Source organism: Pseudomonas sp. MWU16-30323 (assembly GCF_020515595.1).
Taxonomy (GTDB): domain Bacteria; phylum Pseudomonadota; class Gammaproteobacteria; order Pseudomonadales; family Pseudomonadaceae; genus Aquipseudomonas; species Aquipseudomonas yamanorum.
The window spans coordinates 57,672-113,670 of record NZ_JAIWYM010000007.1 but is presented as its reverse complement, the minus strand read 5'-3'; the positions used below and the strand labels follow the sequence as shown (position 1 = coordinate 113,670).

Sequence of the window (55,999 nt, the reverse complement as noted above, 5' to 3'; positions counted from 1 at the left end):
CGCCCGTGAGTGCAGGCACCGACAACGAGGTGCCGCTGAGGAACAGCATCCACACGATGCCCGCCAGGGCCGCCGGCAGCGCGGTGATGATCACGAACGGGTCGGTCCAGGACTGGAAGTTGACCACGATCAGCAGGTAGATCAGCACCACCGCGCCGAGCAGGCCGAAGCTCAAGCCGTTGAACGCTTCATGCAGCGCATCGATCTGCCCGTGCAGGCTGATGGTCGCGCCTTTGGGGCGCATCGGGGCCATGTCGTTCAGCACCTTTTGCACATCGCTGGCGACGCCGCCGAGGTCGCGGCCTTGCACGTTGGCGTACAGGTCCAGGGTCGGTTCGATGTTGTAGTGGGTCACCACCGCCGGGCTTTGCACGCGAGAGATGGTCGCTACGCCGCCGAGGATCTGCGACTGGCCATCGGCACCGGTTACCGGCAACGCTTCCAGGGAGGGCAGGCTGTCGAGGCGGTACTGCGGGGTTGCCGCCACGATCGAATACGACACGCCGTTGGCCGGGTTCAGCCAGAACGTCGGTGCGGTTTGCGAACTGCCGGCCAGGGACGCAACCATGCTGTTGGTCACGTCACGCTCGGTGATGCCCAGGCCGTTGGCGCGCATCCGATCCACGTTGACTTGCAGTGACGGGTAGCCGGTGGACTGCTGGATACGCAGGTCGGCAATGCCTGGAACGTGTTTCAGGCGACGTTCCAGTTCCACGGCGTAGGCGCGGTTTTCTTCATCGCTGCGCCCGGAGATTTTCACGTCCAGCGGGGCCGGTGAACCGAAGTTGAGAATCTGGCTGCTGATGTCCGCCGGCAGGAAGGCGAACTGGCTGCCGGGGAAGCTTTCGGGCAGGGCCTCTCGCAGTTTTTTCACGTAGTCAGCGGTCGGCGCGTGGTCTTTTTTCAGAGTGACCTGGATGTCACCGTCCTGTGGGCCGATGGTGCCGCTGCTGCTGTAGGCCATGTCGATGCCGCTCAGCGGGATGCCAATGTTGTCGACGATGGTGTCGAGTTCATCGGCCGGAACGATCTCGCGAATCCGCGCTTCGATCCGGTCGAATGCAGCGGCGCTTTCTTCGATCCGTGTACCCAACGGCAAGCGCACGTGCAGGGCCATGGCCCCGGCGTCGGTGGCCGGGAAGAAGTCCTGGCCCAGGCTTGGCAGCAGCAGGAACGAGGCGAGGATGCACGCCAGAAAACCCACGATGAATCGCTTGCGTGCACCCAGGGCAAGGGTCAGCAGGCTGTGGTAAACGTCGCGCACGTTGGAGAAGTGACGCTCGAAACCCTGCTGGAAATTCAGCACCGATTGCAGCACGGCGTTGCGCTGGGGTTTGTGCTGGTCGCCCTCGTGATGGTTGATGAATTCGTCTTCCGGGTGATGGCCCTGGCCTTGCTCCGGCACGTGAGGCTTGAGCAGGAACATCGCCAGGGTCGGTACCAACGTTCGCGACAGAATGAACGAGCTGGCCATGGCGAAAATCACCGCCAACGCCATCGGACGGAACAGATAACCGGCGATGCCTTGCAGCATGAACATCGGCACGAACACGATGCAGATACACAGCAGGGACACGAACGCCGGGCCGACGATTTGCTTGGCGCCGTCGAGGATCGCGTCCTTCACCGCCTTGCCTTGTTCCAGGTGCCAGTTGATGTTCTCGATGGTCACCGTGGCGTCATCCACCAGGATCCCCACCGCCAACGCCAGCCCGCCGAGGGTCATGACGTTGAGGGTTTGCCCGGTGGCCGCCAACAGTGCGATGGCCGAGAGCACCGCCAGGGGAATCGAGGCGGCGATGATGAGGGTCGAGCGCCAGCTGCCGAGGAACAGCAGGATCATCGCACTGGTCAGCAACGCCGCGATGATGCCTTCCTGGGCCACGCTGCCTACTGACTGTTTGACGAACACCGAGGCGTCGCCCAGCAGTGAGGTCTTCAGTGAAGGTGGCAACGTTTCATTGATGCGCGGCAGCATCTGGCGGATGCCGTCGATGATCGACAGGGTGGAGATGCTGCCGTTTTTCAGGGCCGGCATCAGCACCGCACGGTGGCCGTCGACGCGCACGATGTTGGTCTGCGGCGGCGAGCCGTCACGCACGTGGGCCACCTGGCCGATGGTGATGATCGCGCCGTCGACGGTCTTGATCGGCAGGTCGTTGAGCTCATCAATCGCCTTGGGGCTGTTGTTGAGCAAGATCGTGTATTCGTTGGGACCGAGTTTGGCGGTACCCACCGGGATAATCTGGTTTTGCAGGGCCAGGGCGTTGCCCACGTCCTGTGCCGAGAGGCCTTTGGCGGCCAGCGCCTGTGGGTCGAGGTCGAGGGTGATCTGGCGTTGCTTGCCGCCCATCGGCGTGGGCATGGCCAGGCCGGGCAGGGCGCTCAGGGGCAGGCGGATATTGTTCTGCACCAGGTCGCGGATCTTCGCTTCCGACAGGCTGGGGCTGGAGAACGCCATCTGCAGGATCGGCACCGTGGAGGCGCTGTAGTTGAGGATCAGCGGTGGGGTTATGCCCGGTGGCATCTGCTTGAGCACGGTTTGTGACACCGCGGTTACCTGGGCGTTGGCGGTGCGGATATCCACGCCGGGCTGGAAGAAAATCTTCACGATGCCCATGCCGGGTAACGACTGCGATTCAATGTGTTCGATGTCGTTGACGGTGGTACTCAGGGAGCGTTCGTAGGTGTAGATCACGCGACCGGCCATGGCGTCCGGAGACAGGCCGTTGTACTGCCACACCACCGCGACGACGGGGATGCCAATATCGGGAAATACGTCAGTGGGGGTACGCAAGGCCGCCATGGGCCCAATGATGCAGATGAATATTGCCAGCACGATAAACGTGTAGGGCTTGAGCAGTGCGGTCTTTACCAGCCCGAGCATGCCGTAACCTCCAAAGGAGTGGGATTGCAAACCCCGGCAGTCTTGCCCGACCCACCTAACACGCACCTTTCAGCCAGGTGAAGGAAGATTTAGTTAACGGCTGAAGATCCTTTCATATGTATTCATTTGTTCAACAATGGTGACAGTACCAAGCTGGATACCGATCGAACGGGAGCTGTTTCGCCTGTTCACTCTTTATCCATTTGGAGTTCTGCCATGTCTCTTAAACCCTTGTTGTTGATCCCGGCCTTGAGTGCGGTCCTGCTGTTGTCGGCGTGTGCCGGCCCGATGCCTAAGGCGGACCCGAGCGAAGCCTGGATCGGCCTGCAAGAGGAGGCGCCCAATGACCTGATGGCCGAGCGGGTAGACGGTAAAAACATTAATGATGGCCGCTACTTCGAAGTGAAACCCGGCGCGCATCGCCTGGATGTCACCTTGTTTGAAGAAGAGGCGGGGGATGATAACCAGCAGGATTGTCGCGGGCATGTGACCTACGGCAACTTCAAGGCCGGCGAGCATTACACCCTGGTGGAATCCAGCCTGGGTACGACGGTGCGTGCCGAGTTGAAGGATAGCCACGGCAAGGAATTGGCGCAGACCGATGACTTCAGTTGCATGCCTGGCTAAGGCGTCAGGCGTGGTGCCCGGCGGGTTTGTGCAGCTTGCCGGGTGCTGCGGGTTTTACCTGTGGGTGATGGTGCCGGCGGGTCACGCGCATCACGCCCCAGAGCATGGCGGCGGCGACGGCCAACCAGCCACAGATCAAAAGCAGAATCGTTGTTGTCAGGCTCATAAGTGCCTCCTTTCGCCCGGTACCGGGCACACACTGTCTTCTCAATGGACAGTCTAGCTATCCGCAGGTTGCCTGCTATTGACCAATGGTCGTGTGCGTCCAACTTGTTTGCTCTATGGCGGGCCTTTTACTGCGGCACAAGGCTATACCCGCGCCCCGGAGCGTCCTATGATCAGGGCCCACGTCGGCAGTTGATCAAGTGAGTGAAGAAGTTGCGGTTTCCCTCGAACATTAAAACCTCCTGGTGGGTCGCCGCCTGTTTCATGGGGCTGGCGGCCTGCACCTCGCATCCAAAACCCACCAGCATCCCGGGCCTGCCGGAGAGTGTCGAGCTCAAGGGCGTGCCGGCGTTTCGCGGCGAGACTTACCTCGGTGGCCCTGCCGCTCTGGCCAGCATGCTGTCCCAACAAGGCATTGTGATTACACCGGGGCTATTGGATAAACCACTGCATTTGCCGGGTGCTGAAGCGGACCTTGAGCGCAACATGCAGGTGCTGGCCCGTGAATACGGGATGTTGGTGTACCCGCTGGAAGACCAGCTGCCGGCGCTGCTGGCACAGGTCGCGGCCGGGTACCCGGTGATGGCGCGCATCACCCAGGGCTCGACCTTCTGGGCCGGGCCACGGTATGTCGTGGTGGTGGGGTACAACAAGCAGAAGAGCATGGTGCTGCTGCGTTCGGGGTTGGCGCGGCGCATGCCGATGGATTTCAGTACGTTTGAGTCAGCGTGGAAAGACGCCGGCCAGTGGGCGGTGCTGGTTCAGCGGCCCACCCAGTTGCCGGTCAAGGTCGACGCCCAGCGCTGGCAGCAGGCTGCCAGCGCCACGGCCCAGGCGGGCCAGGAACAGGCGGCGGCCCAGGCAGTCAAGACATTGGCCAGTCAGGCCAAATAAAAAAACGGCGCTCAAGGGCGCCGTTTTTTATGTGTCTGTTTACGAATCAGCGGGATTCGGTGACCTGAACATTCGCCCGTGGGCGGTTCTTCAGGTTTTTGTCAGCCTTGTAGCGCAAGGCGACGTCTGGCACCGAGCCGCTCTTGCCGGTTTCGACCCAGCTGCGGATGCGCCCGGCATCGGCAAAGTGGGTGAATTTGCCGAAGGCATCGAGGATCACCAGCGACACCGGGCGATTGCCCATGCTGGTCACCAGCACCAGGCAGTGGCCGGCCTGGTTGGTGAAGCCGGTCTTGGTCAGCTTGATGTCCCAGTTGGCGCGGTTGATCAGGTGGTCAGTGTTGGAGAAACCCAGGGTGTAGTTGGGTTTGCGGAACGAGACGGTCTTTTCCTTGGTGGTACTCAACTGGCTGAGCATCGGGTACTTGCGTGCAGCGGCCAGCAGTTTGCTCAAGTCACGGGCGGTGGACACGTTGTGGATCGACAAGCCGGTGGGCTCTACATAGTGGGTGCTGGTCATGCCCAGCGCCTTGGCCTTGGCGTTCATCGCCGCGATAAAGGCCGGGTAGCCGCCCGGGTAGTGGTGGGCCAGGCTGGCGGCGGCGCGGTTTTCCGAGGACATCAGGGCAATCAGCAACATCTCTTTGCGCGGCATCTCGCTGCCGATCTTGACCCGGGAGAACACGCCTTTCATCTCTGGCGTGTCCTTGATGTTGATGTCGATGTACTCGTCCATGTTTTGCTTGGCTTCCAGCACGATCAGACCGGTCATCAGTTTGCTCACTGAGGCGATCGGCACGATGACATCCGGGTTGCTGGCATAGATGACTTTGTTGGTCTGCAGGTCTACCACCATCGCACTGCCGGAAGCGATGTGCAGGGTGGACATGTCGCGGGGGGCCATGGTGGTTTCGCTGGCGTTCGCGAAGGTGCCTGTAAATGCAAAAAATAGGCTGATGATGGAAAGATGAATTTTCACGCGGATGAACTCGCTAAAAAAGTAGGGATATACCGTTCTGCACGGACTTTCTGATAAATGCCGTTACATTTTAGGAGTATGGATCAGAAACTGTCGAATGTTCTTCTGAAAACAGATGAAAGCCCTTAAAAACAAAGAAAAAAGTACTTTTTATCCGGCCAATAAAAAGCCCTGCGATAAGGCAGGGCTTTTTCAGAGCGGCTGGTTATTAGTCGTGCAGGGTTTCGGCGGCGTACAGGGTATTTTCCAGCAGGCAGGCACGGGTCATCGGGCCAACGCCACCCGGGACCGGGGTGATCCAGCCAGCGCGGGGCAGGGCGGTTTCGTACACCACGTCGCCCACCAGCTTGCCGTCGTCCTGGCGGTTGATGCCGACGTCGATGACGATGGCGCCTTCCTTGATCCACTCGCCCTTGACCAGGCCCGGCTTGCCGGCGGCGACCACCACCAGGTCGGCACGGCCAACGTGGCCCGCCAGGTCCTTGGTGAAGCGGTGGGTGACGGTCACGGTGCAGCCGGCCAGCAGCAGTTCCATGGCCATCGGGCGGCCGACGATGTTCGAGGCGCCAACGACGACAGCATCCAGGCCATACAGGTCGACGCCGGTGCTTTCCAGCAGGGTCATGATGCCCTTCGGGGTGCATGGGCGCAGCAGCGGGATCCGCTGGGCCAGGCGGCCGACGTTATAAGGGTGGAAGCCGTCGACGTCTTTGTCCGGGCGGATGCGTTCGAGCAGTTTCGACGCGTCCAGGTGCTCGGGCAATGGCAGTTGCAGCAGGATGCCGTCGATGGCCGGATCGTCGTTGAGGCTGTCGATCAGGTCGGTGAGGGCCTGCTGGGTGGTGTCGGAATCCAAGTCGTAGGCTTTTGAAATAAAGCCGACCTCTTCACAGTCTTTACGCTTGTGCGAGACATAAACCTGAGAGGCAGGATCGCTGCCGACCAGGATCACCGCGAGGCCCGGCGTGCGCAGGCCTTGTTGGCTGCGCTCGGCGACTCGTTTGGCGATCTGCTGGCGCAGGCTGGCGGCGATTGATTTGCCGTCGATAAGTTGTGCAGTCATTACGCGTGATTAACCATCGAGAGGGGGAAGAAAAGTGCGCGCATTCTCGCATGCCATGGCGCGAGGGCAAAGGCGCTTGGTCTGCAAATTCCCCTAACCCCTTAAATAAAATGAATTTTTTATAAAAAGGATTTGACGGGTTTCGGGTGCATCTATACTATTCGTCGCACTTGTCGGGCACAGCCTAGCACTGGTTAGTTTGTAATCCTCCAAGAGTACAGATTAATAAGGCGCCCGTAGCTCAGCTGGATAGAGCATCCGCCTTCTAAGCGGATGGTCGCAGGTTCGAGTCCTGCCGGGTGCGCCATTAGGCAGCTTTGGCACAAGTAGCGCAATATGGTGGGCGTAGCTCAGTTGGTAGAGCACGGGATTGTGACTCCCGTTGTCGAGGGTTCGATCCCCTTCGTCCACCCCATATTTAAAGGGCGCCAGATTAACAGTCTGGCGCCTTTGCTTTAAGAGCTTCATGCGGATGTGGTGGAATTGGTAGACACACTGGATTTAGGTTCCAGCGCCGCGAGGCGTAAGAGTTCGAGTCTCTTCATCCGCACCAAATAAAGCTTCGTGAAGGCCGGATGGTCGTCGCGATGTTCAACAAATAGCCATTTTGACGGGCTTTTTGGTCACGCAATATGGTGGGCGTAGCTCAGTTGGTAGAGCACGGGATTGTGACTCCCGTTGTCGAGGGTTCGATCCCCTTCGTCCACCCCATATTTCGAAAGGCGCCAGATTAATAGTCTGGCGCCTTTTTTGTTTCAGCGGTTTGAGTTTCAACGCAGTCGCAGGTGCTGGGCTGCAGGGGCAGGGCGTTTCGTCGTATTTATGTTTCGCGATGATGCCGCACTGCTCGCTGGCCTTGTCCGCAGGGCCGGTTGTCAGGGAGATGATTGGCAGCTGCTTCTATATATAGAAGGGTTGGCGCAGAGCCCTGGCGTGATGGGATGTATTTGCTACCGGGGCGAGCTGCACTCGTGCATTCGTACCTATAAATTGCCTGCTGTTTTTTTACCCGTTTTCAGTAGGGTGACTTCTTGAGTTTGACCCACTAGAATGCATGCCCTTGATTCTGGGGTCGGAAACGGCCAGCTAACGTCTGTGCAACGAGGAATATCCATGCAAGTTTCTGTTGAAAATACTTCTGCTCTTGAGCGCCGCATGAGCATCACCGTGCCGGCCGAGCGCATCGAGACCCAGGTCAACAAGCGTCTGCAGCAGACTGCCCAAAAGGCCAAGATCGCTGGTTTCCGTCCAGGCAAAGTGCCAATGAGCGAAATCAAGCGCCGCTTCGGTGCTGATGCCCGTCAGGAAGCTGTAGGTGACGTGATCCAGGCTTCCTTCTACGAAGCCGTTGTCGAGCAAAAGCTGAACCCGGCTGGCTCGCCTTCCATCGAGCCTAAGTCCCTGGAAGCCGGCAAGGATCTGGAATACGTTGCAATCTTCGAAGTGTTCCCTGAGTTCGAAGTTGCCGGTTTCGATTCGATCGCCATCGAGCGCCTGAGCGCTGATGTTGCTGACTCCGATCTGGACAACATGCTGGAAATCCTGCGCAAGCAGAACACTCGTTTTGAAGTGGCCGATCGTGCTGCCCAGAACGAAGACCAGCTGAACATCGATTTCGTTGGCAAGGTTGACGGCGAAGCATTCGCTGGCGGCTCCGCCAAGGGCACCCAGTTGGTGCTGGGTTCCAACCGCATGATCCCTGGTTTCGAAGACGGCCTGGTTGGCGCCAAAGCCGGCGAAGAGCGCGTTCTGAACCTGACTTTCCCGGCTGACTATCAGAACCTGGACCTGGCTGGCAAAGCCGCCGAGTTCACCGTGACCGTCAACACCGTTTCCGAGCCTAAGCTGCCAGAACTGAACGAAGAGTTCTTCAACCAGTTCGGTATCAAGGAAACCGGCATCGAAGGTTTCCGCACCGAAGTTCGCAAGAACATGGAGCGTGAGCTGCGTCAGGCCATCAAATCCAAGGTCAAGAACCAGGTGATGGACGGTCTGCTGGCCGCCAACCCGATCGAAGTGCCGAAGGCCCTGCTGTCCAACGAAGTTGATCGTCTGCGTGTGCAGGCTGTTCAGCAGTTCGGTGGCAACATCAAGCCTGACCAACTGCCTGCCGAGCTGTTCGAAGAACAAGCCAAGCGCCGCGTTGTACTGGGTCTGATCGTGGCTGAAGTGGTCAAGCAATTCGACCTCAAGCCAGACGAAACCCGCGTTCGCGAAATGATCCAGGAAATGGCTTCGGCCTACCAGGAGCCTGAGGCTGTTGTGTCCTGGTACTACAAGAACGACCAGCAGCTGAACGAAGTGCGTTCGGTTGTGCTGGAAGAGCAAGTTGTGGATACTGTTCTGCAGAAGGCTAAGGTGACCGATAAAGCGGTCTCTTACGAAGAAGCAGTCAAGCCGGCTGAAGCAGCACAAGCCGACTGATCGCTCAACTCGTTTGAAAATACACCCATAAGCCAGCCTCGCGCTGGCTTATGCGTATTCAAGACATGACTATTTGGGAGTAACTGCAGAGCATGTTCCGTAATTCGTATATTCAGCAGAACTCTGATATCCAGGCCGCTGGCGGCCTGGTCCCGATGGTTGTCGAGCAATCTGCTCGTGGCGAACGCGCCTATGACATTTACTCGCGCCTGCTCAAGGAGCGAGTGATCTTTCTGGTTGGTCCGGTAGAGGACTACATGGCCAACCTGATTTGTGCGCAGCTGCTGTTCCTTGAAGCGGAAAATCCGGACAAGGACATCCATCTCTACATCAACTCCCCGGGCGGTTCGGTGACAGCGGGCATGTCGATCTACGACACCATGCAGTTCATCAAGCCGAACGTATCGACCACCTGTATCGGTCAGGCGTGCAGCATGGGTGCTTTCCTGTTGACCGCTGGTGCTGAGGGCAAGCGTTACTGCCTGCCGAACTCACGCGTGATGATTCACCAGCCACTGGGCGGTTTCCAGGGCCAGGCATCGGACATCGAAATCCATGCCAAGGAAATCCTCTTTATTCGTGAGCGTCTCAACACGCTGATGGCCAAACATAGCGGGCATACCCTGGAAGAAATCGAGCGCGACACCAACCGTGACAATTTCATGAGCGCCGAAGCCGCGCGTGAATACGGGTTGATCGACGCAGTGATCGAAAAGCGCCCCGCTTAATATAAGCAGCTCAAAATAGGGCTGGTCGGCAGGTCCGACCACCAGTGGGCTTGAAAAAGCCCTCAATAGCCTTCATCTTGTGTTGCAAGCCTATCGGATTTGGATCGAACGAATGACTGACACCCGCAACGGCGAGGACAACGGCAAGCTGCTCTATTGCTCCTTCTGTGGCAAAAGCCAGCATGAAGTACGCAAGTTGATTGCCGGCCCCTCGGTCTTTATCTGCGACGAGTGCGTCGACCTGTGCAATGACATCATCCGTGAGGAGGTGCAGGAAGCCCAGGCCGAAAGCAGCGCGCATAAATTGCCTTCGCCTAAAGAAATCAGCGGCATCCTTGATCAGTATGTGATTGGTCAAGAGCGTGCAAAGAAGGTTCTGGCCGTAGCGGTGTACAACCACTACAAGCGCCTGAACCAGCGTGACAAGAAAAGTGACGATGTCGAACTCGGCAAAAGCAACATCTTGCTGATCGGTCCTACAGGCTCGGGTAAAACCCTGCTTGCAGAAACCCTGGCTCGCCTGCTGAACGTTCCCTTCACCATCGCCGACGCAACCACTCTTACCGAGGCCGGTTACGTAGGTGAAGACGTCGAGAACATCATTCAGAAGCTTCTGCAGAAATGCGACTACGACGTGGAAAAGGCCCAGATGGGCATTGTCTACATCGATGAAATCGACAAGATTTCGCGCAAGTCCGACAACCCGTCGATCACTCGGGACGTTTCCGGTGAAGGCGTGCAGCAAGCGCTGTTGAAGCTGATCGAAGGTACTGTTGCTTCCGTACCGCCACAAGGCGGCCGCAAGCATCCACAGCAGGAATTCCTTCAGGTTGATACGCGCAACATCCTGTTCATCTGTGGCGGTGCGTTCTCCGGTCTGGAAAAGGTTATTCAAAACCGTTCCACCCGCGGTGGCATTGGCTTCAGTGCAGAAGTACGCAGCAAGGAAGAAGGCAAGAAAGTCGGTGAATCCCTGCGTGAAGTCGAGCCTGACGATTTGGTCAAGTTCGGTCTGATCCCGGAATTCGTTGGCCGTCTGCCAGTGCTGGCGACGTTGGACGAGTTGGATGAAGCTGCGTTGATGCAGATCCTCACCGAACCGAAAAACGCCCTGACCAAGCAATATGCCAAGCTGTTCGAGATGGAAGGTGTGGACCTCGAGTTCCGTGCTGACGCGCTCAAATCGGTGGCCAAGCGGGCACTGGAGCGCAAGACCGGCGCCCGTGGTTTGCGCTCGATCCTCGAAGGCGTACTGCTCGACACCATGTACGAAATCCCCTCGCAGTCCGAGGTGAGTAAAGTGGTGATCGACGAAAGCGTTATAGAAGGCAAGTCCAAGCCACTGTATATCTACGAAAACAGTGAGCCGGCTGCCAAGGCTGCGCCAGACGCGTAAGCGTTGCGCCGCCGAGCTGTACCAAATAAAGGGGCCTTGACGGGCCCCTTTGTTTTTACTGCGTTTAACTGATGCCATTACGCTTGTTTTTTTTGCAGGCAGCCCCCATCTTGGTTTCAAGCTTACTTTCATCTGTCATAGAGGCGAAATCATGAAGACAACCATCGAATTGCCTCTCCTGCCGTTGCGTGATGTCGTCGTCTATCCGCACATGGTTATCCCGCTGTTCGTGGGGCGCGAGAAGTCTATCGAAGCCCTCGAGGCCGCGATGACGGGCGACAAGCAGATCCTGCTGCTGGCCCAGAGAAATCCTGCTGACGATGATCCGGGCGAAGACGCCCTGTATCGCGTCGGTACTGTTGCAACTGTCCTGCAACTGCTCAAGCTGCCTGATGGCACCGTCAAGGTGCTGGTGGAAGGTGAGCAGCGCGGTGCGGTCGAGCGCTTCATGGAAGTGGACGGCCACCTGCGCGCCGAAGTGGCGCTGATCGACGAAGTCGACGCCCCTGAGCGCGAATCCGAAGTGTTCGTGCGCAGCCTGCTGTCCCAGTTCGAGCAATACGTGCAGCTGGGCAAGAAAGTCCCCGCAGAAGTCCTCTCTTCCCTCAACAGCATTGATGAGCCAAGCCGCCTGGTCGACACCATGGCCGCGCACATGGCGCTGAAAATCGAGCAGAAGCAGGACATTCTCGAAATCATCGATTTGTCGGCCCGGGTCGAACACGTCCTGGCGTTGCTGGATGCCGAAATTGACCTGCTGCAGGTTGAGAAGCGCATTCGCGGGCGTGTCAAAAAGCAAATGGAGCGCAGCCAGCGCGAGTACTACCTGAATGAGCAGATGAAGGCCATTCAGAAAGAACTCGGCGACAGCGAGGAAGGCCATAACGAAATCGAAGAGCTGAAAAAGCGCATCGATGCCGCTGGCCTGCCAAAAGACGCCTTGACCAAGGCCACCGCCGAGCTGAACAAGCTCAAGCAGATGTCGCCGATGTCGGCCGAAGCCACCGTGGTTCGCTCGTATATCGACTGGCTGGTGCAGGTGCCGTGGAAGGCCCAGACCAAGGTGCGCCTGGACCTGGCCCGCGCCGAAGATATTCTGGACGCCGATCACTACGGTCTCGAAGAAGTCAAAGAACGCATCCTCGAATACCTCGCCGTGCAAAAGCGCGTGAAGAAGATTCGCGGCCCGGTGTTGTGCCTGGTCGGTCCTCCTGGCGTGGGTAAAACCTCGCTGGCCGAGTCGATTGCTCACGCAACAAACCGTAAATTCGTCCGCATGGCCTTGGGTGGCGTGCGTGATGAAGCGGAAATCCGTGGTCATCGCCGGACTTATATCGGTTCGATGCCAGGAAGATTGATTCAAAAGATGACAAAGGTGGGGGTGCGCAACCCGCTGTTCCTGCTCGATGAAATCGACAAAATGGGCAGCGACATGCGTGGCGATCCGGCATCGGCTTTGCTGGAAGTGCTCGACCCTGAGCAGAACCACAATTTCAACGACCATTACCTGGAAGTCGACTACGACCTGTCCGACGTAATGTTCCTGTGCACCTCCAACTCGATGAATATTCCGCCAGCCTTGCTGGACCGGATGGAGGTGATTCGTCTGCCGGGTTACACCGAAGACGAGAAGATCAACATTGCTGTCAAATACCTCTCGCCCAAGCAGATTGCGGCCAACGGCCTGAAAAAAGGCGAGATCGAATTTGATGCCGACGCGATCCGCGACATCATTCGTTTCTACACCCGCGAGGCTGGTGTACGGGGCCTTGAGCGTCAACTGGCGAAGATCTGCCGCAAGGCCGTGAAGGAACATGCGCTGGAAAAACGCTTCTCGGTGAAGGTCACCGCTGAGCTGCTGGAACACTTCCTGGGCGTGCGTAAATTCCGCTACGGCCTGGCTGAGCAGCAGGACCAGGTGGGTCAGGTCACTGGCCTGGCGTGGACTCAAGTGGGCGGCGAATTGCTGACCATCGAGGCCGCCGTTATCCCGGGCAAAGGGCAACTGATCAAGACCGGTTCCCTGGGTGACGTGATGGTCGAATCCATCACTGCCGCGCAGACCGTGGTGCGCAGCCGCGCCAAAAGCCTGGGGATTCCCCTGGACTTCCACGAGAAGCACGACACCCACATCCACATGCCGGAAGGGGCGACCCCGAAAGACGGCCCTAGCGCAGGCGTAGGCATGTGCACGGCACTGGTATCAGCCCTGACCGGCATTCCGGTGCGCGCCGATGTCGCCATGACCGGGGAAATCACCCTGCGTGGTCAGGTACTGGCCATTGGTGGCCTCAAAGAGAAATTGCTGGCTGCACACCGTGGTGGTATCAAGACCGTGATCATTCCTGAAGAGAATGTTCGCGACTTGAAGGAGATTCCTGACAATATCAAGCAGGATCTGCAGATTAAACCGGTTAAATGGATTGACGAGGTCCTGCAAATTGCGCTGCAATACGCGCCGGAGCCCTTGCCGGATGTGGCTCCGGAGATAGTTGCAAAGGATGAAAAACGCGAGTCTGACTCTAAGGAAAGAATTAGCACGCATTAATACGTTTAAGCCTGGGGGCTTCCTTGACAGCTTTTTAGAGCCCTTGTTATAAAGCGGCTCTTAAGTGTCTGTAGGCCATTCAGCACTGGTTTTTGCTTTCACCAAAAAACTTAGAATCATACTCAATAGATAAAAGGGGACTTAGAGTGAACAAGTCGGAACTGATTGATGCTATCGCTGCATCTGCTGATATCCCGAAAGCTGCTGCTGGCCGTGCGCTGGACGCAGTAATCGAATCCGTCACTGGCGCTCTCAAGGCCGGCGACTCTGTGGTACTGGTTGGTTTCGGTACTTTCTCTGTGACCGATCGTCCAGCTCGCACTGGCCGTAACCCACAGACTGGCAAGGCTCTGCAAATCGCCGCTGCCAAAAAACCAGGTTTCAAAGCCGGTAAAGCCCTGAAAGAAGCCGTTAACTAAGCTTCGCTCAAGCCTTACCCATCCGGGTCTGACGAAGGTCTGACCTGGCAGCGGAGCGGCAGCTGACCCACGTATCCATCGGGTCGCCACGCCGGGGGTGTGGGTTCAAACCCCCGTCCGCTCCGCCAGTTACGAGAAGGCGCATCCTCGGATGCGCCTTTCTTCTATCCGGACTCTACCCACGCTCCACGGTTGCCTAATTTTGAAGTTCAACCGTTTCTGGGGGACGCATGCTGCAGAATATCAGGGACAATTCACAAGGCTGGATTGCCAAAACTATTATCGGGATCATCGTCGCATTGATGGCGTTCACCGGTATCGAGGCCATTTTTCAGGCTTCGACCAACAACAAGCAGGACGTGGCCAAGGTCAACGGTGAAGAAATCACCCAAAGCGAACTGGGCCGGGCCGTCGACATGCAACGTCGTCAGCTGATGCAACAGCTGGGCAAGGACTTCGATGCTTCTTTGCTGGACGAAAAGCTGCTGCGCGACGCCGCTCTTAAAAGCCTGATCGATCGCAAGCTGCTGCTGCAAGGCGCTGCCGATTCGAAATTCGCCTTCTCCGAAGCTGCGCTGGATCAAGTGATCCTGCAGACGCCGGAATTCCAGGTGGATGGCCAGTTCAACGCTGAGCGTTTCGACCAGGTGATCCGTCAGCTGGGCTACAGCCGTATGCAATTCCGTCAGATGCTGAGCCAGGAAATGCTGATCGGCCAGGTGCGTGCTGGTATTGCCGGCAGCGGTTTTGTGACGGATGCCGAAGTGCTCGCTTTCGCCCGTCTGGAAAAACAGACCCGCGATTTCGCCACCGTCAGCGTCAAGGCTGATCCGGCGGCGGTGAAGATCACCGACGACGAGGTCAAGGCTTACTACGACCAGCACGCCAAAGAGTTCATGACCCCGGACCAGGTGGTCATCGACTATCTGGAGCTGAAGAAGGCTTCCTTCTTCGACCAGGTCGCGGTCAAGGACGATGAGCTGCAAGCCCTCTATCAGAAAGAAACCGCCAACCTCGCTGAACAGCGTCGCGCGGCGCACATCCTGATTGAAGTCAACGACAAGACCACTGACGAGCAGGCCAAGGCCAAGATCGAAGAGATCCAGGCACGCCTGGCCAAAGGCGAGAAATTCGAAGCCCTGGCCAAGGAGTTCTCCCAGGATCCAGGTTCTGCGAGCAATGGCGGTGACCTCGGTTTCGCCGGCCCAGGCGTCTACGACCCTGCCTTTGAGACAGCGCTGTACGCGTTGAACAAGGACCAGGTTTCGGCACCGGTGCGTTCGAGCTTCGGCTGGCACCTGATCAAGCTGTTGGGCGTTGAAGCACCAGAAGTGCCATCGTTCGCCAGCCTGAAAGACAAGCTGACCCGCGAGCTCAAGACCCAGCAGGTTGAACAGCGTTTCGTCGACGCGACCAAGCAACTGGAAGACGCTGCATTCGAAGCTTCCGACCTGGCCCAGCCGGCGTCGGACCTGAAGCTGACCGTGCACACCTCCGCGCCGTTTGGCCGTGAGGGTGGCGAAGGCATTGCTGCCAACCGCGCCGTGGTGACCGCTGCATTCAGCCCTGAAGTACTGGATGAAGGTGCCAACAGCACCGCCATCGAGCTGGATCCGGAAACCATCGTGGTGCTGCGTGCCAAAGAGCACTTGAAGCCTACCCAGCTGCCGCTGGAAAGCGTTGCCACTGCCATCCGTGCCCAGTTGACCAAGGAGCGCGCAAGCGCTGCGGCGAAGACTCACGCGGACGAGCTGATTGCCAACCTGCGTGATGGCAAGACACCGCTGAGCCAGCCGGTGGATGGCCAGGCCTGGAAAGTCACCGAAGGGGCCACCCGTGGCCAGGAAGGCGTCGAGCCTGCCGTGCTGCAAGCCCTGTTCCGCATGCCAAAGCCTGCGGCCAAGGACAAGCCGACCTTTACCAGTGTGACCCTGCCAGACGGTAGCCTGGTGATCGTGCGCTTGAACGCGGTCAACGAAGCCGCTGCCCCGACCGATGACGAGAAAGCTCAGTACCGCCGCTTCCTCGCTTCGCGTATCGGTCAGCAAGACTTCGCTGCCTATCGCAAGCAGCTGGAAACCAAGGCTGAGATCAAGAAGTTCTGATCGCGTTACTGCCTGAATAAAAAGACCCCGGCCTGAAGAGGCCGGGGTCTTTTTTTATCCACTAATCAGCGGACTCAACCAGTCTTGATTCAACGCGCAAACTTGAGCTTGCCCCAACTCAGGCCAATCACAGCCGCCAGGGTCGAAGCGCTCAGCACACTCAGCTTGGCAGCCGACAGCAGCGTCGGATCGGAGAAGGCCAGCGACGAGATGAAAATCGACATGGTGAAACCAATCCCCGCCAGCAGGCCCACCAGGGCGACGCCGTTCCAGGTCACGCCCTCCGGCAGCGTGCAGATGTTCAGTTTGACCAGCACGACACTCGCCAGCATCACCCCCAGCGGCTTGCCGAGTACCAACGCCAGGATGACCCCCATGAACACACCGTGGGGCAGTGGGTCGTCCAGGTTGAACCCTTGCAGGCTCACCCCCGCGTTGGCCAGGGCAAACAGAGGCATGACGCCGAAGGCCACCCAAGGGTGTAGACCGTCCTGAATGCGTTGCACCGGCGGTAACATTTCCCGTTGGGCCTGTCTCAATTGCTTCAATGGTTTGGCGACCTGATGGGCACTTTCAGCCGGATGCGAAAGCCGGTCCATCAGTTCGTTAAATGTGCGCCCGATGGTGTCCAGAGGGCGTTCCCGAGTGGGTCTGGAAGTGACGGGCGTTATCAGGCCAAGCATTACGCCCGCGAGCGTCGGATGGACGCCGGTCTTGAGCAGGCCAAACCAGACAATCGCCCCTGGCAACAGGTACACGACGGCCTTGCCGATGCCCATCCGCTGGAAAATCAGCACCAGCGCCAACCCACAGGCCGCGATCACCAGGCCCATGTAGTCAAGGCTTGCGGTGTAGAAGATCGCGATGATCAGGATGGCGACGATGTCATCAATGATCGCCAGCGCCAGCAGCAAGATGCGCACGCCAGCCGGAATCGATTTACCCAACAGCGCCAGCACGCCTACGGCAAACGCGATGTCGGTGGCGGTGGGCACGGCCCAGCCGCTGGCCGCTTCGGTGCCATGATTGAGCAGGGTGTAGATCAGCGCCGGCATCAGCACGCCACCCAGCGCAGCGCCCAAGGGCAGGGTAGCCAGTTTCAGGTTGGCGAGTGCGCCGTCCCGGATCTCCTGGCGAATCTCGGCGCCCACCACCAGGAAGAAGATGGTCATCAACCCGTCGTTCACCAGGAAGTGCAACGAGCGCGAGACGGTGAAGTCTCCCAGCCCGATGGTGAGTGGGGTGTTCCAGAAGTGTTCGTAGGAATCGGCGACCGGGCTGTTGGCCCAGATCAGCGCGACAATCGCCGCCAGCAGCAACACGATGCCGCTGACGGCCTCGATGCGTGAAAACCGCTCCAATGCAGACAGGGCGCCTTCGACCAAAACCTGGGGGCGAGGAATAGCAGGGTGTTTATCAGGCACGACAAGTCTCCATTGGCGGCCCGACCAATGCTTATCCTTTAACCTGCGCTGTGCCGTATGCAGCAGCGCACCCGGTGCGATCATAAGAGTTAAGAAACATTACGTCACGTTTCGTTTAAACATCGGCTAAACGCAACGTTGCCATCAGGGCCAGCACGACCAACGCGGCGACTGCCCATGGAAACGATGTCACTCCCCAACCTTGCAGCAACATGCCGCCGAGCAGCCCACCGCCGGCGATGCCCAGGTTCCATACCGTCACCAGCATCGACTGCGCGGCATCGGCTGAATCTCCGGCCGACTTGGCCAGCGCCGTTTGCAGCAATGCCGGGAGGCCGCCAAACGCCAGCCCCCATAACGCCACCGTGGTGTAGATCACGGCCGGCGAGGTCATCCAGAACGCCAGCGTCAATGCTGAGAGTGCGAACATCCCGCAACTGATCACCAATAAGGCCCGCAGCCGTTGATCAATCAGCGCGCCGACCATCCAGATGCCCAGCAGTGCTGCCAGGCCAAACACCAGCAGCACCTGATCGATGTCCGCTGCCATCCCGGCGGGTACCAGGAACGGCGCGATATAGGTGTAGAGAATGTTATGGGCCAGCACGTAGGTGAAGGTCACAAACAGCACCGGACGGATCCCCGGCAGTGCCAGCACCTGACGCAGTCCCAGGCGTTTTTCCGCTCGTTGCCCGGCAAAGTCCGGGATCTGCCAGCGCACCCAGGCCAGCAGCACAACCGTCAGGCCGGTCATGATCGCAAAGCTCAGGCGCCAGCCTACCGTGGTGCCCAGGAATGTCCCGGCTGGCACGCCGAGCGACAGCGCCAATGGCGCGCCGAGCATGGCCACGGCAATCGCCCGGCCTTGCAAGTGCGGTGCGACCATGCGGCTGGCGTAACCGGCGAGCAGCGCCCAAAGCAATCCCGCGAACACCCCGGCGAAGAACCTCGCCACCAGGGTCAGCAGGTAATCGCTGGAAAACGCCGTCACACTGTTGACCAAGGCAAACCCGCCGATGGCAATCATCAGCAACGGCCGCCTGCGCCAGCCCCGGGTGGCGATGGTCAGGGGAATCGCGGCCAGCAGCGAACCAAGGGCGTAAAGGGTCACCAACTGGCCCACCAAGGCGTCGGACACCCCAAGGCCAGCGCCCATTTGCGGGAGCAGGCCCGCTGGCATGGCTTCGGTGAGGATGGTGATGAAGCCGGCGGTAGCCAATGCCAGCAGACCGCCCAGGGGCAGGCGTTCGGGGCTCGCCGCAAGGGGCGAGGAGGGTAAGGCGCTGTCACTCATGTTTATTGGCTCCGGGTCGCAAACGAAAGGGCAGGGAGCCAGAGTAGGGTGCTGCACGCTGGAGAAAAACAGGCTAAGGTTCCGAACTTATCGGACGCCAACGTCCGCAATCGCTCAGGAGCGAGACGATGGACAGCCTCGGCAGTATTTCAGTGTTTGTGCAGGTGGCGGAGACCCGCAGCTTTACCGAGGCCGGGCGCCTGCTGGGGGTGTCGTCCTCGGCGATTGGCAAAAGCATCGCGCGCATCGAAGAGCGCCTGGGTGTGCGGCTGTTCCATCGCAGCACCCGCAGCATCACGTTGACCAGCGAGGGCGCGCTGTTTCTCGAACGCTCCCGACGGATCCTGGCGGAAGTCGAGGCCGCAGAACAGGAGCTGAGTCAGGCATCCGCCACACCCAAAGGCAAGCTGCGTGTGAGCCTGCCCCAAGTGCGCGGCCTGTTGATGCCAGTGCTGACGGATTTCATGCGGGCCTATCCCGAGATCGAGCTGGACGTGGACTTCTCCGACCGCATGGTGGACGTGATCGAGGAAGGCTTCGACGCGGTGATCCGCACCGGCAAACCCGAGGATTCACGCTTGATGGCACGCCATCTCGGGTATTACCGCCTGGTGCTGGTGGCCTCCCCGGAATACCTGCGCTTGCATGGCACGCCGCGCCAGCCCCGGGACTTGAACGACCACGCCTGCCTGCGCCACAAGTTCTGCGCCACCGGCAAGCTGGAAGCCTGGCCACTGCGCCCGGAACCGGGCCTGCCGGAGCCGGTCCTGCGAGCGCCGCTGGTCTCCACCACCATCGAATCACTGATGCATGTGGCCCATGCAGGCCTGGGGATCGCCTGCCTGCCGGACTTCATGGTCCGCGAATCGGTGGAGCAGGGCCGGTTGCAACGGGTACTGGACTATTACCTGGACCACAGCGGCAGCTTCTGGATGCTCTGGCCATCAAGTCGCCATGCCTCGGCCAAATTGCGCGTGTTTATCGACCATATGGGCGAGCGGCTTTTTCCTGCAGACACCGTCCCGTAAGGCTGTGACGTTTTACCGACAGGAATTCGCGCGCCAAGGCCACGTTCTGTTGCACAATACCGCCCTGACTGTTTTCCTCAGGATTTTCGATGTCGACATCATTTCACTTGCGTAGCCTCGGGTTGGCGCTGGTGCTGGCGGGCGCTGCGGGCTGCTCGTCACCCAAGACCGCTATTTATGAACATGAGAATTTCGACGACTCCGGTACGTTTTCCCGTGATTACCCGGTCAGTGACACCGCGGCCTGCGAAGCGGCGCGGCGTGCGCTGTTGAGCCAGGGTTACATCATTACCAGCAGCGATCCAAAGCTGGTGGCGGGTAACAAGAGCTTCCAGCAGACCGGCGAAACTCACCTGCAGATCAGCTTCAACGTGGTATGTGCCGACGATGGCAGTGGCAATCATCACTCGACCATGTTCGCCAACGCCTTGCAGGACCGCTACGCGCTGAAGAAGGTCAATAACTCCGCGAGCCTCGGTGTGGGGGTGTTGGGCTCGGTGTCGATGCCGATTGGCTCCACCGATGATTCGATGGTCAAGGTGGCCAGCGAGACGGTGTCTGCGCCAAAGTTCTATGAGCGTTATTTCGCGCTGGTGGATGTTTTCCTGCCCCAGGAAGTGAAAAAGGCTGCGCATATTCCAGAGAAGCCCAAGGCGGACCTCGGCATTCCGGAACCGAAGGCAGCTCCGGCGGCCGATAAGGTTGAGGCGCCTAAGGAAACCCCGAAAGAACTGCCCAAAGAAGCGCCGGCCACACCGGCAGCCCCGGTGACGCCGGCGGTGGTGCCTGCGGCATCGGAGCCGGTTGTACCGCCGGCAGAACCTGCGCCGATTGCTCCCAAGGAAACCCCGGCAACAGCGCCAGAGGCAACCAGCCCGACGCTGCCGGCGCCAACCGAAGCGATTCCGCCCCTGCCGACGCCTGCGCAGTAACTACACCGCTACGGGGTTGGCCTTGTCGACGTTGATCCCGTAGCGGCTGATCGCCTCCGCCACCTTGGCGCGGCTGATCAGGCCGTCATCCGCCAGCGCCTTCAAGGCCGCCAGTGCAATGAAGTAACGGTCCACCTCAAAGAACTCGCGCAAGGTTTCGCGGGTATCCGATTGCCCGAAGCCATCAGTGCCCAGCGCTACAAAGCGCCGGCCCGGCACGAACGGGCGGATCTGGTCGGCAAAGATTTTCATGTAGTCGGTGGCAACCACCACGGGCCCGGCCTGGTCCTCAAGGCATTGCTCGACATAGCTGGCACGCGGTTGGCTCTCCGGGTGCAGCAGGTTCCAGCGCTCCACGGCATGGCCTTCCCGGCGCAGCTCGGTAAGGCTGGTGACGCTCCACACGTCGCTGGCCACGGCGAAGTCATCCCGCAGCAAATCAGCAGCGGCGATGACTTCCCGCAGGATCGAACCGCTGCCCATCAGCTGTACCCGGGGTTGCGCGGTGTCTTCAGCCGCCTTCAACCGATACATGCCCTTGAGAATCCCATCCTCGACACCGTCGGGCATCGCCGGGTGCGGGTAGTTTTCGTTGAGCAGGGTAATGTAGTAGTAAATGTCCTCTTGCTCGACGTACATCCGGCGCATGCCTTCGCGAATGATCACTGCCAGTTCGAAGGCAAAGGTCGGGTCATAGGAAATGCAGCACGGGATCACCGAGGACAGCACATGGCTGTGGCCATCGTCATGCTGCAGGCCTTCGCCCATCAGTGTGGTGCGTCCGGCGGTCGCCCCCAGCAGGAAGCCCCGCGCCCGCGCATCGCCTGCGGCCCAGGCCAGGTCGCCGACTCGCTGGAAACCGAACATCGAATAGAAGATATAGAACGGCACGGTCATCAACCCGTGGTTGGCGTAGGACGTACTCGCGGCGATCCACGAGGAAATGGCGCCGGATTCATTCAGGCCTTCCTGCATGATCTGTCCGTCCTTGCTTTCCTTGTAGTAGGACAGCTGGCCGGCATCCTGTGGGGTGTAAAGCTGGCCGACCGCAGAGTGAATGCCGATCTGGCGGAACAGGCTTTCCATGCCGAAAGTGCGGGACTCGTCCGGCACAATGGGCACGATCAACTTGCCCAGGTTCGGGTCCTTGAGCAGCGTGCCGAGGATGCGCACGAAGGCCATGGTGGTGGAAATCGCGCGCTCGCCAGTGTCCTTGAGTTGGGTGGCAAAGGCTTCCAGTTCGGGGATCTTCAACGACTCGACCGCGCTGTGGCGAGCCGGTACGTAACCCCCCAGCGACTGGCGGCGAGCGGCGAAATAGCGTGCTTCTTCACTGTCGGCGGCCGGTTTGAGATACGGGATTTCGGTCAGTTGATCGTCGGCCACTTCCAGTCCGAAGCGATCGCGGAAGGCTTTGACGGCTTCAGCCCCCATCTTTTTCAACTGGTGGTTGATGTTCTGGCCTTCGCCGGCCTCGCCCATGCCAAAGCCCTTGACGGTTTTCGCCAGGATCACCGTCGGCTGGCCGCTGTGGCGCACTGCGGCGGCATAGGCGTTGTAGACCTTGTCCGGGTCATGGCCGCCCCGTGAGAGTTTCCAGATATCGTCGTCGGACATGTCCGCCACCAGCGCCAGCAACTCGGGATATTTGCCGAAGAAGTGTTCCCGCACGTAGGCGCCGTTTTGCGATTTGTAGTTCTGATAGTCGCCGTCCACACATTCCATCATGCGCTGGCGCAGCAAGCCGCTTTTGTCCTTTTCCAGCAACGCATCCCAACCGCCGCCCCAGATCACCTTGATCACGTTCCAGCCGGCGGCGCGGTACAGGCTTTCGAATTCCTGGATCACCTTGGCATTGCCGCGCACCGGGCCATCCAGGCGTTGCAGGTTGCAGTTGACCACGAAGATCAGGTTGTCGAGTTTCTCGCGCCCTGCAAGTGAGATGGCCGCCAGGGATTCCGGTTGATCCATCTCGCCATCACCGAGGAACGCCCACACCTTGCGGCCCTGGTGCTGCTTGAGGTCGCGGAACTCCAGGTAGCGCATGAAGCGAGCCTGGTAGGCGGCGGTAATCGGCCCGAGACCCATGGACACCGTAGGAAATTGCCAGAATTCCGGCATGAGGCGAGGGTGTGGATAGGACGATAAACCGTCGCCACCGGCCTCCCGGCGGAAGTTGTCCAGTTGCGCTTCGCTGATTCGGCCTTCGAGGTACGCCCGCCCGTAAATGCCCGGTGCCGAGTGGCCCTGGATGTACACCAGGTCGCCATCGAAACTGTCGGTTCGGCCACGGAAGAAGTGGTCAAAGCCTACGTCATACAGCACGGCAGCCGACGCGTAGGTCGCGATATGCCCACCCACCCCGGAATGTTTGCCGGCGCGCAGCACCATGGCCATCGCGTTCCAGCGGATAAACGCATTCAATCGGCGCTCGGTGGCCAGGTTGCCGGGGTAGGGCAACTGACGGTCCACCGGGATGGTATTGACGTAAGGCGTGGTCACCCGCCCGTAGAAGTCGCCATGCCGCGCCACATCGAAATCCAGCAACTGGTCGATCAGGTAATGCGCACGCGGGCGGCCTTCGGTGGTCAGCACCGATTCGATGGACTCCAGCCATTCGCGGGTTTCCTGTGGATCGTCGTCGAGGCGTACTGCGGTGTTCGGGGTCATGTCAGGCTCCAGGGTGGACGGGTTTCAGCGTGTGGGCTCCTTGTGGGAGCTTTGCGAATGTAGTTGCAATTGCAACTACATGACTGAATCTAGCGCGGGATGAGCTACTATTGCAACCTTCTTGAAATTCCCCGGATTGGTGTTGCATGTCGTCGAAAGAGCCTGATGTCTGGTTTCGTTTTGTTCGGGCCCACAGGACGGTTATCCGTGAAATCGAACGGCGCCTGGCCGATGCCGGTCTGCCGCCGTATGCCTGGTACGACGCTTTGTGGGGCCTGGAAAGTGGCCCCGAGGGCACCCGGCGCATGCACGAACTGGCCGATGTGCTGGCCATCGAGCGCTACAACTTGACGCGCCTGGTGGACCGTCTGGAAAAGGACGGCCTGGTGGTGCGTTCGCGCTCCGACGGTGACGGGCGTGCTGCCTTTGTCTCAATCACCGACGCGGGCCGGGTGTTGCGCAAAAAGATGTGGAAAATCTACGAAAGCAGCGTGGAAGAGTTGTTTCTGTCGCAGCTCGACAGCGAGCAACGCCGGGGCTTTGCCGAGGCGCTGGAACGCACGGCGGGGCTGGCGATGGAGGCGGGCGTGCAGACCCGTGGGCGGCGTAAGACCTGAAGCAAAGACGCCAGGCGACGAAGATCCAGTGTGGGAGCGGGCTTGCTCGCGAAAGCGGTGTGTCAGCAAAAGAAATATCAGCAGACACACCGCCTTCGCGAGCAAGCCCGCTCCCACATTTGATCTGTGATGGATGACAGATCGTCATTTCAGGTGATACCGACGCAGGGCGGTTTCCACCTGTTCTGCGTCGATACGGCCGTCATCCGCCAGCGCCTTCAATGCCAGCACCGCGATCCAATATCGACTGGGTGGTGACGTTTCCACCGAGCCCGCGCCCAAGGCTACAAACCGCGCGTCGACATGCCCCGCCAACGGGTCAACGATGGGCTGCGGATAGCCGGTAACCGCGACCACCGGCGCGCCATCCCCAGCCAGGCAATCCCTCAGATGACAACTGCGCTTCGGTGCCAGCGGGTGCAGGCGGTTCCAGCGTTGCGCCGCCTCCGCCTCGCGGGCCAGCCGTGTGTAGCTGGGGCAACTCCACAGTTGCGCCTCGACGTTCCAATCCGTTTCGAGTAACTGCGCGGCGTGCACGACTTCTTCAAACGCTCGACCCGCGCCCAGCAACCGCACCCTCAATTCGCTCGTGTATGACCGCCGGACCCGGTACATGCCCCTGAGCGCATGGTCACGGTCCTGCGGGCTCAGCCCTGGCCCGTCGTGTTGATCGTGCAGTGCCAGGTAATAAAACCCCGGCTCGCCGTCGACATACAGCGCCTGCAAAGCCGCCAGCACAATCGCCCGCGCTTCCTCGCCGGAGGCCGGGTCATAAGGTGTGCAGTGGGGGTTGCTGGCCAACCACAAGGGCAGTGACGGGGAGGGCCGGGTTTCATTGTCGTTGCACAAGATGCCCCGCTGGCGGGTCTCCCTGGACAGCGCGCGCAACTGGGCTGATGACGCGGCCGTGTGCAGGTACAGCATGGGCTTTTCCCCGGTGTTGCGCGCAAACCAGGTGGGCCAGCTCACCACCCGGCGCGAGCGCGACTGGCCGCGAATCACCCACGCCTGGCGGCTGGACTCCAGGGTGTTGGCCATGGTCATCACGCTATACAGGGGCGAACAGCGGGGCTGCTGCATTGCATTCAAGGCGTCGATACAGATCAGGGCAGAGCGTTCGGTGCTGGCAGTCATGAGCAGGGTCGCTTGGCAACGGGTGCCCATACCCTAATGGAATTCTGCTTGTGATTGCAATTGCAATGATTGCAGTTGCATCTAAAATTCATTCGGCTAAATCAGCGCAACACTGCTACGTTTTATCTTGAAGTGCAGGAACGTCATGCCACGGACATTTTTTCGTCATGGCGGCACTTTAGCCTGGTTGTGCAGGTCATTAAGCAACCCCTTTTCATAAAACAAGGAGTCAACCATGGACGAATACCAGGAAGAACTGTTGGAGTACCAGGCTTTTGAACTGGATCCGCTGGATCCGGCCGATGATGCCACCGAGCTGTAAGACAGACGTCAGGCGGAATGCCGCTGACTGCGGCGAAATTCCCCTGGGGTCTGGCTGTTCCAGCGCTTGAAGGCGCGTTGAAAGGCTTCCGCTGAAGCAAAGCCGAGCAAATAGGCAATTTCACCGAACGCCAGTTCGGTATCGCGAATGTAGGTCATGGCCAGGTCGCGGCGAGTGTCATTGAGAATCGCCCGGAACTGAGTCCCTTCTTCCGCCAGCTTGCGCCGCAAGGTCCAGGTCGGCAGTTTCAAGCGTGACGCCACTTCTTCCAGGTCGGGTTCCCGGCCACCATTGAGCATCGGCCCGAGTAACCGGGTAATGCGCTCGCGCAGGCTGCGGGTGCGCGTCAACTGCTCCAGTTCCCGTTCACACAATTGCACCAGTAATTGCCAGGTACTCGGGCAATGTTCCGGGTTGCGCATGGCCAGGGTTTGCTGGCTCAGGCGCAGTTGATTGTGCTCGGCGCCAAACTGGATCGGGCAGTCCCCCAGCACGCTGTAGCGCTCGCTATAGTCGGGTGCCTCGAATTCGATTTCGATGCGCTGCGCCTGCACCGGTTTCAGGCTCAGGCTCGACAACTGATGCAGCCACCCGGCGATGATCGAGTCCACCACAAAGCGGTTATAGGCGTTGTACGGGCTGATGGAATAGAAGCGTAGCCAGGCCCCGTCCGTATCCTCGTGAAAGCTCGACTGGCCGCGATAGTTGGAGCCGTACAAGGCTTCAAAACGTGTCAGGGTGCGGGCGGCTTCGCGCACGGTGGGGGCCTGGGCGGCGGTGACACCGGCGAGGCCAGCCTGGCTCAAGCGGCTGAGCTGGCCCATGCGCAGCCCCAGACTGGCGTCGCCGGTCAGCTGGATGGCGGCGTGGCCCAGGCGCATATAGCGCGGGATCGACAAGCGTGCGCCGGCCTCGGCCAGGCGGGCCGGGTCAAGGCCGTATTGCAGCAGCAACGGTTGCGGGTCCAGGCCATGGCTGTGGATCGCATCGGCCAAGGTGTGGACGAAGCCCACCGACAAATCCCCAAGCCGCACCGGTTTCATCGTGCTACAGCCACACGTTCAGCAGGCGCGCGCCACGGGCATTGCCGTCGGCGAACACTTGGCCGTTGCTGCTGAGGAAGCTTTGCCCGGCGCTGCCCATGTCAAAGAACTGCCCGCGCAGGAACACGCTCATGCCGGCGGTGGCCTGGCTGATGGGTTGTTGGCTGATCAGGGTCAGGCGGTGCCAGGCTTCGCCTTCGCTGAGTTCTTCGGGCTTGAGGCTGATCTCCGGCGGCGTCGACACGCTTTTGAAGCCGCGCCACGGCTTGTCCCAGGTCTCGCGGCCAATGACGAAGGCTGGTACGGCCACCAATTGGGCGCCTTGCTCGTTGAGCTTGCGGTAATTGTCCGGGTACCAGCTGTCGCTGCCGATCAGGATGCCCAGGCGCCCGGCCGGGGTGTCGACCACGCTGACGGTGTTTTCGTCGCCGGGTTCGATAAAACCGCGCTCATCGAAAATCGGATACAGCTGGCGTTGTGGCTGGCCCACCGCCAAGCCATCACGGTCGAATACCACGCTGGTGTTGTACAGCGCGCCATGGCCGATCTGCAGCTGGCCCTGGCTGACGCTCGGGTTGGGCAGGGCAATGGAGCCGGCCACCAGGGTCACGCCGAATTCCTTGGCCAGGCCGCCGAACAGTACTTGATAGTCGCGGGCCATGGCCGGAGCCTTCATGCGCAGGTAGGCGTCGTCGATACGGTCATCACCCTTGGCGCTGATCAATGCCCGCAGGAACAGCAGCGGGTTGCTCGCCGACAGCCAGTTCATCGCGTCCTTGAGGTTGGTGGCCTGATACAGCTCGTTCTTTTCGCCGCTGACCATCAGCCAGGTGCCGATATGTTCCGGCAGCACCACGATGGTCTTGTCGTTGATCAAGCCCTGGTCGCGGGCCTTTTGCAGATAGGCCGCCAGCTTCAGGTGCAGGCGTTCCAGGCTCTGGTAATCGGCGGGGAACAGTTCCGGCTGGATGCCCAGCAGGTTACCGCGGTCGGCGGGCACGCCCTGGTCGACGGCCAGGCTGATCCGCAGGTCGGACAGGTAATGGCCCACGGGACGCTCCTGGGTCCAGACCAGATAGGCGGAAATGGCGGCGACCAAGGCCATGATGAGGGTGAAGCCAAGAAGTTTACGCATGGGAAAAAGACAACGGACCGGGTGCAGGGTTCGGTACCTAGGGTAGGGCTCATGTACGCAGTTGCCAAGGGGCGCTGCGCATTTGGATCAATAACTTGTCAGTTACAGTCATTGAGCGGCAACCGGCAGCCTCTTAGTCTGTGGGACATAAACCGATGGAGTGCCGTTCGAGCGCTCCACGTCCCGTGATGATCCGTTGTGGAGCTGTACCATGACCGCTGCTGCCTACCCGCACCTGCTGGCCCCGTTGGACCTGGGTTTTACCACCCTGCGTAACCGCACCCTGATGGGCTCGATGCACACCGGCCTTGAAGAGAAACCCGGCGGCTTCGAGCGCATGGCGGCCTATTTTGCCGAGCGCGCCCGTGGCGGCGTGGGCCTGATGGTCACCGGCGGCATTGGCCCGAACGATGAAGGCGGGGTGTATGGCGGTGCAGCCAAGCTGACCACCGACGAAGAGGCGCAAAAGCACAAGATCGTCACGAAAGCCGTACACGAGGCCGGCGGCAAGATCTGCATGCAGATCCTCCACGCCGGGCGTTATGCCTATAGCCCGAAACAGGTGGCACCGAGCGCGATCCAGGCGCCGATCAACCCGTTCAAGCCCAAAGAACTGGACGAAGAAGGCATCGAAAAGCAGATCAGCGATTTCGTCACCTGCTCGCTGCTGGCCCAGGTCGCCGAGTACGACGGCGTGGAGATCATGGGCTCCGAAGGCTACTTCATTAATCAGTTCCTCGCCGCTCACACCAACCATCGCACCGACCGCTGGGGTGGCAGCTATGAAAATCGCATGCGCCTGCCGGTGGAAATCGTGCGCCGGGTGCGCGAAGCCGTAGGCCTGAATTTCATTATCATCTTCCGCCTGTCGATGCTCGACCTGGTGGAAGGCGGCAGCACCTGGGCAGAAATCGTGCAGTTGGCCAAGGCCATCGAGCAGGCCGGTGCAACGCTCATCAACACCGGCATCGGCTGGCACGAAGCGCGGATCCCGACCATCGCTACCAAAGTGCCACGCGGTGCGTTCAGCAAGGTCACCGCCAAGTTGCGCGGTGCGGTGCAGATTCCGTTGATCACCACCAATCGGATCAACACCCCGGAAGTCGCTGAGCAGATCCTGGCCGAAGGCGACGCCGACATGGTCTCGATGGCCCGCCCATTCCTCGCCGACCCGGACTTCGTCAACAAGGCCGCCGAAGGCCGCGCCGATGAGATCAACACCTGCATCGGCTGCAACCAGGCGTGCCTGGACCACACCTTCGGCGGCAAGCTGACCACCTGCCTGGTCAACCCGCGCGCCTGCTACGAAACCGAACTCAACTACCTGCCGGTCAAGCAGATCAAGAAAATCGCCGTGGTCGGTGCCGGTCCTGCGGGCCTGGCGGCCGCCACCGTTGCCGCCGAGCGCGGGCATCAGGTGACCCTGTTCGATTCGGCCAGCGAGATCGGCGGCCAGTTCAACATCGCCAAGCGCGTGCCGGGCAAGGAAGAGTTCTTCGAGACCCTGCGCTACTTCAAGCGCAAGTTGCAGACCACCCACGTCGAGCTGTGCCTGAACACTCGGGTCGACGTTGAGCAGCTTGTTGCGGGCGGTTACGACGAGATCATCCTCGCCACCGGCATCGCGCCGCGTACACCGGCCATCCCGGGCGTGGAAAATGCCAAGGTGCTGAGCTACCTGGACGTGATCCTGGAGCGCAAGCCAGTGGGCCATCGCGTGGCGGTGATCGGTGCCGGCGGTATCGGTTTTGACGTGTCGGAATTCCTCGTGCACCAGGGCGTGTCCACCAGCCTGGACCGCGAGGCGTTCTGGAAAGAGTGGGGCATCGATACCCACCTTGAAGCCCGCGGCGGTGTGGCCGGGATCAAGCCCGAGCGCCATGCGCCGGCGCGTGAAGTGTTCCTGCTGCAGCGCAAGACGTCCAAGGTCGGCGACGGCCTGGGCAAGACCACCGGCTGGATTCATCGCACCGGCTTGAAGAACAAACAGGTGCAGATGCTCAACAGCGTCGAGTACCTGAAGATCGACGATGAGGGCCTGCACATCCGCATCGGCGCCGAAGGTGAGCCGCAGGTGCTGGCGGTGGACAATATCGTGATCTGTGCCGGCCAGGACCCGCTGCGGGAACTGCAGGACGGCCTGGTGGCGGCCGGGCAGAACGTGCACCTGATCGGCGGTGCTGACGTGGCGGCCGAGCTGGATGCCAAGCGCGCCATCAACCAGGGTTCGCGCCTGGCGGCCGAGCTGTAAACACGCAAAAGGGGCGGTGGTAGACTACCGCCCCTTTTCTTGTGCAGACCTGCCTTTATGGGTCCTTTCGACTGGCTTCCCCACGCGCCCCTTGAACCCCTGAAGCTTGACTGGATGGGGCCGGTGGACGTCGCCGTGCTGCGCCTGGATCGCATTGACCCGCTGATCAGCGGCAACAAGTGGTTCAAGCTCACCGAACACCTGGCGCAAGGCCGGGCGGCGGGTGCCAGCGGGATCATCAGCCTGGGCGGGGCTTACTCCAATCATCTGCATGCTCTGGCGGCGGCCGGGAAACGCTTCGGCTTTCCTACCGTTGGCTTGCTGCGTGGTCATCCGCAAGACACTCCCACGGTGCTCGATCTCAACGCCTTTGGCATGCAGCTGCATTGGCTGGGGTATGGCGGCTATCGCGCGCGTAACGAGCCGGACTTCTGGCTGCCTTGGCGCGAGCAGTATCCGCACCTGCACCCGGTGCCTGAGGGCGGTGGTGGCTTGGCCGGTGCCTTGGGCTGCGGGGTGCTGGTCAGTCAGGCGCAGGCGCAGTTAAGCGGCCTGGGCTGGGCGGACTATCACGGTTGGTGGCTGGCCGCGGGGACCGGCACCACGCTGGCGGGATTGGTATTGGCCGAGGCGGGCGCGCATCCGGTATATGGCGCGCTGGCAGTGCCCGACGACCACGGCGTGGCGCAGCAGGTACGGGCGCTTGTGCAAGAGGGTTATGAATTGCTGGAGGCCAGCCGGGGCGGCTTTGCCAAGGTTGATCCGGAGTTGCTGGCCTTTATCGACGCCACCGAGCAAGCCTGTGGCCTGCCCCTGGAGCCGCTGTACACCGGCAAGGCGTTATTGGCGTTGAAGCAGCAGATTGAAACCGGGAGATTTCCCCCCGGCACCCGTCTGATCTTTGTCCACACCGGTGGCCTTCAAGGCCGCCGGGGATACCAACGTTACTGAAGGTTCCCTCTCTTGCCGGGCATCATCCGTAATGCAGTATTGTCCCGCAGCACATAGTGATGGCCCAACCCCGCCAACGCATGCAGCCCGATCAGCCAGTAACCGATCTTGCCGAACAGCGCATGCCAGCTTTCAATCTCTTTGGCCAACGCCTTGTTTTCGGCAATCAACGGCGGCAGCTCGATGCCGTAGAACATCACCGAATGCCCCTCGGCGCTGACAATTAACCAGCCGGCGATGGGCATGCCGATCATCAAGGCATACAACGCCATGTGCATCAGGGTCGCCAGGAAGGATTGCCATTGCGGCGGTGCCGGTACGATCTTCGGCGCCACGCCCAGGCTGCGGGCGAACAACCGCAGCCACACCAGCACAAACACGGTCAGGCCGAACATGAAGTGCATTTCCACAATCAACGTACGGCCGCCGCTGCCTTTGGGAAACTGCCCGCGTAATTCAATGCAGGCGTAGACCACCGCCAGCAGCACCACCATCAGCCAGTGCAACGCAATCGACATGGTGCTGTAACGCGTATCGGAATTTTTCCAGGGCATCGCTTTCTTCCTCACTCATCAGGGCAAACCTCCGTTCTTTCGCGACGGAGTCCTTTCAATGTAAGCCTGTTTTACGAGGTTTGCCCGTGAGAGAAGGGTGTATAGGCGATCTTTTGATCTCGATCAGTTGCCCTGTGGCATTTCACCCCGTGCCAGACGCTGGTTGATGTCGGCAATCACCGCAGGCAGGTCGATGATGGTGTCGATCATGTAGTGCGGGCGCGAGCCTTCGAACATGGCCTCGATGCGCGTGCGTTCGCTGGCGAGTGTGCCAGCGTCCAGGGCGCGGAACTGCGCGTAGGTCAGGCCCAGGGCGTTGCCTGAGCAGGTCAGCGCCACGGTCCACATTCCGGCGCGACGGCCTTCGAGGATGCCCGGCACGGTGTCGTCGATCTTCACGCAGGCCGCGACATCATCAATCCCGAGGGCGATCACGTTGGCCAGGGCCTGGGCCGGCCATGGGCGGCCGTTGGGTACTTCGTCGGTGGCGACCACGTGGTCGGCGATGTAGCCGTTGGTGGCGGCCAGTTCCACCACCTTGTCCATCACCTGCTTGGGGTAGCCGGAGCACGAGCCGATCTTGATCCCCTGTTTGCGCAGGTTGGCGATGGTGTCCAGGGCGCCGGGGATCAACGCCGAGTGCTCGGCGATTTTCTCGATCTGCAGCGGCATGAAACGCTGGTAGATGGCGGTCACGTCATCGTCAGTCGGTGTGCGGCCAAAAGCCTTGCGATAGCGCTCGGCCACTTGCGGCTGGTCACACAGGGTGCGGATGTGGTCCCACTTGCCCATGCCCATCGGGCCACGGGCTTCTTCGATGGAGACCTGCACGTCGAATTCAGCGAAGGCTTCGACAAAAATCTGCGTGGGGGCGAACGAGCCGAAATCGACCACAGTGCCGGCCCAGTCGAGGATCGCGGCTTGAAGCTGGGTTGGGTTTGCGTAGTTCATGGTTCAGATCCTGTGAGTAGTGGGCAGTCAGATGTCGAGCACGTTCATTTCTTGCAGCACCTCGGCCACCGCCGCGACGGCGGCTTGCATCTCGGCCTGGTTTACATGGCCGATGCAGCCCACGCGGAAGGTTTCCACCTGGGTCAATTTGCCGGGATAGAGGATGAAACCCTTGGCCTTGACCCGCTCGTAGAACGCCTTGAACTGGTAGCGTGGGTCTTTTGGCGCATGGAAGGTGACGATGATCGGCGCCTGGATCGCCGCAGGCAGGAAACTGCGCAGGCCCAGTTCGGCCATGCCGTCCAGCAGCGCCTGGCAGTTGTTGGCGTAGCGCTGATGCCGGGCGGGCAGGCCGCCTTCTTCGTTGTATTGCAGCAGCGCTTCGTGCAGCGCCGCCACCACGTGGGTTGGCGGGGTGAAGCGCCACTGGCCGGTCTTGGCCATGTAGCTGTGCTGGTCGAACAGGTCCATCGCCAGGGAATGGCAGTTGCCCTGGGCAGCGGCCAGCGCCTGCTTTTCAGCGAACACAAAACCCATCCCCGGTACGCCTTCCAGGCACTTGCCGGAGGCGGCGATCAGCGCGTCGAACGGCACTTCACGGGCATCGATCGGCAGCGCGCCGAAGGAGCTCATGGCGTCGATGATCAGGCGCTTGCCGTGGCGGGCGATGACCTGGGCGATCTCGGGCAGCGGGTTGAGAATCCCGGTGCTGGTTTCGCAATGGATCAGTGCGACGTGGGTGATGCCCTTGTCGGCGTGCAGCAGGCGGTCGACGTCGGCGGCGGTGGTGGGTTCGTCTTCGGCGGTTTCAAAGGTGCTGAACGAGCGGCCGAGCACTTCGCAGATCTTCGCCAGGCGCTTGCCGTAGGCGCCGTTGATCAGCACCAGCACCTTGCCGTCCCGTGGCACCAGGGTGCCGATGGCCGCTTCCACGGCAAAGGTGCCGCTGCCTTGCAACGGCACGCAATGGTGGCTGGCGGTGCCGTTGACGATCACCAGCAGTTGCTCGCAGAGGCTGGCGGTCAGTTGGTTGAAGCGGTCATCCCACGAACCCCAGTCGACCATCATGGCCTCGCGGGTGCGGGCCGAGGTGGTCAAGGGCCCGGGGGTCAGCAGGATCGGCGCGGCAGTGCTCATTCGTGTGTCCTCGCAAAACAATGGGATGAAGTTACGGCGCCTAAATTGCAGTTTGGCTTGTCATCAATCAAATTGTTTGTTGTTATGCGAGCTATCAGTGAGGCCGATAGCTATGAACCTGTTTCAACTGCGTGCGTTTGATGCCGTAGCCCGCGAGGGCAGTTTTACCCGGGCGGCCGAGCGCCTGTTTATCAGCCAGCCGGCGGTGACCGGGCATATCAAGGCGCTGGAGGAGCACTACCAGATTGCCCTGCTGCGGCGTACCGCGCGGCGGGTGGAGTTGACCGAGGAGGGCACCAAGCTCGCGGCGATCACCCGGGCGATCTTCGGCCTGGTGGAGGAGGCGCAGACGTTGCTGGAGGCCAACCGGCAACTGCTTACCGGGCGCCTGGAAGTGGCGGCGGACGGGCCGCACATGGTCATGCCGATGCTGGCCAGCCTGCGGCAGCGGTATCCGGGGATTACGGTCAATTTGCGCTTGGGCAACGCTCAGGAAACCCTCGCGGCGTTGCTGTCGGAGCGCGCCGATGTGGCGGTGTTGACGGAGGTGGAGACGCGCAAAGGCCTGCACTTGCAGCCGTTGATCGAGTCGCGGATTTGCGCGTTGGTGCCTGCGGGCCACCCGTGGTTGGCGGAGCCTGCGGGGATTCGGCTGGAGCAGTTGGATCAGGTAATCATGGTGTTGCGTGAGCCCAGCTCGATCACCCGGCGCACCTTCGACGAAGCCTGCGCCCAGGCCGGGGTGCAGCCCAAGGTGTTGCTGGAGCTGGACAGCCGTGAGGCGGTGACGGAAGCAGTGGCGGCGGAGTTGGGGGTTGGGGTGGTGTCGTCGATGGAAGTCAGCCGGGATCCGCGGGTGCATGCGATTCCGATCCAGGGCGACGGGCTGGTGAACCGGCATGTGATCGGGTGCATGGAGCGGCGGCGGGAGTTGCGGTTGATTCAGGCGTTTTTCGAGTTGGCGCCCTGAATGGGGTTGGCTGAAGACCGAGTTGGCGCCATCGCGGGCAAGCCCGGCTCCCACATTAGACCGCGTATTCCAGAACAACTCGGTCAACTGTGGGAGCCGGGCTTGCCCGCGATGGGGCCCCTGAGTTCAGCGCAAACTTTCCCGCACAATCTCCAGAAAAGTCGCCACCACCCGCCGCGAACTCTGCTCTTTCAAGCACACCAGTGTTTCCTTCATCCGCTGGGTACAGTCGCGGATCGGCATCGCGTACACCCGTGAGTCCGCCCCAAACTCCGCGGCAGACACCACCCCCACGCCAATCCCCACCACCACCGCCTCCCGCGCGGCTTCCCGGCCTTCCACCTGGATCGCCGGGCGAATCCGCAGCCCGGCCTGATGCATTTCCTGCTCCAGGGTCTGGCGGGTCACCGAGCCGATTTCCCGCAACACCAGCGGCGTATCGTCCAGGTCCGCCAGGCAGATCGACTCACGGCCCGCCCAGGGATGGTTGCGGGCGACAAACGCGAGCAATTGATCATCCGGCAATGGCAATGACAGCAGCCGTTCGTCGTCCACATCGCGCCCCAGCAGCGCCAGGTCGGCCTGGTAGTTGTAGAGGCGAAACAGCGATTCATCGGTGTTGCCGGTTTCGATCTTCACGCTGATGCCCGGGTACAGCTGGCAAAAGCGCGCGATCTGCGGCAGCACATGCACGGGCGCATCCACCGCGAGTGTCAGGGTGCCGGTTTGCAAGGCCCGGGAATCCTGCAACAGTTCTTCGGCCTCCGCCGCGACCGCAAACAAGCGCTGGGTGATGCTCAACAGGCGCTCGCCAAGGTCGGTCAACCGCACCGAGCGTTTGTTGCGATGAAACAGCAGCACGCCGAAGCGTTCTTCGAGTTTGCGCACCTGGTCGGAAATGGCCGGCTGGCTGAGGAACAAGCGTTCGGCGGCGTGGGTGAAGCTGCCGTGGACGGCCACTGCATGGAAGGCTTTGAGTTGGGCGTGGGACACCGACATCGCGAATCCTCTTACAAGCTCAGCTTATATTTGAAATACGATAAATCGATTTTACCTATTAGTCAGCCATTGCTTTGATAGCCCCAGTCGCCGTAGGTCGAGTCCTACACCTTCGGCGGCCATGGGTCTTCTGCGTGCTCACCAGCGGGACTCATCTGACCAATACCGCGCCCTTCCAAGCGCCGGTACTGCAGTGCTCAACAATAAAAATACAGGCGTTTGCTTTTCATTCTGCCGGCACACTCACACCCGAGGTCAGAACCACCATGAATACTCCCTTGAGTCACATCAAGCGTTGGCGCGTGCAGATTTTCGCCATCACCTGGCTGGCGTACGCGGCCTTCTATTTCACCCGCAAAGCTTTTTCGGTGGCCAAACTGGGGATCGTCGACGACCCGAGTTTCCCGTTGGACAAGATGATGATGGCCAACCTGGATGGCATCTACCTGGCGGCCTACGCCGTTGGCCAGTTCACCTGGGGCATGCTTGCCGACCGTTTCGGGCCCCGTGTGGTGGTACTCGGCGGGTTGCTGATTTCCGCCGCCGCCGCCCTGGTGATGGGCACGTTTGCCACCTTGCCGATCTTTGTCACCTGCATGTTGATCCAGGGCCTGGCCCAGTCCACCGGCTGGTCGGGGCTGTGCAAGAACCTTGGCAGTTTCTTCCCGGCGCAGCAGCGTGGGCGGGTGCTGGGGTTATGGAGTTCGTGCTACGCCTTTGGCGGCCTGGTGGCGTCACCGTTTGCCGGCTGGTGGGCGTATACGCTGATCGGCACCTGGCATGCGGCGTTTATCTCCAGTGCGGCCGTCGTCGCCGTGGTCGCGGTGCTGTTCTTCATTTTCCAGCGCAACACGCCACAGGATGTGGGGTTGCCGGCGGTGGAGCCCGAGCCGGAGCAGACTGTCGCCGAAAAGAACGCGAGTGTGCTGGAGCCGTTGCGGGCCATCTTGCGCAACCGCACGGTGTTGACCCTGGGACTGGCGTACTTCCTGTTGAAGCCGGCACGCTACGCCATCCTGTTGTGGGGGCCGGTGATTGTGTATGAGCAGATGCCGTCGGTGGGCAAGGTCGGCGCAGCGATTGTGCCCACGGCCTTCGAGCTGGCGGGGTTGCTGGGGCCGATCATGATCGGCATGGCGTCCGACAAACTGTTCGGCGCCCGGCGCATGCCGGCCTGTGTCCTCAGCCTGTTGGCGCTGACGGTGGCCCTGGCGTTGTTCATGGGCGCCTTGCACACCGGCAGCGTGGTGCTGGTGATGGCATTGCTGTTTGTGATGGGCCTGACCCTGTACGGGCCGGACTCGATGATCAGCAGCACCGCCGCCATCGACTTCGGCACCGCCAAGGCCGGCGCGACGGCGGCGGGGTTCGTCAACGGCTGCGGTTCGGTGGGGGCAGTACTCGGCGGCTTGTTGCCGGGCTACTTCGACACCGTCACGGTGTTTATCGTGTTTGCCGGCGCCGCGCTGTTTTCCTCGCTGGTGTTGATGCCCTACTGGAACGCCAGGCCGGCGGTATTGGCACAGGTGGGGGACTTTGTGCCCGACCGTGAGCGCGCCATCAATCCCTTGCGTACCTGAGGGGCATGGCCGGTTTTTTGGTGGATTAGAGTGTTTCAGCGCTATAAACTCTGCCCCCAAAGCGCCGGCCAGTAGACGTCTCGGCGCGATGGACAGAAGAGAGTGAGTCATGGGCGCACAGTGGAAAGTCAAACATAAAGAAGCGGCATCCAATGCCAAGGGCAAGATCTTCGGCAAGCTGGTGAAAGAAATCACCATTGCCGCCCGCAACGGTGCCGACACCGCCACCAACGCACATTTGCGCCTGGTGGTGGAGCAGGCCAAAAAGGCCTCGATGCCCAAGGAAACCCTGGAACGCGCGATCAAGAAAGGCGCCGGTCTGCTCGGTGAGACCGTGCAATACCACCGCGTGACCTACGAAGGTTTTGCCCCACACCAGGTGCCGCTGATCGTTGAATGCGTGACCGACAACATCAACCGCACCGTGGCGGAAATCCGTGTGGCGTTCCGCAAGGGGCAACTGGGTGCTTCGGGCTCTGTGGCCTGGGACTTCAACCATGTGGGCCTGATCGAAGCGTCGCCGGACAGCCCGGACGCCGATCCGGAAATGGCCGCGATTGAAGCCGGTGCCCAGGATTTCGAAGAAGGCGAAGAAGAGGGCACCACCCTGTTCATCACCGAGACCACAGACCTGGACGCCGTGCAGAAAGCCTTGCCGGACCAGGGTTTCACCGTGTTGTCGGCCAAGCTGGGCTACATCGCGAAGAACCCGGTGAGCGGTTTGAGTGATGAGCAGATGGCTGAAGTCGAAGCCTTCCTGGAAGGCTTGGACAACCATGATGACGTGCAGGATATGTTCGTCGGGTTGGCGGGTTAACGCTCATTTGATGTGAACTCGATCCAAATGTGGGAGCGGGCTTGCTCGCGAATATGGTGTACCAGCCAAGTATGTATTGACTGACACACCGCATTCGCGAGCAAGCCCGTTCCCACATTGGGTTTAGCGGAGTGTGGAAGACTGCAACAGGGTTGTGATTGCCTCGAACCCAGGCCGGGCCAGCACCTCCGGCTGGCAGCAGTTATCCCGCAAGGCTTCCAGCGCCACGCGCTTTTCCTCGCTCAACCCCGTATCAATCCTTTCCAGCAGTTCCCCCAGCAACACGCCGAACGCGCGCACTTCTATACGCTGCAACGCGCGGGTTTCCTGGCTGTCGACCGTGGCGTGAAACGACGCGGCACCAAAGTCCCCCAGCAAACATTCACCGGCTTCATTCCACAGAATGTTATGGCCGTACAGATCGCCGTGGGTGATGCCTTGCTCGTGCAGGTGCGCCGCCACCGAAGCGATGCCCCGGGCCATGCGCAGTGCCACGTCCGCGCTGAAACGGGTGGTGGGCTCGTAGATATCCCGGGTGCACGACGCCAGGCTCGGCAGGGCCGCGAGGTTGCGGTAGCTCGGTTCGATCAGTTGCATCACCAGCGCCGCCTGGCCTTGGGGATGCTCGACCACCCGGCCTTCCACCTTGATCAGGTTGGCGTGCAACCCGGCGGCGATGCAGGCGTGCATTTCGTGCAGGGGCGAGCCGTCGCTGGTAATGCTGCCTTTATAGAGTTTGACCGCCACCGCCTTGGCCGGCGCGTTTGGCGGGGTCCAGGACGCTTTGCGGATGATCCCGGAAGCGCCTTCCCCCAGCACGTCGCCCAATTCCAGCTCGGGCCAGGGAATGTTTGGCGTCGCGTCATGGCGGGCCTCTTCCACGGCCATCTCTACCGGGTTGCCGGCGTAGGCCAGCCAGGTCAGGCTCGGCAAGGTCAGCAGCCAGTCCGGCAGACGGTTCAGGCGGTTGGAGGCGATGCGGATCAGTTCGAGGTTTTTGCACTGGGCCAGGCTTTGCGGCAACTGCTCCAGGTGATTGCCGGCCAGCATCAGCTTTTGCAGCAAGGGCCGTTCCCCCAGCTCCCTCGGCAACTGGCTGATACGGTTATCGGTGAGGATCAGCCAGCGCAGCAGGGGCGGCAGCGATGTGGCCGGGACGCTGCTGATCTGGTTCGACTTGAAGCCGATCATACTCAACTGCGCACACTGGCCCAGGCATTCCGGCAGTTCGGTAAAAGCGTTTTCCGAACAGAACAACACGCGCAAATGGGGCAGGCGGTGCAGGTCGTCCGGCAGGCTGCTGAGGGCATTGCCGGTGAGGTTGAGGATTTCCAGGGAGTCGGCCAGGTCGAAGATTTCCCGTGGGAACTCCGTCAGCCCGCAGCGCAGGTCCAGGCGTTTGATACCGGCCAATTGGCCGGCCTTGAGTTGGGCAAGGGTATCCATGAACAGCGCGTCACTCGGCAATAGGGGCGTGAATGGCGCTCATGATAGCGGGTTGTGGACCGATCTTCTGCAACTGCCCGAGGCGGCTGGCGGTGCGGGCCAAGTCGATGGCCTGGCCGCTGAGGGATTGTTCCAGCGGCTGCTCACCGATCAGCACCAGGTGTTTGTCCTGGTCGTAGAGCACGTCCACCAGGTTGATGAACCGTTGTTGGGTGGCGATCGGGCAGTCCGCCAGATGCGGCAGGCCGTCGATGATCCAGCGGTCGTAGTCGCGGCACAATTGCAGATAGTCCATGACGGCGGTCGGTTTTTCGCACAGGTCGCTGAAGGTGAAGGCGATGCTGCGACCCTGATGCCAGCGGGCAGTCAACTGCCGGGCTCCGACGGTCAGGCTGATGGGGGCGTGATCCGCTGAGGGCAACCCCAAGGCCTCGCGTTGCGCGCAAGTGCCCGGCCAGACGAACTGCCCAGCGCTGAAACGCTGATCGCTATGGGCCTGGGCCAGGCTGCGGTAATCCTGGGGCGCGCTGACTTCCATGACGTCCATGCGCGCGCTGATCAGCTCGATCACCGGCTTGAAACGCTGGTGGTACAAGGGGTTCGGCAGCAACCCAGCAGGCGGGTAATTGGAGGTTACCAGCACCCAGACCCCGCGCCGGAACAGGGCCTTGAACAGGCGGCTGATCAGCATCGCATCGCCGATATCGTGTACGTGAAACTCGTCGAAGCACAGCACGCGGCAGCTATCGAGCAGCTCGTCCAGGGTTACGCCCAGGGCATCACGCTGCTGGCGGTGGGTAAACATCCCCTGGTGCAGACGGGCGAAAAAGTCGTGGAAGTGCACGCGCTGTTTCTCGGCAATCGGCAGTGCCTGGAAAAAAACGTCCAGCAACCAGCTTTTGCCCCGGCCCACGGCGCCGTGCAGGTACAGGCTGCGGGTGGGACGCCCGGCCAGCAGGTGGGCGGTTTGTCGGGCCATGGTCTCGATGACCTGCAACTGGCTGGGGCTGAGGGTATAGCCCTGTTGCCGGGCCTTGCCTTGAAAAAAAGCCGCGATGCCGGGGTCGGTGTCGGTCGCCGCAGGGTTACCCAGCAAGCGTTTGAGCAGGGGCGGTAAAGCAGCCAATGTCAGTCACTCTGTATGTCGGTGGTCGCTCACTTTAGAGCGCCGGTTGCGGTTTGACCAATAGAGAAGCACACCGCCAGCTATCTGGAAACGGCATGGCTGAATGGATCCAAAACAACGTCTTGACTGGCGGATTCCCCTCAAGTGACTAACCTCATACACAGCAGTCACCCCTGTATAAGGATTTGGGGCAGTGAAGGGACAGGCAGTCTTGGCAATCATGGGCGCGATGCTCTGCAACACGGTTTATGGTGCACAGCTCCAGGTTGAGGTGCGCATCGACGTGCAGCGCGGTTGCCAATTGGTCGGCACCACACGTGAGGCCGGCATCGAGCAGCTCGGCGTGCTGGATTTTGGCAGCGGCGCCCGCCTGGATGACCCGGCTGGCCCGTTGAGTGCAGCCTTGATCAGCCAGCGCCAGCCACGCCTGGAGTGCAACCCGGACACGCCGTATCAGATGCGCGTCGACGGCGGCCTGCATGGCGGCGTCGGCGAAGTGCGTTACCTGGGCGCCGCCGCCCCTTCGATCAAACCCATTCCCTACCGAATTTATGCCGACGCCGCGCGCCGTATCCCCTTGGCCGTGGACGTGCCGGTGAGCGGCCGCGTGCCGGATTCCGGCACGGTGGACTTGCCACTTTACGCACGCATCGAGCCGCTTAAGGAAATCCCGGCGGTGGGGCGTTATTCCGACCTGCTCAAAGTGACGGTGACATGGTAAGCCGCGCCCTGGCCTGCATCGCGCTGGGCGGCCTGTTGCTGCTGGCCGAGGACGCCCAGGCGGCGGTGGCCGGGCAGATTCATGCACGGCTGGTGATCACCGCCAGTTGCCAGGTGAGCAAGGGCACCGACAGCGCGCCGGTGAGCCCGGATGGTGGCTCGGCCTTGCTGGATTTCGGCAGCCACGGACCCACCTGGGACAAAGGCCTGGGGGCCGGCATCAGCGATGGCGACAAGGCGGCACTGGCGGTGTCCTGCAACCCGTCGGTGGTGAGCAGTTTCACCGTGACCATCGACGGCGGCGCCCATGGCGACGGCGTCACCCGGCGCTTGAGCAATGGCCGGCAAACCATACCGTATCGGCTGTCGGCCGACCCGGCGGGCCGGAGCACCTACAGCATCGGCCAGCAACGCAATTTCGTCGTGACCAAGGGCGCACAGGTACCGATCCCGGTATTCGGCTCGGTGGTGGCGAATACCAGGGCCCTACCGGCCGGCATCTACACAGACACCCTGACGGTGACTCTGGATTGGTAAATCACGAGGATGGACATCATGCATGCACGTGTATCGAAAGTAGTTTTTCCATTGATGGCGCTGGTGTGGGTATCGGGCGCCCAAGCGGCCACCACCGTCACCGGGCAGATCAGCTCCACGCTGATCCTGACCAACAGCTGCCTGGTCAACGGCGTGGGCGGTACCACCGGGTTGAACTTCGGTACGATCAATTTCGGCACCACCAACAGCCAGTTCACCACCCAGTCCGGCCAAGTGCTGGGCGGCGGCGGGGGCGCACTGTCGATCCAGTGTTCGTCGGGCACCTCGCCGGTGATCACCGTGGGCGCGGGCTCCCATGACGGCCAGTCCACCGGCGGCACCCGGGCGCTGTACGACGGCGTGGCCAATTATGTGCCGTATGACTTTTACACCGACTCCGGGCATTCAACGCTCCTGGCGATCAACGGCACCATCAACGTGGGCGCGAGCACAGGTGTTGCACAAACCGTGAACATCTACGGCCAGGCCGTGGGCAAGGCAGGGCTGCCGGCGGGTACCTACACCGACACGGTGTCGGTGCAACTGACGTTCTAGTGCGATGAAGCGGGCCTGCTGGGCGACGCTGGCGGTCATCACGGGGTGGGGGATGCCGTCGTCGTTGCTGGCGGTGACCAACCAGACGATCCAGGTCAGCGCGACGATTGCCGCAGGCTGCCTGGTGGTGGGCGGCGGCACGAACTACGGCAGCCTGGCGTTCGGCAGCTATTCGTCGTTGTCCACCAGTACGGTGTCGGTGGCGCTGAGTGGCGGGGTGACACTGCAATGCACGCCGGGAGTCACCTTGAACATGACCGTGGATGGCGGGTTGCACAACGCCAGTGGGCGGCACATGCAGCTCAATAGCGGTAGTGCCCAAGTGGCGTATCAACTGTTTCAGGACGCAGCGCTGAGCCAGAGCCTGGGGATCAGCCAAAGCGTCAGCGTGGCCTACAGCAACGCAAACACTATCACTCTGCCGATTTACGGTCGGGTGGTGTTACCGGGTAATCAGCCTGGGGGGACGTACAGCGACGTGCTGCAGGTGCAGCTGTCCTGGTAAGGCGATTGGCATGAGGAGTGGACTCTATGTTTGCAGCTTCCCGGTGGTATTGGGTTGCGGGTTTTATGGGCTTGGCGGCGTTGGGCGCCGGACAGGTCCAGGCCGCCAGTTCTGTGCTGATCTGGCCCATTGACCCGGTGCTGGAAGCCGATCAACAGGCCAGCGCCTTGTGGTTGGAGAACCGTGGTACAGAGACTGCCAATTTGCAGATTCGGGTATTTGCCTGGAGTCAGGGTGGGTTTGACGAGCAGTACCAGAACCAGCGCGACGTGATCGGCAGCCCGCCGGTGGCGAAGATCGAACCGGGGCAGAAGCAACTGGTGCGCCTGACCCGCACCCGAGAAGTACCGCCGGGCCAGGAGCTGGCGTATCGAATCATCATCGATGAAATTCCTGCCGCTACCCCTGACACTCCCGCCGCCGATGGCAAGACGGCCGCTGCCATCCGCTTTCAAATGCGTTATTCGGTGCCCTTGTTTGCTTATGGCGCGGGCCTGTGGAGCAAGGAAGATGCGACCCGCCAGCGCGACCCCAAGGGCGCGGGCAAGCCTGACCTGAGCTGGAAGAAAGTCACGGTGGGCGGGCGCACCTATGTGGAGATGCGCAACCAGGGCGCGGTGCACGCGCGGCTCACGGATGTCGCGTTCAAGCAGGGCGGGCAGACCCGGCCGCTGGTGGACGGCCTGCTCGGCTATGTACTGCCGGGCGCAACCATGCGCTGGCCGGTACCGGAAGGGGTAGCTGGCGATCAGCCGCTACAGGTGCGAGTCAATGGCGCAACGCAACTGGAGAACCTTGCACCGGGACGGTAACGCAATGGAATAGGGCATGGAGCAGCCCTGGGTCTTAACGGATGGAGATGTCCATTGATGGACACAATGCCTTGGTGAGCCTTGAGCGGGCTCGTAGTCGATGGCGATCGGTGTGGGTGGTGGGCGGCCTGTCTGGCCTGGCGCTTGCGCCGCTTGGCGTGGCCGCTCCGTTGCCGCCGCCCCCCAGCAACATGGAGGCTGTGGCCGATGCACAGTTGTTCCTTGAATTGGTGGTCAACCAGATGGACACCGGCCGGGTGGTCGCCGTGGATCAGCGTGCCGGCGGCCTGTTTGTGCCGGCGGCCACTTTGCGGGATATCGGCATGAAACTGCCGGCTGACATCACCAGCGAGGTCGCCCTGGACCACCTGCCCGGCCTGCACACCGATTACGACAGCCAGGGCCAGCGCCTGATGCTGACGGTACCGCCGGCATGGTTGCCGGCGCAGTTCATCGGCAATCGCGATAACTACCCGCGCACCCAGGCGCTCACCAGTTTTGGTGCGTTGCTCAACTACGATGCCTACTTGAATGACACCGACGATGCCGGGACTTACCTGGGTATCTTCAACGAAGTGCGGCTGTTCGACACGTGGGGCACGTTGTCCAATACCGGCCAGTACCGCACCACCTTTGGTGGCCAGACCGGCGGCAGCACCCTGGACAATGGCTACCGGCGCTATGACACCACCTGGCGCTTTTCCGACGATGAACGCCTGCTGACCTACGAGGCGGGCGACGTGATCAGCGGCGCGTTGCCGTGGAGCAGCTCTGTGCGCCTGGGCGGGGTGCAGGTGTCGCGGGACTTCGGCGTACGCCCGGACCTGGTGACTTACCCCTTGCCGCAGTTTGCCGGGGAGGCGGCGGTGCCGTCGTCGGTGGACCTGTTTATCAACGGCTACAAGTCCAGCAGTGCCGACCTGCAGCCGGGCCCTTATACCCTGACCAACGTGCCGTTTATCAACGGTGCCGGCGAAGCCGTGGTAGTCACCACCGATGCGTTGGGTCGGCAGGTTTCAACCACGGTGCCGTTCTACGTCACCAGTACGTTATTGCAAAAAGGCCTATCGGACTTTTCGGTTGCGGCCGGTCATTTACGCCGTGACTACACCCTTCGGGATTTTGGCTACGGCGCCGGAGTGGCCAGCGGCACGTTTCGTTACGGGGTATCGGACTACGTCACCCTGGAAAGCCATGCCGAAGCCGCAGGCGACCTGACCCTGGGCGGGCTCGGCGGCAACGTGCGGCTGGGCAACTTCGGGGTGCTCAACACGGCCCTCAGCCAAAGCCAGTTTGACGGCGAGACCGGCCAGCAACTGAGCGTCGGTTATCAATACAGCAACCAGCGCTACAGCCTGTCTTACCAACGGGTAGAGCGCCGCGACCAGTACGCCGACCTGACCCTGGTCGACACGCCTTATGCGAGCCTCAGCAAACGCAGCGAGCAGGTGACCCTGAGCCTGAACCTCAACGACTTCGGCAGCATCGGTGCCGGCTATTTTGATGTGCAGGCGGCCGATGACTCTCGCACCCGGCTGTTGAACCTGACGTGGAGCAAGCCGTTGTGGCGCAACACCAGTTTCTACCTGTCGGCCAACCGTGAGGTCGGTGACAGCAACTGGGCCATGCAGGCGCAGTTGGTGATTCCGTTCGACGTCTACGGCAGCCTGGCCCTGAGCAACGAGCGCAGCCAGGCGGGCGAGAGTCGTCAGCGGGTCAACTACAGCCGGGCGGTGCCGTCCGAGGGCGGCGTGGGTTACAACCTGGGGTATGCCAGCGGCGACGGGCCGGCTTATCGCCAGGCCGACCTGACCTGGCGCATGCAGTCGGTGCAATTGCAGGCGGGCGTCTATGGCAGCAGCGACGCCGAGACCCGCTGGGCGGATGCCAGCGGCTCGCTGGTGTGGATGGACAAGCAAGTATTCACGGCCAACCGGGTGAATGATGCCTTTGTGGTGGTGAGCACCGACGGTTATGCCGGGGTGCCGGTGCTTTATGAAAACCAGTTGGTGGGTGAAACCGATCGCAACGGGCATCTGCTGGTGCCGTGGAGCAGCGCTTATTACCGCGGCAAGTATGAAATCGACCCGCTGAACCTGCCGGTCACCGTGCAGACCCCGAATGTCGAGCAGCGGGTGGCGGTGCGTCGCGGCAGCGGCTACTTGCTGGAATTCCCGGTGCGCCGGGTGATCGCGGCCAGTATCACTCTTGTGGATACCCAGCATCAGGAGCTGCCCCTGGGCAGCCAGGTGCGCCACGAGCAAAGCGGGGCGCGGGCGGTGGTGGGCTGGGATGGCCTGGTGTACCTGGAGAACCTGGCGGCCCACAACACCTTGCAAGTCACCGTGGGTGAGGGCCGTACCTGCCAGGCAACGTTCGACCTGGATATCAACGCAGCACAGGTGCCGCTGATCGGGCCGCTGGTGTGCCAATGAGATAAGGAGTGTGGGTGTGCGGGGCAAGGAATGCATAGTGGGGCTGCTGGTGCTGGCGGGGCTGGGCTTTTCGACACAGGTGATGGCCGCGTGTTCGGTGCCGGGAACCACTTCGCCGGCCGGCTTTGGCTCGATCAGTTCGATGACGGTGCGCACCGCCCCCCAGACCAGTTCTACTACCAATGCCGGCTTGAGCTGTGGGGCCACGCTGATCTCTTTGCTGGCCGCCAATGATCACTTCTTTGCAACCATCACGTCGGCCACCAGCGGCATGGTCGGCCCCACCGGGGATATCATCAGCTATACGATCTACGGCAATAACAGCACCAGCTACCCGATCACTCGCGGTACCCAATTCGATTTCGGTGCCACCGGCATCGCCCAAAGCCTGGGGCTGGTATCCGGGCCGGGCACGAAAACCGTGCCGCTTTATCTGAGTTCGATCATCGGCAGCAATGTGGCGGCCGGCCTTTATACCGAGACATTGAGCATCGCCTGGAGCTGGAACTATTGCTCGGCCCTAGGGGTTGGCAGCCTCTGTGTGGTACGGGATATCGGCAGTGGCACGGCTTCCCTGACCGTCAGCATGACCGTGGCCAACGACTGCACAATCTCTGCGCCCAACATCGCCTTCGGCAGTGCGCCGGTGGTCAGTGGTTTTTCCAGCGTGAGCGGGCAGGCCACCATTGCCTGCACCAAGGGCAGCGCCTACACCGTGGGCATCAGCGATGGCCAGAACCCGGTGAGTGTGGGTGGGCAGCGGCGGATGGTTTCTGGCAGCAATTTCTTGAATTACGACATTTTCAAAAGCGCCACCACCACCCGTTGGGGCAGCGTGAGTACCGCCCGGCGCGCCAGTTCCACGGCTGAGGTGAATCCCGGAAATGGTCTGGGTACCGGTAGCCAGGTGTTCAACTACAACGCCGCGATCTATACCAACCAGACCACACCGCCGGCCGGCACCTACGTCGATAACGTGGTGCTGGATGTGGCCTTCTAGAACCGCATCGTCTGCTTGAGCATCTGCGTGGTCGACGGGTCTTGCGGGCTGACCATCGCATAGTTGTAGCCTGCGCCTGACCAGTATTCGGCCTGCAGCCCGTCGGCACTGCGGCTGCCACGGGGCAGGAATTTGTTTTCCGGACCTGGTGGACGGATATAGAAGCTGATGCGCCGCCCTTGCTGGTCTTCATACAGCACCATGGCCGCTGCACCCTGTTCGGTGCTGAGCAGGCGCCCGCTGACCGCCTTGAACCCGGCCTGACTCAGGTCAGGCAGGCGGTAGGCCTGGTTGAAATAACGGTCGAGCCAGCCTTGCATGTCGCCGCCGCTTTGCACGTGGTAGTCGGCGGGCAGGATGCCGTCCTGGGCGAACAGGCGGTAGGCCTGCATCGCATCGGTCATGGGCAAGAGGTTGTCGGCCAGGGTTGCCTGGCGGGCCTGCCAGCCGCCGAGGCCGCCGACACTGACGGCAATCAACAGCATGGCGGCCGTCGCGAGATGGCGGCGTGACTGGCGTTTGACCCGCTGGCGAATCAGGGCCGGGTCCAGTTCGGGGTTGGCCGGCTGTTGCAGCATGCCACTCAAGGACGCCCGCAGGTGCTGCGCGTCCTGTTGCCAGGCGTGCACCTGGGCGGCGACGTCCGGGTGGGCCGCCAGCCAGGTTTCAAGCTGGCGGCGGTCGGCGTCCAGCAATTGGTGATCGACGTAGGCATGCAAATCGCGTTCGCTGGGAGGCAGGCTGATCATTTGAGTATCCGCAGGGCAGGGCTGGTGATTTCGCCGTCGCTGAGCTGGCGCAGGGCCTGGCGCGCACGTGACAGACGAGACATCACGGTGCCCACGGGCACCTCAAGGATGTCGGCGACTTCTTTGTAGCTCAAGCCTTCCACCGAGACCCATAGCAGCAGGGCGCGCTGTTCGGTGTTCAATCGGTCGAAGGCTTGCAGGGTCGATTGCGCGATGACGGTGCGCTCGACCGACGGCTGCGAGTCATCGCGGCCGGTGAAGAATTCCAACATGCGCGTGTACCGCCGGGAACGTCGATGGGCGTCGAGGAACTGCCGGTAGAGGATCGAGAACAGCCAGGCGCGCAAGTCGCCTTCGAGGCGTTTGTCGGCCCAACTGATGATCGCGCGCTCAAGGCTTGCCTGCACCAGGTCGTCGGCGCTGCTGGTGTTACGCGTCAGGGACACGGCAAAACGCCGCAACCTGGGGATGAGTTCACGTAACTGTTCGTCGAGTTCGTGCATGGAGTTCTGGCTAGTCACTACGCTGGGACTAGGAAGACGTCCGGCGTTGAAGGTTATTCCAGGCCAATAAAAATAAACAGCAGGCCAGGGAATAGAGTGCGCTGGCGTTCGTCCCAAGTGTTCCGACCTTATGTTTCACCCACTCAAGGCCCCTGGCCCTGGAGTTATTTCATGGTAGATCACTCATCTCCGCCCCGTCCGCCGCTGAGCACCGCAAGCCTGATAATTCGGTTGGCCAGCATCGGCGTGGTGGTTGCGGTTGTGGCCGGGGCGTTTGCCTACGTCAACGGTAGCCTCGACCCACAGCGGTTGCGCCCCAAAACCTTGGTCAACGCCCTGGAAACCAACAACGGTTTGCACCCTGGCTACCGTCGCAACCATGCCAAGGGCGTGTGCGTGGCCGGTTATTTCGAGAGCAGCGCCGAGGCGCGCCAGTACTCCAGTGCCCAGGTATTCAGCGAGGCGCGCACCCCGGTCATCGGGCGTTTTGCGCTGCCCAGCGGCAACCCGTATGCGCCGGACAGCAGCGTGCCGATCCGCAGCTTTGCCTTGCAATTCAGCTTGGCCAACGGCCAGCAATGGCGCACCGGGATGAACAGCATGCCGGTGTTCCCGGTGGGCACGCCCGAGGCCTTCTTTGAGATGCTAAAGGCCGGCGCACCTGACCCGGCCACCGGCAAGCCGAACCCGGCAGCTATGCCGGCGTTCTTCGCTTCGCACCCCGAGACCGCGCCGTTCCTGGCCTGGGTCAAGACTGCCAAGCCGTCTGCCAGCTACGCCACCGAGACCTATAACGGCATCAACGCGTTTTACCTGGTAAACGCCAGCGGCCAACGCCAGGCCGTGCGCTGGGGCGTCGTGCCCCAAAGCCAGGATACTGCGGGGGCCACGGCGCCCGCCGGCAGCGATTTCCTCGAAAAAGACCTGACCCAGCGCCTGGTGGCCGGGCCGCTGCGTTGGCAGTTGAACCTGACCCTGGCCAACCCGGGAGACCCGGTGGATGACGCCAGCAAGACCTGGGCCGGCGAGCACAAGGTGCTGAATGCCGGGACCCTGGTGCTGGAAAGCAGCCAGCCGCAAATGGACGGTGATTGCCGCGACATCAACTTTGATCCACTGATCCTGCCGAGCGGTATCGAAGCCTCGAATGACCCACTGCTGGCCGCCCGTTCGGCGGCGTACGCCAGTTCTTACCTGCGTCGCACCAGCGAAGTCAGCCAGTTGCACAGCGCCCCTCAGGAGTCGAAGCCATGAATGCCCAACCCCGGTTTTTCGCCCCGCTGGCGCGCCTGCTGCACTGGCTGATGGCATTGATGATCATCGCCATGTTGTTTATCGGCGCGGGCATGGTGGCCTCGGTATCGGAACGCCATGAGTGGCTGATCCACCTGCACAAGCCGTTGGGGATTGCGATCCTGGCACTGGTGATCGTGCGCTTGGTGGTACGGTTTTCAACCCGTCAGCCACCGCTTCCGGCGGACTTGCCCCTGTGGCAAGCGTTGGCGGCCAAGGCCTCCCACGTGGTGCTGTATGCATTGATGCTGGTGTTGCCGCTGTTGGGTTGGGCAATGATTTCGGCGGCCGGTGATCCGGTGATGCTCAGCAGTTCGGTGCAATTGCCGGCGCTGGTGGGGGCGAATGCGCCGTTGTTTGCGGTGTTGCGCAAGGCTCACGGTTATCTGGCGTATTTGCTGTTTCTGACGGTGCTGTTGCACCTGGCGGCGGCGCTGTTCCACGGCTTGATCCGGCGTGACGGCGTGCTGCAGAGCATGACCGGGACCAAGGACTGAAACCTTGCCCGGCGACGGCTGCCGGGGTGCAGCCGTCGCCGGGGAGGGTGGATGCCTAACGCAGTACGCCGACGATATCCGCCACGCTGCTCAACACATCCTTGCCCAACTGCATCGAGCGTTTACCCGACCATCCAGTGTGCGGGTTGGGCGCGTCGTCGTTGTCCTTGAAGGGCATTTCCAGGGTCAGGGACAGGCAATCGAACTTCTCGCCGACGCTGTTGCACGCCAAGGTCATGTTGGCTTCGCCCGGCAGGTCGCGGGTGTAGCCGTGCACGGTCTGGAAGTCCCGGGTGAGGCCGCTCAAGTGGCTGCGGAAGTGCTTCTCCAACTGCTCGATGCGCGGCGTGTAGCCGGGGTTGCCTTCACAGCCGGCGGTGAACACGTAGGGGATTTCCTCGTCGCCGTGGATATCCAGGAACAGGTCAACGCCGTATTTTTCCATTTGCTGCTGGACGAACAGCACTTCGGGGCTGATCTCCTGGCTAGCGTTCTGCCAGGCGCGGTTGAGGTCCTGGCCCATGGCGTTGGTGCGCAGATGGCCATGGAAGGCACCATCGGGGTTCATGTTCGGCACCAGGTACAGGTCGGCGGCGGCCAGGAGCTTTTTCAGCTCGGCGTCACCGTCCTGCTGCAGGCGCTCGATGATGCCTTCCATAAACCATTCGGCCATGTGCTCGCCGGGATGCTGCTGGGCGATGATCCAGACCTTGCGCTTGTTGGTCTCGCCCTTGCCACGGCGCAGCAGTTGGATATCCCGGCCTTCGACACTTTTGCCGGTGGCCAGCAATTGCGTGCCAGCGCGGTTCAGCGCCTGGTCGATCAGCCAGTCGTGGCGTTCGCGGCTGTAGGGTTCGAAGTAGGCGAACCAGGCTTGTTTTTCGCGGGTTTCGAGGGTGATGTGCAGCGTCTCGCCATCAAAGCGGGTGGGCACTCGGAACCAGTTGATATGGTCGTAGGACGCCACGGCGTTGTAGCCGCTCCAGGCGTGTTTGTAGGAAGAATGGCCCGCGTTGCTCAGGCGGAACGTGTGGGTGTGCCCCACATGCATGCCTTCGGCCTTGAAGTGGAACCACTGGAAATGCTGGCTGCGCGTATCGGGTTTGATGGCCAGCAGCAACTGGTGGGCATCGCTGGCATCGAGTACCTGGATATTGCCGCTGTCGAAGTCGGTGCTGATCTTGATAGAGGTCAAGGCCACGGTCATAGTCTGGTTGCCTGAATATGAGTGTTGTGGCGGGCATTTTACACCGGAGCGGGGTAAAGCCTGGATGCAATTTTTGCAGGGGAAAGTGGGGGCGTCCTCCTTGACGCCGCAGCAGCTTAGAATCTATGAGATTGATTCTCAAGTGCTATTTTTGAAAGAACCGGCCTAGAGCGCTCGATCGACTTTCATTGGGCGATAGTCTTTTGCTACCATGCGCGCCATCAAGTAACACACAGTCTTCATTAGCCTGAAGCCATGCCAGGAAAAACTGGCAAAAAAAAGACCCGGCCAAAGAGCCGGGTCAAAAACCGTGATTAGCCTGATGAGGAGATATTCCAAGAGTCCGACCTAAGGTCTCTTGGTCTATCGACTGATCTCGCGATCAGCTGGGTCCAATAATAATCATTATCATTTGCAAGTCAAATGTTTTTATCCGCCTGATAGAAATATTTTTCCTTTGTGTCTGCTACATCCTGGCCGGGTGTTCGGTGTCCCTTGCCGAAAGACGCAGCGACCGCTCCACCATCACCTTCGCCATATCAATCAAATAGACCACTGAAAATGCCAGGTCCCGGCTATTGCCGTGGGCGCTGTTCGCCGATTCGTACGCGGTGGCCGCCGCGCTGCGCAGCAGGTCGGAAGCGTGGACCAGGGCTTCCTCGTCGCTGATGCCGGGCTTGGCCTCGAACAAGGTGTCGTCAACGGAAGGCGGCGTACCCTCCTCTTTCAGGTAATAGTCCAGCGCGCGTTGGGCGGCGCCACTGCTGCGCATGAACAGCAGCTCGTCTTCATCGCAGATTTCGGGCAGGGAATACGGGGTTGTCGTCATAAAGGTCGGTGCTCTGGGTGGATGTCGAAAGCCTGCAACCGATATTAGTACTAATCGTATTTATGGCGTTTTATTGATTACTACAAACTGTTTATTGTCGTTGGGAGTACACAACGTATTGTCAGGCCCCATGGATAAGTGGATAGCGTTGGTCAAGGCCAGCATGAAAGACCGCAAGGTCACTCAGGATCAACTGGCGTCGCGCCTGGGCATGTCCCAGGGCGGGGTCGGCCATTGGCTGAACAAGCGTCGGGTGCCGAGCCTGGCCGACATGAACCGGGTGATGCAGGAGCTGGGCCTGGATGACCTCGAGGTGGCGCTGGTGGTCCGCGAAAAAGCGGTTGCGCCAGTGGCGCAGGAGCTGGAGCCGGCGCCGCACTACAACCCGAATTACCGTTACCCGGTGAGCGAAGGGAAGGGAGGGTACCTATTGCAGGAAGAACCTCGGCGATACGGCGCTAGCCGTTTCCAGGTGAGCGACTACCACGCCCGTGGCAAGGCATTCTGGATGCGGGTGATTGGCGATGCCATGGCCGCCCCCAGCGGCTTGAGCATCACCGAGGGCATGATGGTTCTGGTGGACCCGGGCATCAGGCCCGAGCCCGGCAAACTGGTGGTGGCCCAATGGGCATTTAATCCCCAGGCGACCTTGCGCAAGCTGGTGAAGCAAAGCGGCCAGCTTTACCTGGTACCGCTCAACCCGACCTACCCGAAAATGCTCTTCAGCGAAGAATGCCGGATCATCGGCGTGGTGGTGCAGGCGGTCACGAGGTTTTAGCTCGCGGCTTCCAGCTCCACCAATGCGCTGCCTTCACCGACCATTTCCCCTTCCTGGCAGTACAGTGCCTTGACCACCCCGGCATGGGGCGCACGGATGCTGTGTTCCATCTTCATGGCTTCCAGCACCACCAACTGCATACCGGCTTCAACCGTTTGCCCAACCGCCACCAGCACCCGCACGATGCTGCCGTTCATCGGCGCGGTCAGGCCGCCCTGATGGGACTGGCTGGCGTCGACGGCGGCAATCGGGTCGAACAGGCTGATGCTGTGCACCTCGCCATCCCAGCGCAAAAACACAGTGCCACCCTCGCGTACCGCCAGATGGGAGCGGCGCACGCCTTGCTGGTCGATCAGCAATTGTTCGCCACGCACCTGTGGCGGGTTGACGCCGGCTTGCAGCGTTACCAGGCGATCCTGGCCGTTGCAGCTCAAATGCAGGGAAACCTCGGCCGGCAAACCGGCGCGAAAGCCGCGCGTGTCTGCCCAAGGCGAACTGGAATCACTGTTCGGTTGGGTCTGCATGAACGCCTGGCCGGCGGCCTGCCAGAACTCATCGCTCAACTCCCCTGGCACAGGTAGCAGCTCATCCTGATAACGCGGGATAAACCCGGTATCCAGCTCGGCAGCGGCAAACGCCGGATGGCCGATGATGCGTCGCAAGAAGCCCAGGTTGGTCTTCAGCCCGCCTACGGCAAACTCATCGAGCATGCCCAGCAGCCGCAGGCGTGCCTGCTCGCGGTCCTCGCCCCAGGCAATCAGCTTGCCCAGCATCGGGTCGTAGAACGGTGAGACGTTGTCGCCTTGTTCGACGCCGCTGTCCACCCGGCGCCCCGGCCCTGGCGTGGATTCGCGATACAACGCCAGGTGCCCGGTGGCCGGCAGGAAATCGTTGGCCGGGTCTTCGGCGTACAGGCGCACTTCAATCGCATGCCCCAGCAGCGGCACTTGCTCCTGGGTCATTGGCAGCGGCTCGCCCTGGGCCACGCGGATCTGCCAGGCCACCAGGTCCAGGCCGGTGATGGCTTCGGTCACCGGGTGTTCCACCTGCAGCCGGGTATTCATTTCCATGAAGAAAAACTCGCCCCGTGCGTCCAGCAGAAACTCCACGGTGCCCGCGCCCACGTAACCGATGGCCTGTGCGGCACGCACCGCTGCTTCGCCCATAGCCTTGCGTTGCTCGGCACTCAGGCCAGGCGCGGGAGCTTCTTCGACGACTTTTTGATGGCGGCGCTGGATCGAGCAATCGCGCTCATTCAGGTACAGGCAATGACCGTGCTGGTCGGCGAACACCTGGATTTCCACATGGCGTGGCTTGAGCAGGTATTTCTCCACCAGCATCTGCGCGTTGCCAAAGGAGGAAAGCGCTTCACGCTGTGCGGAGGCCAACGCTTCGGCCAACTGGCTGACGTCCTCGACCACTTTCATACCCTTGCCGCCACCGCCTGCCGTGGCCTTGAGCAGCACCGGGTAACCGATACGCTCGGCCGCCTGGCGAAAGGTCTCCAGGTCCTGGGCGTCGCCGTGGTAACCGGGTACCAGCGGCACGCCGGCGGTCTCCATCAACGCCTTGGCCGCAGATTTGCTGCCCATGGCATCAATGGCCGAGGCGGGCGGGCCGAGGAAGATCAGCCCGGCCGCTTCGATAGCACGGGCGAAACCGGCATTCTCGGAAAGAAACCCATAACCTGGGTGAATCGCCTGGGCGCCACTGGCTTGGGCCGCGGCGATCAATTTGTCGATTTGCAGGTAACTGTCGGCGGCCTTGCTGCCGCCCAGGTCCACACGAATATCCGCCTCGCGGGCATGTCGCGCGTCGCGGTCCGTGGCGCTGTGCACGGCCACGGTGGTCAAGCCCATGGCCTTGGCGGTGCGCATGACACGGCAAGCGATTTCACCGCGATTGGCCACCAATACAGTGGTAAGCGTCTTCATGAACGCGGCTCCTGAGGCTGCCAGTTGGGCGCGCGTTTTTGCAGAAAGGCGCGCAGGCCTTCCTGGCCTTCGGCGCTGACGCGGATCCGGGCGATGGAGTTTTCGCAATAGCGACGCAACGCTGGCGTCAGGGCGCCATGGCCGACTTCCCGTAGCAGGTCCTTGCTGGCGCGCATGGCCGCCGGGCTGTTGAGCAGCAGATTGGTAATCCACAATTCGACGTGTACGTCCAAATCATCGGCGGGATAACTTTCCGCCAGCAGCCCGATTTCCCGCGCCCGCTGACCGCCAAAGCGCTCCGCCGTGAGGGCATAGCGGCGGGCAGCCCGCTCACCGATCGCCTGCACCACGAACGGGCTGATCACCGCCGGCGCCAGGCCAATGCGTACTTCCGAGAGGCAGAACTGCGCATCATCGGCACCAATTGCCATGTCGCAGCAACTGATCAACCCGAGGGCACCGCCGTAGGCCGCGCCCTGAACCACTGCCAGCGTCGGGATCTTCAGCTTGGCGAGGTTGTACATCAGCTCCGCCAGTTCACGGGCATCGTCCAGGTTGGTGTGGTAATCCAGCTCGGCCGACTGCTGCATCCAGGCCAGGTCGGCACCGGCGCTGAAGTGTTTGCCGCGCCCACGCAGTACCAGGAAACGCAGGGCCGGGTCGCCTTGCACCTGGTCCAGGGCAATGATCAATTCGCGGATCATTTCGGCGTTGAACGCGTTGTTCTTGGCTTCACGACTGAGCCACAGGGTGGCAAAACCACGGGGGTCGGTGATCAGTTCGAGGGTGTTGAAATCGGTCATGGGGTGCAGCTCCATTTACATGCGGAACACGCCGAAGCGGCTCGGCTCGATGGGGGCGTTCAGCGAAGCGGACAAGGCCAGGGCCAGCACGTCGCGGGTCTGCAACGGATCGATGACGCCGTCGTCCCACAGTCGTGCGCTGGAGTAGTAGGGGTGGCCCTGGGTTTCGTACTGGTCGAGGATCGGCTGCTTGATCGCCGTTTCCTCATCGTCACTGAAAGCCTGG

Annotated in this window: 49 protein-coding genes and 4 tRNA genes (2 of these 53 only partly in view); 30 read left to right on the top strand and 23 right to left on the bottom strand. The window is 61.2% G+C overall.

Going from position 1 to position 55,999, the window contains the following annotated elements; translation table 11 throughout:
• Nucleotides 1–2,887: the 5' portion of an efflux RND transporter permease subunit gene (locus LIY45_RS11235; protein WP_226476351.1), read on the bottom strand. Its footprint begins 335 nt before the window's first position; only the first 2,887 of its 3,222 coding nucleotides appear in the window; the start codon lies at nucleotides 2,885–2,887; its stop codon lies off the left edge, out of view.
• A 216-nt stretch (nucleotides 2,888–3,103) separates the two neighbouring features.
• Between LIY45_RS11235 and LIY45_RS11230 the strand changes: the two genes are divergently transcribed.
• Entirely contained in the window at nucleotides 3,104–3,514 is a 411-nt protein-coding gene (locus LIY45_RS11230) for a hypothetical protein (protein ID WP_017476929.1), read from the top strand.
• 4 nt (nucleotides 3,515–3,518) lie between these two features.
• On the opposite strand, the gene LIY45_RS11225 is transcribed toward LIY45_RS11230, so the two are convergent.
• Entirely contained in the window at nucleotides 3,519–3,680 is a 162-nt protein-coding gene (locus LIY45_RS11225) for a hypothetical protein (RefSeq protein ID WP_010166825.1), read from the bottom strand.
• Between the two features lie 263 nt (nucleotides 3,681–3,943).
• On the opposite strand from LIY45_RS11225, the gene LIY45_RS11220 reads away from it, so the two are divergent.
• Nucleotides 3,944–4,573, top strand: coding sequence for a peptidase C39 family protein (locus tag LIY45_RS11220; RefSeq protein WP_226476443.1), 630 nt, complete (start codon nucleotides 3,944–3,946; stop codon nucleotides 4,571–4,573).
• Nucleotides 4,574–4,619: 46 nt separating this feature from the next.
• Here the strand turns inward: LIY45_RS11220 and pbpG are convergent, their stop codons facing one another.
• The gene (pbpG, locus tag LIY45_RS11215) at nucleotides 4,620–5,552 is read right to left on the bottom strand and encodes a D-alanyl-D-alanine endopeptidase (protein ID WP_017476931.1); all 933 of its coding nucleotides are present in this window, start codon (nucleotides 5,550–5,552) and stop codon (nucleotides 4,620–4,622) included.
• Between the two features lie 208 nt (nucleotides 5,553–5,760).
• Complete coding sequence (gene folD, locus LIY45_RS11210) at nucleotides 5,761–6,615, bottom strand: bifunctional methylenetetrahydrofolate dehydrogenase/methenyltetrahydrofolate cyclohydrolase FolD (RefSeq protein ID WP_017476932.1); 855 nt, start codon at nucleotides 6,613–6,615, stop codon at nucleotides 5,761–5,763.
• A 230-nt stretch (nucleotides 6,616–6,845) separates the two neighbouring features.
• Between folD and LIY45_RS11205 the strand changes: the two genes are divergently transcribed.
• The 10 genes from LIY45_RS11205 to LIY45_RS11160 all read left to right on the top strand — a co-directional run bounded on the left by LIY45_RS11205 (nucleotide 6,846) and on the right by LIY45_RS11160 (nucleotide 16,235).
• Nucleotides 6,846–6,922: transfer RNA gene (locus tag LIY45_RS11205), tRNA-Arg, on the top strand.
• A gap of 32 nt (nucleotides 6,923–6,954) precedes the next feature.
• Nucleotides 6,955–7,030, top strand: a tRNA-His gene (locus LIY45_RS11200).
• Nucleotides 7,031–7,083: 53 nt separating this feature from the next.
• Nucleotides 7,084–7,168: transfer RNA gene (locus LIY45_RS11195), tRNA-Leu, on the top strand.
• Between the two features lie 82 nt (nucleotides 7,169–7,250).
• Nucleotides 7,251–7,326: transfer RNA gene (locus tag LIY45_RS11190), tRNA-His, on the top strand.
• Between the two features lie 402 nt (nucleotides 7,327–7,728).
• On the top strand, nucleotides 7,729–9,039 hold the full coding sequence (gene tig / locus LIY45_RS11185) for a trigger factor (protein ID WP_008431940.1): 1,311 nt from the start codon (nucleotides 7,729–7,731) through the stop codon (nucleotides 9,037–9,039).
• Between the two features lie 92 nt (nucleotides 9,040–9,131).
• Complete coding sequence (gene clpP / locus LIY45_RS11180; RefSeq protein ID WP_003174822.1) at nucleotides 9,132–9,767, top strand: ATP-dependent Clp endopeptidase proteolytic subunit ClpP; 636 nt, start codon at nucleotides 9,132–9,134, stop codon at nucleotides 9,765–9,767.
• A 112-nt stretch (nucleotides 9,768–9,879) separates the two neighbouring features.
• Nucleotides 9,880–11,163 carry an ATP-dependent Clp protease ATP-binding subunit ClpX gene (gene clpX / locus LIY45_RS11175; protein WP_003207856.1) on the top strand — a complete coding sequence of 428 codons (1,284 nt, stop codon included), beginning with the start codon at nucleotides 9,880–9,882 and terminating at the stop codon, nucleotides 11,161–11,163.
• A 151-nt stretch (nucleotides 11,164–11,314) separates the two neighbouring features.
• Nucleotides 11,315–13,711, top strand: coding sequence for an endopeptidase La (lon, locus tag LIY45_RS11170; RefSeq protein WP_017476934.1), 2,397 nt, complete (start codon nucleotides 11,315–11,317; stop codon nucleotides 13,709–13,711).
• A gap of 146 nt (nucleotides 13,712–13,857) precedes the next feature.
• Nucleotides 13,858–14,130, top strand: a complete 273-nt coding sequence (locus LIY45_RS11165) for an HU family DNA-binding protein (protein WP_003174819.1) — start codon at nucleotides 13,858–13,860, stop codon at nucleotides 14,128–14,130.
• Between the two features lie 230 nt (nucleotides 14,131–14,360).
• Nucleotides 14,361–16,235 (top strand): SurA N-terminal domain-containing protein, encoded by a 1,875-nt coding sequence (locus tag LIY45_RS11160; RefSeq protein ID WP_226476350.1) that lies wholly within the window; start codon nucleotides 14,361–14,363, stop codon nucleotides 16,233–16,235.
• Between the two features lie 89 nt (nucleotides 16,236–16,324).
• Here the strand turns inward: LIY45_RS11160 and nhaA are convergent, their stop codons facing one another.
• Nucleotides 16,325–17,659, bottom strand: coding sequence for a Na+/H+ antiporter NhaA (nhaA, locus tag LIY45_RS11155; RefSeq protein ID WP_226476349.1), 1,335 nt, complete (start codon nucleotides 17,657–17,659; stop codon nucleotides 16,325–16,327).
• A 115-nt stretch (nucleotides 17,660–17,774) separates the two neighbouring features.
• On the bottom strand, nucleotides 17,775–18,953 hold the full coding sequence (locus tag LIY45_RS11150; protein WP_226476348.1) for an MFS transporter: 1,179 nt from the start codon (nucleotides 18,951–18,953) through the stop codon (nucleotides 17,775–17,777).
• 128 nt (nucleotides 18,954–19,081) lie between these two features.
• On the opposite strand from LIY45_RS11150, the gene LIY45_RS11145 reads away from it, so the two are divergent.
• Together LIY45_RS11145 and LIY45_RS11140 are read left to right on the top strand one after the other, a co-directional pair.
• A complete protein-coding gene (locus tag LIY45_RS11145) occupies nucleotides 19,082–19,981 on the top strand; it encodes a LysR family transcriptional regulator (RefSeq protein ID WP_017476938.1) in 900 nt (299 codons plus the stop codon).
• Between the two features lie 89 nt (nucleotides 19,982–20,070).
• Complete coding sequence (locus LIY45_RS11140) at nucleotides 20,071–20,913, top strand: DUF2242 domain-containing protein (protein WP_226476347.1); 843 nt, start codon at nucleotides 20,071–20,073, stop codon at nucleotides 20,911–20,913.
• On the opposite strand, the gene aceE is transcribed toward LIY45_RS11140, so the two are convergent.
• Nucleotides 20,914–23,583, bottom strand: a complete 2,670-nt coding sequence (gene aceE / locus LIY45_RS11135) for a pyruvate dehydrogenase (acetyl-transferring), homodimeric type (protein WP_226476346.1) — start codon at nucleotides 23,581–23,583, stop codon at nucleotides 20,914–20,916.
• Between the two features lie 146 nt (nucleotides 23,584–23,729).
• Here aceE and LIY45_RS11130 point away from each other — a divergent pair, with 146 nt between their 5' ends.
• On the top strand, nucleotides 23,730–24,200 hold the full coding sequence (locus LIY45_RS11130) for a MarR family transcriptional regulator (protein WP_226476345.1): 471 nt from the start codon (nucleotides 23,730–23,732) through the stop codon (nucleotides 24,198–24,200).
• 144 nt (nucleotides 24,201–24,344) lie between these two features.
• On the opposite strand, the gene LIY45_RS11125 is transcribed toward LIY45_RS11130, so the two are convergent.
• The 3 genes from LIY45_RS11125 to LIY45_RS11115 all read right to left on the bottom strand — a co-directional run bounded on the left by LIY45_RS11125 (nucleotide 24,345) and on the right by LIY45_RS11115 (nucleotide 27,834).
• Nucleotides 24,345–25,364: a pyruvate dehydrogenase gene (locus LIY45_RS11125; RefSeq protein WP_226476344.1), complete on the bottom strand. Its 1,020-nt coding sequence runs from the start codon at nucleotides 25,362–25,364 to the stop codon at nucleotides 24,345–24,347.
• A gap of 300 nt (nucleotides 25,365–25,664) precedes the next feature.
• Nucleotides 25,665–26,699, bottom strand: a complete 1,035-nt coding sequence (locus LIY45_RS11120; protein WP_226476343.1) for an AraC family transcriptional regulator — start codon at nucleotides 26,697–26,699, stop codon at nucleotides 25,665–25,667.
• Between the two features lie 4 nt (nucleotides 26,700–26,703).
• Entirely contained in the window at nucleotides 26,704–27,834 is a 1,131-nt protein-coding gene (locus LIY45_RS11115) for a carbon-nitrogen hydrolase family protein (protein WP_226476342.1), read from the bottom strand.
• A gap of 211 nt (nucleotides 27,835–28,045) precedes the next feature.
• Between LIY45_RS11115 and LIY45_RS11110 the strand changes: the two genes are divergently transcribed.
• Both LIY45_RS11110 and LIY45_RS11105 read left to right on the top strand, forming a co-directional pair.
• Nucleotides 28,046–30,085: an NADPH-dependent 2,4-dienoyl-CoA reductase gene (locus LIY45_RS11110; protein ID WP_226476341.1), complete on the top strand. Its 2,040-nt coding sequence runs from the start codon at nucleotides 28,046–28,048 to the stop codon at nucleotides 30,083–30,085.
• Between the two features lie 57 nt (nucleotides 30,086–30,142).
• Entirely contained in the window at nucleotides 30,143–31,036 is an 894-nt protein-coding gene (locus LIY45_RS11105; protein WP_226476340.1) for a 1-aminocyclopropane-1-carboxylate deaminase, read from the top strand.
• Here LIY45_RS11105 and LIY45_RS11100 read toward each other — a convergent pair.
• From LIY45_RS11100 to LIY45_RS11090, 3 genes are all read right to left on the bottom strand, one after another.
• Complete coding sequence (locus LIY45_RS11100) at nucleotides 31,030–31,590, bottom strand: cytochrome b (protein ID WP_226476339.1); 561 nt, start codon at nucleotides 31,588–31,590, stop codon at nucleotides 31,030–31,032. The genes LIY45_RS11105 and LIY45_RS11100 overlap by 7 nt on opposite strands.
• Nucleotides 31,591–31,713: 123 nt before the next feature.
• Nucleotides 31,714–32,541 carry a phosphonoacetaldehyde hydrolase gene (gene phnX / locus LIY45_RS11095; protein WP_226476338.1) on the bottom strand — a complete coding sequence of 276 codons (828 nt, stop codon included), beginning with the start codon at nucleotides 32,539–32,541 and terminating at the stop codon, nucleotides 31,714–31,716.
• A 27-nt stretch (nucleotides 32,542–32,568) separates the two neighbouring features.
• Nucleotides 32,569–33,678: a 2-aminoethylphosphonate--pyruvate transaminase gene (locus tag LIY45_RS11090; RefSeq protein WP_226476337.1), complete on the bottom strand. Its 1,110-nt coding sequence runs from the start codon at nucleotides 33,676–33,678 to the stop codon at nucleotides 32,569–32,571.
• Nucleotides 33,679–33,790: 112 nt separating this feature from the next.
• Here LIY45_RS11090 and LIY45_RS11085 point away from each other — a divergent pair, with 112 nt between their 5' ends.
• On the top strand, nucleotides 33,791–34,648 hold the full coding sequence (locus tag LIY45_RS11085) for a LysR substrate-binding domain-containing protein (protein WP_226476336.1): 858 nt from the start codon (nucleotides 33,791–33,793) through the stop codon (nucleotides 34,646–34,648).
• Nucleotides 34,649–34,774: 126 nt separating this feature from the next.
• On the opposite strand, the gene LIY45_RS11080 is transcribed toward LIY45_RS11085, so the two are convergent.
• Nucleotides 34,775–35,647 (bottom strand): LysR substrate-binding domain-containing protein, encoded by an 873-nt coding sequence (locus tag LIY45_RS11080; RefSeq protein ID WP_003212428.1) that lies wholly within the window; start codon nucleotides 35,645–35,647, stop codon nucleotides 34,775–34,777.
• A 266-nt stretch (nucleotides 35,648–35,913) separates the two neighbouring features.
• On the opposite strand from LIY45_RS11080, the gene LIY45_RS11075 reads away from it, so the two are divergent.
• Together LIY45_RS11075 and LIY45_RS11070 are read left to right on the top strand one after the other, a co-directional pair.
• Nucleotides 35,914–37,227, top strand: coding sequence for an MFS transporter (locus LIY45_RS11075; protein ID WP_226476335.1), 1,314 nt, complete (start codon nucleotides 35,914–35,916; stop codon nucleotides 37,225–37,227).
• 109 nt (nucleotides 37,228–37,336) lie between these two features.
• Complete coding sequence (locus LIY45_RS11070) at nucleotides 37,337–38,044, top strand: YebC/PmpR family DNA-binding transcriptional regulator (protein ID WP_226476334.1); 708 nt, start codon at nucleotides 37,337–37,339, stop codon at nucleotides 38,042–38,044.
• A 123-nt stretch (nucleotides 38,045–38,167) separates the two neighbouring features.
• On the opposite strand, the gene LIY45_RS11065 is transcribed toward LIY45_RS11070, so the two are convergent.
• Entirely contained in the window at nucleotides 38,168–39,490 is a 1,323-nt protein-coding gene (locus tag LIY45_RS11065) for a leucine-rich repeat-containing protein kinase family protein (RefSeq protein WP_226476333.1), read from the bottom strand.
• Nucleotides 39,491–39,500: 10 nt separating this feature from the next.
• On the bottom strand, nucleotides 39,501–40,616 hold the full coding sequence (gene zapE / locus LIY45_RS11060) for a cell division protein ZapE (RefSeq protein ID WP_226476332.1): 1,116 nt from the start codon (nucleotides 40,614–40,616) through the stop codon (nucleotides 39,501–39,503).
• Nucleotides 40,617–40,809: 193 nt separating this feature from the next.
• Here zapE and LIY45_RS11055 point away from each other — a divergent pair, with 193 nt between their 5' ends.
• From LIY45_RS11055 to LIY45_RS11025, 7 genes are read left to right on the top strand one after another with little or no spacing between them, the layout of a single operon-like run.
• Nucleotides 40,810–41,337, top strand: a complete 528-nt coding sequence (locus LIY45_RS11055) for a spore coat U domain-containing protein (protein WP_226476331.1) — start codon at nucleotides 40,810–40,812, stop codon at nucleotides 41,335–41,337.
• Nucleotides 41,331–41,873 (top strand): spore coat protein U domain-containing protein, encoded by a 543-nt coding sequence (locus LIY45_RS11050; RefSeq protein WP_017476956.1) that lies wholly within the window; start codon nucleotides 41,331–41,333, stop codon nucleotides 41,871–41,873. The genes LIY45_RS11055 and LIY45_RS11050 overlap by 7 nt, the downstream gene beginning before the upstream one ends.
• Nucleotides 41,874–41,891: 18 nt before the next feature.
• Entirely contained in the window at nucleotides 41,892–42,428 is a 537-nt protein-coding gene (locus LIY45_RS11045) for a spore coat protein U domain-containing protein (protein ID WP_226476330.1), read from the top strand.
• Nucleotides 42,429–42,480: 52 nt separating this feature from the next.
• Nucleotides 42,481–42,933, top strand: a complete 453-nt coding sequence (locus LIY45_RS11040) for a spore coat U domain-containing protein (protein WP_226476329.1) — start codon at nucleotides 42,481–42,483, stop codon at nucleotides 42,931–42,933.
• Nucleotides 42,934–42,959: 26 nt separating this feature from the next.
• A complete protein-coding gene (locus LIY45_RS11035; protein WP_017476959.1) occupies nucleotides 42,960–43,745 on the top strand; it encodes a molecular chaperone in 786 nt (261 codons plus the stop codon).
• Between the two features lie 41 nt (nucleotides 43,746–43,786).
• Nucleotides 43,787–46,180 (top strand): fimbria/pilus outer membrane usher protein, encoded by a 2,394-nt coding sequence (locus tag LIY45_RS11030; RefSeq protein WP_226476328.1) that lies wholly within the window; start codon nucleotides 43,787–43,789, stop codon nucleotides 46,178–46,180.
• 37 nt (nucleotides 46,181–46,217) lie between these two features.
• A complete protein-coding gene (locus LIY45_RS11025) occupies nucleotides 46,218–47,180 on the top strand; it encodes a spore coat U domain-containing protein (RefSeq protein WP_226476327.1) in 963 nt (320 codons plus the stop codon).
• On the opposite strand, the gene LIY45_RS11020 is transcribed toward LIY45_RS11025, so the two are convergent.
• Together LIY45_RS11020 and LIY45_RS11015 are read right to left on the bottom strand one after the other, a co-directional pair.
• A complete protein-coding gene (locus LIY45_RS11020) occupies nucleotides 47,177–47,929 on the bottom strand; it encodes an anti-sigma factor (protein ID WP_226476326.1) in 753 nt (250 codons plus the stop codon). The genes LIY45_RS11025 and LIY45_RS11020 overlap by 4 nt on opposite strands.
• Nucleotides 47,926–48,432 carry a sigma-70 family RNA polymerase sigma factor gene (locus LIY45_RS11015; protein WP_226476325.1) on the bottom strand — a complete coding sequence of 169 codons (507 nt, stop codon included), beginning with the start codon at nucleotides 48,430–48,432 and terminating at the stop codon, nucleotides 47,926–47,928. Before LIY45_RS11015 ends, LIY45_RS11020 begins: the two co-directional genes overlap by 4 nt.
• A gap of 171 nt (nucleotides 48,433–48,603) precedes the next feature.
• On the opposite strand from LIY45_RS11015, the gene LIY45_RS11010 reads away from it, so the two are divergent.
• Nucleotides 48,604–49,686, top strand: coding sequence for a catalase family peroxidase (locus LIY45_RS11010; RefSeq protein WP_226476324.1), 1,083 nt, complete (start codon nucleotides 48,604–48,606; stop codon nucleotides 49,684–49,686).
• The gene (locus LIY45_RS11005) at nucleotides 49,683–50,222 is read left to right on the top strand and encodes a cytochrome b (RefSeq protein ID WP_010166924.1); all 540 of its coding nucleotides are present in this window, start codon (nucleotides 49,683–49,685) and stop codon (nucleotides 50,220–50,222) included. Before LIY45_RS11010 ends, LIY45_RS11005 begins: the two co-directional genes overlap by 4 nt.
• A 55-nt stretch (nucleotides 50,223–50,277) precedes the next feature.
• Here the strand turns inward: LIY45_RS11005 and LIY45_RS11000 are convergent, their stop codons facing one another.
• On the bottom strand, nucleotides 50,278–51,429 hold the full coding sequence (locus tag LIY45_RS11000; protein WP_226476323.1) for a M14-type cytosolic carboxypeptidase: 1,152 nt from the start codon (nucleotides 51,427–51,429) through the stop codon (nucleotides 50,278–50,280).
• A 466-nt stretch (nucleotides 51,430–51,895) separates the two neighbouring features.
• Entirely contained in the window at nucleotides 51,896–52,258 is a 363-nt protein-coding gene (locus LIY45_RS10995; RefSeq protein WP_226476322.1) for a DUF3077 domain-containing protein, read from the bottom strand.
• A 130-nt stretch (nucleotides 52,259–52,388) separates the two neighbouring features.
• Between LIY45_RS10995 and LIY45_RS10990 the strand changes: the two genes are divergently transcribed.
• Nucleotides 52,389–53,036 (top strand): XRE family transcriptional regulator, encoded by a 648-nt coding sequence (locus LIY45_RS10990; RefSeq protein ID WP_226476321.1) that lies wholly within the window; start codon nucleotides 52,389–52,391, stop codon nucleotides 53,034–53,036.
• Here the strand turns inward: LIY45_RS10990 and LIY45_RS10985 are convergent.
• The 3 genes in view from LIY45_RS10985 to LIY45_RS10975 are tightly spaced (at most 15 nt apart) and all read right to left on the bottom strand, a layout consistent with a single transcriptional unit that may run on beyond the window.
• Nucleotides 53,033–54,970 (bottom strand): acetyl/propionyl/methylcrotonyl-CoA carboxylase subunit alpha, encoded by a 1,938-nt coding sequence (locus LIY45_RS10985; RefSeq protein WP_226476320.1) that lies wholly within the window; start codon nucleotides 54,968–54,970, stop codon nucleotides 53,033–53,035. The genes LIY45_RS10990 and LIY45_RS10985 overlap by 4 nt on opposite strands.
• Nucleotides 54,967–55,773 carry a gamma-carboxygeranoyl-CoA hydratase gene (locus tag LIY45_RS10980; protein WP_017476970.1) on the bottom strand — a complete coding sequence of 269 codons (807 nt, stop codon included), beginning with the start codon at nucleotides 55,771–55,773 and terminating at the stop codon, nucleotides 54,967–54,969. Before LIY45_RS10980 ends, LIY45_RS10985 begins: the two co-directional genes overlap by 4 nt.
• A gap of 15 nt (nucleotides 55,774–55,788) precedes the next feature.
• Nucleotides 55,789–55,999 carry the end of a carboxyl transferase domain-containing protein gene (locus LIY45_RS10975; protein ID WP_226476319.1) on the bottom strand. It continues 1,397 nt past the right edge of the window, so the window shows 211 of its 1,608 coding nt (coding positions 1,398–1,608); the start codon falls outside the window, past its right edge — the gene reads right to left on this strand; the stop codon is at nucleotides 55,789–55,791.

Excerpts from the sequence above, each read along its gene's own strand:
- LIY45_RS11230 (WP_017476929.1), top strand. The coding sequence starts at position 3,104 with ATGTCTCTTAAACCCTTGTTGTTGATCCCGGCCTTGAGTGCGGTCCTG.
- LIY45_RS11225 (WP_010166825.1), bottom strand. The coding sequence starts at position 3,680 with ATGAGCCTGACAACAACGATTCTGCTTTTGATCTGTGGCTGGTTGGCC.
- LIY45_RS11220 (WP_226476443.1), top strand. The coding sequence starts at position 3,944 with ATGGGGCTGGCGGCCTGCACCTCGCATCCAAAACCCACCAGCATCCCG.
- folD (WP_017476932.1), bottom strand. The coding sequence starts at position 6,615 with ATGACTGCACAACTTATCGACGGCAAATCAATCGCCGCCAGCCTGCGC.
- tig (WP_008431940.1), top strand. The coding sequence starts at position 7,729 with ATGCAAGTTTCTGTTGAAAATACTTCTGCTCTTGAGCGCCGCATGAGC.
- clpP (WP_003174822.1), top strand. The coding sequence starts at position 9,132 with ATGTTCCGTAATTCGTATATTCAGCAGAACTCTGATATCCAGGCCGCT.
- clpX (WP_003207856.1), top strand. The coding sequence starts at position 9,880 with ATGACTGACACCCGCAACGGCGAGGACAACGGCAAGCTGCTCTATTGC.
- lon (WP_017476934.1), top strand. The coding sequence starts at position 11,315 with ATGAAGACAACCATCGAATTGCCTCTCCTGCCGTTGCGTGATGTCGTC.
- LIY45_RS11160 (WP_226476350.1), top strand. The coding sequence starts at position 14,361 with ATGCTGCAGAATATCAGGGACAATTCACAAGGCTGGATTGCCAAAACT.
- LIY45_RS11150 (WP_226476348.1), bottom strand. The coding sequence starts at position 18,953 with ATGAGTGACAGCGCCTTACCCTCCTCGCCCCTTGCGGCGAGCCCCGAA.
- LIY45_RS11145 (WP_017476938.1), top strand. The coding sequence starts at position 19,082 with ATGGACAGCCTCGGCAGTATTTCAGTGTTTGTGCAGGTGGCGGAGACC.
- LIY45_RS11140 (WP_226476347.1), top strand. The coding sequence starts at position 20,071 with ATGTCGACATCATTTCACTTGCGTAGCCTCGGGTTGGCGCTGGTGCTG.
- aceE (WP_226476346.1), bottom strand. The coding sequence starts at position 23,583 with ATGACCCCGAACACCGCAGTACGCCTCGACGACGATCCACAGGAAACC.
- LIY45_RS11130 (WP_226476345.1), top strand. The coding sequence starts at position 23,730 with ATGTCGTCGAAAGAGCCTGATGTCTGGTTTCGTTTTGTTCGGGCCCAC.
- LIY45_RS11125 (WP_226476344.1), bottom strand. The coding sequence starts at position 25,364 with ATGGGCACCCGTTGCCAAGCGACCCTGCTCATGACTGCCAGCACCGAA.
- LIY45_RS11120 (WP_226476343.1), bottom strand. The coding sequence starts at position 26,699 with ATGAAACCGGTGCGGCTTGGGGATTTGTCGGTGGGCTTCGTCCACACC.
- LIY45_RS11115 (WP_226476342.1), bottom strand. The coding sequence starts at position 27,834 with ATGCGTAAACTTCTTGGCTTCACCCTCATCATGGCCTTGGTCGCCGCC.
- LIY45_RS11110 (WP_226476341.1), top strand. The coding sequence starts at position 28,046 with ATGACCGCTGCTGCCTACCCGCACCTGCTGGCCCCGTTGGACCTGGGT.
- LIY45_RS11105 (WP_226476340.1), top strand. The coding sequence starts at position 30,143 with ATGGGTCCTTTCGACTGGCTTCCCCACGCGCCCCTTGAACCCCTGAAG.
- LIY45_RS11100 (WP_226476339.1), bottom strand. The coding sequence starts at position 31,590 with ATGCCCTGGAAAAATTCCGATACGCGTTACAGCACCATGTCGATTGCG.
- phnX (WP_226476338.1), bottom strand. The coding sequence starts at position 32,541 with ATGAACTACGCAAACCCAACCCAGCTTCAAGCCGCGATCCTCGACTGG.
- LIY45_RS11090 (WP_226476337.1), bottom strand. The coding sequence starts at position 33,678 with ATGAGCACTGCCGCGCCGATCCTGCTGACCCCCGGGCCCTTGACCACC.
- LIY45_RS11085 (WP_226476336.1), top strand. The coding sequence starts at position 33,791 with ATGAACCTGTTTCAACTGCGTGCGTTTGATGCCGTAGCCCGCGAGGGC.
- LIY45_RS11080 (WP_003212428.1), bottom strand. The coding sequence starts at position 35,647 with ATGTCGGTGTCCCACGCCCAACTCAAAGCCTTCCATGCAGTGGCCGTC.
- LIY45_RS11075 (WP_226476335.1), top strand. The coding sequence starts at position 35,914 with ATGAATACTCCCTTGAGTCACATCAAGCGTTGGCGCGTGCAGATTTTC.
- LIY45_RS11070 (WP_226476334.1), top strand. The coding sequence starts at position 37,337 with ATGGGCGCACAGTGGAAAGTCAAACATAAAGAAGCGGCATCCAATGCC.
- LIY45_RS11065 (WP_226476333.1), bottom strand. The coding sequence starts at position 39,490 with ATGGATACCCTTGCCCAACTCAAGGCCGGCCAATTGGCCGGTATCAAA.
- LIY45_RS11050 (WP_017476956.1), top strand. The coding sequence starts at position 41,331 with ATGGTAAGCCGCGCCCTGGCCTGCATCGCGCTGGGCGGCCTGTTGCTG.
- LIY45_RS11045 (WP_226476330.1), top strand. The coding sequence starts at position 41,892 with ATGCATGCACGTGTATCGAAAGTAGTTTTTCCATTGATGGCGCTGGTG.
- LIY45_RS11040 (WP_226476329.1), top strand. The coding sequence starts at position 42,481 with ATGCCGTCGTCGTTGCTGGCGGTGACCAACCAGACGATCCAGGTCAGC.
- LIY45_RS11035 (WP_017476959.1), top strand. The coding sequence starts at position 42,960 with ATGTTTGCAGCTTCCCGGTGGTATTGGGTTGCGGGTTTTATGGGCTTG.
- LIY45_RS11030 (WP_226476328.1), top strand. The coding sequence starts at position 43,787 with ATGGAGATGTCCATTGATGGACACAATGCCTTGGTGAGCCTTGAGCGG.
- LIY45_RS11020 (WP_226476326.1), bottom strand. The coding sequence starts at position 47,929 with ATGATCAGCCTGCCTCCCAGCGAACGCGATTTGCATGCCTACGTCGAT.
- LIY45_RS11015 (WP_226476325.1), bottom strand. The coding sequence starts at position 48,432 with ATGCACGAACTCGACGAACAGTTACGTGAACTCATCCCCAGGTTGCGG.
- LIY45_RS11010 (WP_226476324.1), top strand. The coding sequence starts at position 48,604 with ATGGTAGATCACTCATCTCCGCCCCGTCCGCCGCTGAGCACCGCAAGC.
- LIY45_RS11005 (WP_010166924.1), top strand. The coding sequence starts at position 49,683 with ATGAATGCCCAACCCCGGTTTTTCGCCCCGCTGGCGCGCCTGCTGCAC.
- LIY45_RS11000 (WP_226476323.1), bottom strand. The coding sequence starts at position 51,429 with ATGACCGTGGCCTTGACCTCTATCAAGATCAGCACCGACTTCGACAGC.
- LIY45_RS10995 (WP_226476322.1), bottom strand. The coding sequence starts at position 52,258 with ATGACGACAACCCCGTATTCCCTGCCCGAAATCTGCGATGAAGACGAG.
- LIY45_RS10990 (WP_226476321.1), top strand. The coding sequence starts at position 52,389 with ATGGATAAGTGGATAGCGTTGGTCAAGGCCAGCATGAAAGACCGCAAG.
- LIY45_RS10985 (WP_226476320.1), bottom strand. The coding sequence starts at position 54,970 with ATGAAGACGCTTACCACTGTATTGGTGGCCAATCGCGGTGAAATCGCT.
- LIY45_RS10980 (WP_017476970.1), bottom strand. The coding sequence starts at position 55,773 with ATGACCGATTTCAACACCCTCGAACTGATCACCGACCCCCGTGGTTTT.